This window comes from Rhizobium sp. Root1334 (assembly GCF_001426665.1).
GTDB lineage: Bacteria > Pseudomonadota > Alphaproteobacteria > Rhizobiales > Rhizobiaceae > Pararhizobium.
Map to the genome: position 1 here is coordinate 1 of NZ_LMEY01000006.1, position 57,671 is coordinate 57,671.

General features: G+C 58.0%; 52 protein-coding genes and 1 pseudogene (1 of these 53 running past the window's edge). 26 read left to right on the forward strand and 27 right to left on the reverse strand.

Translation table 11 applies throughout. The annotated features are described in order from the left end of the window. Positions 1-50 precede the first annotated feature (50 nt). Both ASD36_RS31330 and ASD36_RS31335 read left to right on the forward strand, forming a co-directional pair. Positions 51-811: IS256 family transposase (locus ASD36_RS31330; protein WP_244489785.1), on the forward strand; the 761-nt coding region annotated here is incomplete at its 3' end. A gap of 1 nt (position 812) precedes the next feature. After that, a pseudogene (locus ASD36_RS31335) lies at positions 813-1,351 on the forward strand (transposase); the annotation flags it as partial. A gap of 143 nt (positions 1,352-1,494) precedes the next feature. Here the strand turns inward: ASD36_RS31335 and ASD36_RS10760 are convergent. The 9 genes from ASD36_RS10760 to ASD36_RS10800 form a co-directional block, all read right to left on the reverse strand. Further along, positions 1,495-2,859 carry a TonB-dependent siderophore receptor gene (locus tag ASD36_RS10760; RefSeq protein ID WP_060510173.1) on the reverse strand — a complete coding sequence of 455 codons (1,365 nt, stop codon included), beginning with the start codon at positions 2,857-2,859 and terminating at the stop codon, positions 1,495-1,497. Positions 2,860-2,981: 122 nt separating this feature from the next. Continuing rightward, complete coding sequence (locus tag ASD36_RS10765; protein WP_060510175.1) at positions 2,982-3,914, reverse strand: FecR family protein; 933 nt, start codon at positions 3,912-3,914, stop codon at positions 2,982-2,984. A gap of 90 nt (positions 3,915-4,004) precedes the next feature. Continuing rightward, positions 4,005-4,514, reverse strand: coding sequence for an RNA polymerase sigma factor (locus ASD36_RS10770; RefSeq protein WP_060510177.1), 510 nt, complete (start codon positions 4,512-4,514; stop codon positions 4,005-4,007). A 525-nt stretch (positions 4,515-5,039) separates the two neighbouring features. Beyond that, entirely contained in the window at positions 5,040-6,350 is a 1,311-nt protein-coding gene (locus tag ASD36_RS10775) for an extracellular solute-binding protein (RefSeq protein WP_060510179.1), read from the reverse strand. 78 nt (positions 6,351-6,428) lie between these two features. Next, the gene (locus ASD36_RS10780; protein WP_060510181.1) at positions 6,429-7,277 is read right to left on the reverse strand and encodes a carbohydrate ABC transporter permease; all 849 of its coding nucleotides are present in this window, start codon (positions 7,275-7,277) and stop codon (positions 6,429-6,431) included. Then, entirely contained in the window at positions 7,274-8,155 is an 882-nt protein-coding gene (locus ASD36_RS10785) for a sugar ABC transporter permease (protein ID WP_060503400.1), read from the reverse strand. The genes ASD36_RS10780 and ASD36_RS10785 overlap by 4 nt, the downstream gene beginning before the upstream one ends. A 1-nt stretch (position 8,156) precedes the next feature. Further along, positions 8,157-9,254, reverse strand: a complete 1,098-nt coding sequence (gene ugpC, locus ASD36_RS10790; protein WP_060510182.1) for a sn-glycerol-3-phosphate ABC transporter ATP-binding protein UgpC — start codon at positions 9,252-9,254, stop codon at positions 8,157-8,159. A gap of 27 nt (positions 9,255-9,281) precedes the next feature. Then, positions 9,282-10,790 carry an alpha-N-arabinofuranosidase gene (locus ASD36_RS10795; protein WP_060510185.1) on the reverse strand — a complete coding sequence of 503 codons (1,509 nt, stop codon included), beginning with the start codon at positions 10,788-10,790 and terminating at the stop codon, positions 9,282-9,284. Positions 10,791-10,905: 115 nt separating this feature from the next. After that, entirely contained in the window at positions 10,906-11,826 is a 921-nt protein-coding gene (locus ASD36_RS10800) for a metalloregulator ArsR/SmtB family transcription factor (protein ID WP_060510187.1), read from the reverse strand. A 274-nt stretch (positions 11,827-12,100) separates the two neighbouring features. On the opposite strand from ASD36_RS10800, the gene ASD36_RS10810 reads away from it, so the two are divergent. From ASD36_RS10810 to ugpC (ASD36_RS10835), 6 genes are all read left to right on the forward strand, one after another. Beyond that, positions 12,101-13,123 carry a LacI family DNA-binding transcriptional regulator gene (locus tag ASD36_RS10810; protein WP_112834501.1) on the forward strand — a complete coding sequence of 341 codons (1,023 nt, stop codon included), beginning with the start codon at positions 12,101-12,103 and terminating at the stop codon, positions 13,121-13,123. Between the two features lie 42 nt (positions 13,124-13,165). Further along, complete coding sequence (locus ASD36_RS10815; protein WP_060510193.1) at positions 13,166-14,404, forward strand: sugar ABC transporter substrate-binding protein; 1,239 nt, start codon at positions 13,166-13,168, stop codon at positions 14,402-14,404. A 75-nt stretch (positions 14,405-14,479) separates the two neighbouring features. Continuing rightward, the gene (locus ASD36_RS10820; RefSeq protein WP_060510195.1) at positions 14,480-15,397 is read left to right on the forward strand and encodes a sugar ABC transporter permease; all 918 of its coding nucleotides are present in this window, start codon (positions 14,480-14,482) and stop codon (positions 15,395-15,397) included. Further along, on the forward strand, positions 15,394-16,272 hold the full coding sequence (locus tag ASD36_RS10825) for a carbohydrate ABC transporter permease (protein ID WP_060510199.1): 879 nt from the start codon (positions 15,394-15,396) through the stop codon (positions 16,270-16,272). Before ASD36_RS10820 ends, ASD36_RS10825 begins: the two co-directional genes overlap by 4 nt. Before the next feature lie 21 nt (positions 16,273-16,293). Next, positions 16,294-18,222, forward strand: coding sequence for a glycoside hydrolase family 127 protein (locus ASD36_RS10830; RefSeq protein ID WP_060510201.1), 1,929 nt, complete (start codon positions 16,294-16,296; stop codon positions 18,220-18,222). Position 18,223: 1 nt separating this feature from the next. Then, positions 18,224-19,306, forward strand: coding sequence for a sn-glycerol-3-phosphate ABC transporter ATP-binding protein UgpC (ugpC, locus tag ASD36_RS10835; protein ID WP_060510204.1), 1,083 nt, complete (start codon positions 18,224-18,226; stop codon positions 19,304-19,306). A 190-nt stretch (positions 19,307-19,496) separates the two neighbouring features. Here the strand turns inward: ugpC (ASD36_RS10835) and ASD36_RS10840 are convergent, their stop codons facing one another. From ASD36_RS10840 to ASD36_RS10865, 6 genes are all read right to left on the reverse strand, one after another. Continuing rightward, on the reverse strand, positions 19,497-20,216 hold the full coding sequence (locus ASD36_RS10840; protein ID WP_060510206.1) for a FadR/GntR family transcriptional regulator: 720 nt from the start codon (positions 20,214-20,216) through the stop codon (positions 19,497-19,499). A 92-nt stretch (positions 20,217-20,308) separates the two neighbouring features. Beyond that, a complete protein-coding gene (locus ASD36_RS10845) occupies positions 20,309-21,214 on the reverse strand; it encodes a dihydrodipicolinate synthase family protein (RefSeq protein ID WP_244489786.1) in 906 nt (301 codons plus the stop codon). Positions 21,215-21,224: 10 nt separating this feature from the next. Beyond that, positions 21,225-22,940 (reverse strand): L-arabinonate dehydratase, encoded by a 1,716-nt coding sequence (gene araD / locus ASD36_RS10850; protein ID WP_060510210.1) that lies wholly within the window; start codon positions 22,938-22,940, stop codon positions 21,225-21,227. A gap of 205 nt (positions 22,941-23,145) precedes the next feature. Further along, positions 23,146-23,925: an SDR family oxidoreductase gene (locus ASD36_RS10855; RefSeq protein ID WP_060510212.1), complete on the reverse strand. Its 780-nt coding sequence runs from the start codon at positions 23,923-23,925 to the stop codon at positions 23,146-23,148. A 15-nt stretch (positions 23,926-23,940) separates the two neighbouring features. Continuing rightward, a complete protein-coding gene (gene dgoD / locus ASD36_RS10860) occupies positions 23,941-25,089 on the reverse strand; it encodes a galactonate dehydratase (protein WP_060510214.1) in 1,149 nt (382 codons plus the stop codon). A 76-nt stretch (positions 25,090-25,165) separates the two neighbouring features. Then, positions 25,166-25,942: a FadR/GntR family transcriptional regulator gene (locus ASD36_RS10865; RefSeq protein ID WP_082562739.1), complete on the reverse strand. Its 777-nt coding sequence runs from the start codon at positions 25,940-25,942 to the stop codon at positions 25,166-25,168. 205 nt (positions 25,943-26,147) lie between these two features. Here ASD36_RS10865 and ASD36_RS10870 point away from each other — a divergent pair, with 205 nt between their 5' ends. The 4 genes from ASD36_RS10870 to ASD36_RS10885 all read left to right on the forward strand — a co-directional run bounded on the left by ASD36_RS10870 (position 26,148) and on the right by ASD36_RS10885 (position 30,567). Continuing rightward, positions 26,148-27,131, forward strand: coding sequence for an arabinose ABC transporter substrate-binding protein (locus ASD36_RS10870; RefSeq protein WP_060510216.1), 984 nt, complete (start codon positions 26,148-26,150; stop codon positions 27,129-27,131). 67 nt (positions 27,132-27,198) lie between these two features. Next, entirely contained in the window at positions 27,199-28,731 is a 1,533-nt protein-coding gene (gene araG / locus ASD36_RS10875) for an L-arabinose ABC transporter ATP-binding protein AraG (protein ID WP_060510218.1), read from the forward strand. Beyond that, the gene (araH, locus tag ASD36_RS10880; protein WP_060510220.1) at positions 28,728-29,678 is read left to right on the forward strand and encodes an L-arabinose ABC transporter permease AraH; all 951 of its coding nucleotides are present in this window, start codon (positions 28,728-28,730) and stop codon (positions 29,676-29,678) included. Before araG ends, araH begins: the two co-directional genes overlap by 4 nt. 7 nt (positions 29,679-29,685) lie before the next feature. Further along, positions 29,686-30,567, forward strand: a complete 882-nt coding sequence (locus ASD36_RS10885; RefSeq protein ID WP_060510222.1) for an aldose 1-epimerase — start codon at positions 29,686-29,688, stop codon at positions 30,565-30,567. 118 nt (positions 30,568-30,685) lie between these two features. Here the strand turns inward: ASD36_RS10885 and ASD36_RS10890 are convergent, their stop codons facing one another. Beyond that, positions 30,686-31,591, reverse strand: a complete 906-nt coding sequence (locus ASD36_RS10890; protein ID WP_060510224.1) for a S1C family serine protease — start codon at positions 31,589-31,591, stop codon at positions 30,686-30,688. Between the two features lie 340 nt (positions 31,592-31,931). On the opposite strand from ASD36_RS10890, the gene ASD36_RS10895 reads away from it, so the two are divergent. The 8 genes from ASD36_RS10895 to ASD36_RS10930 all read left to right on the forward strand — a co-directional run bounded on the left by ASD36_RS10895 (position 31,932) and on the right by ASD36_RS10930 (position 39,103). Beyond that, on the forward strand, positions 31,932-32,516 hold the full coding sequence (locus ASD36_RS10895; protein ID WP_060510226.1) for a thioredoxin family protein: 585 nt from the start codon (positions 31,932-31,934) through the stop codon (positions 32,514-32,516). Positions 32,517-32,584: 68 nt separating this feature from the next. Next, a complete protein-coding gene (locus ASD36_RS10900; protein ID WP_060510227.1) occupies positions 32,585-34,222 on the forward strand; it encodes an FAD-binding protein in 1,638 nt (545 codons plus the stop codon). Next, the gene (locus ASD36_RS10905; RefSeq protein WP_060510229.1) at positions 34,222-34,548 is read left to right on the forward strand and encodes a ferredoxin family protein; all 327 of its coding nucleotides are present in this window, start codon (positions 34,222-34,224) and stop codon (positions 34,546-34,548) included. Before ASD36_RS10900 ends, ASD36_RS10905 begins: the two co-directional genes overlap by 1 nt. A gap of 19 nt (positions 34,549-34,567) precedes the next feature. Then, positions 34,568-35,404, forward strand: coding sequence for an ABC transporter ATP-binding protein (locus ASD36_RS10910; RefSeq protein ID WP_060510231.1), 837 nt, complete (start codon positions 34,568-34,570; stop codon positions 35,402-35,404). Between the two features lie 35 nt (positions 35,405-35,439). After that, the gene (locus ASD36_RS10915) at positions 35,440-36,303 is read left to right on the forward strand and encodes an ABC transporter permease (protein WP_082562740.1); all 864 of its coding nucleotides are present in this window, start codon (positions 35,440-35,442) and stop codon (positions 36,301-36,303) included. Between the two features lie 35 nt (positions 36,304-36,338). Next, the gene (locus ASD36_RS10920) at positions 36,339-37,364 is read left to right on the forward strand and encodes an aliphatic sulfonate ABC transporter substrate-binding protein (RefSeq protein ID WP_060510233.1); all 1,026 of its coding nucleotides are present in this window, start codon (positions 36,339-36,341) and stop codon (positions 37,362-37,364) included. 84 nt (positions 37,365-37,448) lie between these two features. Further along, positions 37,449-37,670 (forward strand): hypothetical protein, encoded by a 222-nt coding sequence (locus ASD36_RS10925; RefSeq protein WP_060510235.1) that lies wholly within the window; start codon positions 37,449-37,451, stop codon positions 37,668-37,670. Further along, a complete protein-coding gene (locus ASD36_RS10930; protein ID WP_060510238.1) occupies positions 37,667-39,103 on the forward strand; it encodes an MFS transporter in 1,437 nt (478 codons plus the stop codon). Before ASD36_RS10925 ends, ASD36_RS10930 begins: the two co-directional genes overlap by 4 nt. A gap of 136 nt (positions 39,104-39,239) precedes the next feature. On the opposite strand, the gene minE is transcribed toward ASD36_RS10930, so the two are convergent. The 3 genes from minE to minC are packed head-to-tail and all read right to left on the reverse strand — an operon-like array spanning position 39,240 to position 41,082. Continuing rightward, positions 39,240-39,503: a cell division topological specificity factor MinE gene (gene minE / locus ASD36_RS10935; RefSeq protein ID WP_060510240.1), complete on the reverse strand. Its 264-nt coding sequence runs from the start codon at positions 39,501-39,503 to the stop codon at positions 39,240-39,242. Next, on the reverse strand, positions 39,500-40,315 hold the full coding sequence (minD, locus tag ASD36_RS10940; protein WP_060510242.1) for a septum site-determining protein MinD: 816 nt from the start codon (positions 40,313-40,315) through the stop codon (positions 39,500-39,502). The genes minE and minD overlap by 4 nt, the downstream gene beginning before the upstream one ends. 32 nt (positions 40,316-40,347) lie before the next feature. Then, on the reverse strand, positions 40,348-41,082 hold the full coding sequence (minC, locus tag ASD36_RS10945; protein WP_112834502.1) for a septum site-determining protein MinC: 735 nt from the start codon (positions 41,080-41,082) through the stop codon (positions 40,348-40,350). A 461-nt stretch (positions 41,083-41,543) separates the two neighbouring features. On the opposite strand from minC, the gene ASD36_RS10950 reads away from it, so the two are divergent. Continuing rightward, on the forward strand, positions 41,544-42,152 hold the full coding sequence (locus ASD36_RS10950) for a J domain-containing protein (protein ID WP_060510672.1): 609 nt from the start codon (positions 41,544-41,546) through the stop codon (positions 42,150-42,152). Between the two features lie 698 nt (positions 42,153-42,850). Here the strand turns inward: ASD36_RS10950 and ASD36_RS29900 are convergent. After that, on the reverse strand, positions 42,851-42,997 hold the full coding sequence (locus ASD36_RS29900) for a DUF1127 domain-containing protein (protein WP_082562741.1): 147 nt from the start codon (positions 42,995-42,997) through the stop codon (positions 42,851-42,853). Positions 42,998-43,568: 571 nt separating this feature from the next. Continuing rightward, a complete protein-coding gene (locus tag ASD36_RS10960) occupies positions 43,569-44,909 on the reverse strand; it encodes an oligosaccharide flippase family protein (RefSeq protein ID WP_060510244.1) in 1,341 nt (446 codons plus the stop codon). Between the two features lie 320 nt (positions 44,910-45,229). On the opposite strand from ASD36_RS10960, the gene ASD36_RS10965 reads away from it, so the two are divergent. From ASD36_RS10965 to ASD36_RS10975, 3 genes are all read left to right on the forward strand, one after another. Continuing rightward, entirely contained in the window at positions 45,230-46,474 is a 1,245-nt protein-coding gene (locus ASD36_RS10965) for a polysaccharide biosynthesis/export family protein (protein ID WP_060510246.1), read from the forward strand. A gap of 303 nt (positions 46,475-46,777) precedes the next feature. Next, positions 46,778-47,461 (forward strand): PIG-L deacetylase family protein, encoded by a 684-nt coding sequence (locus ASD36_RS10970; protein WP_060510248.1) that lies wholly within the window; start codon positions 46,778-46,780, stop codon positions 47,459-47,461. Positions 47,462-47,534: 73 nt separating this feature from the next. Continuing rightward, positions 47,535-48,752: a DegT/DnrJ/EryC1/StrS aminotransferase family protein gene (locus ASD36_RS10975; protein WP_060510250.1), complete on the forward strand. Its 1,218-nt coding sequence runs from the start codon at positions 47,535-47,537 to the stop codon at positions 48,750-48,752. A gap of 92 nt (positions 48,753-48,844) precedes the next feature. On the opposite strand, the gene ASD36_RS10980 is transcribed toward ASD36_RS10975, so the two are convergent. Further along, positions 48,845-49,999 carry a glycosyltransferase family 4 protein gene (locus tag ASD36_RS10980; protein ID WP_060510252.1) on the reverse strand — a complete coding sequence of 385 codons (1,155 nt, stop codon included), beginning with the start codon at positions 49,997-49,999 and terminating at the stop codon, positions 48,845-48,847. Between the two features lie 31 nt (positions 50,000-50,030). Next, positions 50,031-51,371: a pectate lyase gene (locus ASD36_RS10985; RefSeq protein ID WP_162252453.1), complete on the reverse strand. Its 1,341-nt coding sequence runs from the start codon at positions 51,369-51,371 to the stop codon at positions 50,031-50,033. 354 nt (positions 51,372-51,725) lie between these two features. Between ASD36_RS10985 and ASD36_RS10990 the strand changes: the two genes are divergently transcribed. Continuing rightward, positions 51,726-52,910 (forward strand): glycosyltransferase family 4 protein, encoded by a 1,185-nt coding sequence (locus ASD36_RS10990; protein ID WP_060510256.1) that lies wholly within the window; start codon positions 51,726-51,728, stop codon positions 52,908-52,910. Positions 52,911-52,972: 62 nt separating this feature from the next. Next, on the forward strand, positions 52,973-53,833 hold the full coding sequence (locus ASD36_RS10995) for a sulfotransferase domain-containing protein (RefSeq protein WP_060510258.1): 861 nt from the start codon (positions 52,973-52,975) through the stop codon (positions 53,831-53,833). A gap of 42 nt (positions 53,834-53,875) precedes the next feature. Here ASD36_RS10995 and cysQ read toward each other — a convergent pair whose 3' ends face one another. From cysQ to ASD36_RS11015, 4 genes are all read right to left on the reverse strand, one after another. After that, positions 53,876-54,655: a 3'(2'),5'-bisphosphate nucleotidase CysQ gene (gene cysQ, locus ASD36_RS11000; protein ID WP_060510260.1), complete on the reverse strand. Its 780-nt coding sequence runs from the start codon at positions 54,653-54,655 to the stop codon at positions 53,876-53,878. A gap of 78 nt (positions 54,656-54,733) precedes the next feature. Beyond that, positions 54,734-56,620 (reverse strand): sulfate adenylyltransferase subunit CysN, encoded by a 1,887-nt coding sequence (gene cysN / locus ASD36_RS11005; protein ID WP_060510263.1) that lies wholly within the window; start codon positions 56,618-56,620, stop codon positions 54,734-54,736. Then, complete coding sequence (gene cysD / locus ASD36_RS11010) at positions 56,620-57,519, reverse strand: sulfate adenylyltransferase subunit CysD (protein ID WP_060510265.1); 900 nt, start codon at positions 57,517-57,519, stop codon at positions 56,620-56,622. The genes cysN and cysD overlap by 1 nt, the downstream gene beginning before the upstream one ends. Positions 57,520-57,654: 135 nt before the next feature. Then, a protein-coding gene (locus ASD36_RS11015) for an exopolysaccharide transport family protein (RefSeq protein ID WP_060510267.1) crosses the window boundary here: on the reverse strand, positions 57,655-57,671 show its 3' portion. 2,242 nt of this gene lie beyond the right edge of the window; 17 of the gene's 2,259 nt are visible here — the last part of the coding sequence; its start codon lies off the right edge, out of view; it ends in the stop codon at positions 57,655-57,657.

The window sequence follows — 57,671 nt, forward strand, 5'->3', positions numbered from 1 at the left end:
GATTTCCGGTAGGGTCGGGTTGCTTAGAACCAACCTGAAGGACACCACCGATGACCGACGATATGATGAACCTGCGTTCGCTTGTTGAGAAGAGCGCAGACGCAGATTTGCTGCGCGATATGATCGGCTTTGCCGCCGAGAAGCTGATGGCACTGGAAGTTGGCGCTGCGACCGGTGCAGGCTATGGCGAGAAGAGCGCGCTTCGTGTCGCCCAGCGCAACGGCTATCGTGATAGAGATTGGGAAACGCGAGCCGGAACGGTGGAGCTGCGTATTCCCAAGCTGCGGACAGGCAGTTACTTCCCAAGCTTCCTCGAACCCCGTCGCATGGCCGAGAAGGCTCTGACAGCGGTTATCCAGGAGGCTTATATCCAGGGTATCTCGACACGCTCGGTCGATGATTTGGTCAAGGCCATGGGCATGTCGGGCATCTCCAAGAGCCAGGTCTCACGACTTTGCGAGGAGATCGACGTTAAGGTCAAAGCCTTCCTCGACCGACCCATTGAAGGCGAATGGCCATACATCTGGATCGATGCCACTTATCTGAAGGTGAGACGCGGCGGTCGTATTGTTTCTGTCGCAGCCATCATCGCTGTCGGCGTCAATGCCGATGGACGCCGGGAGGTGCTTGGGTTGGAGATCGGCACATCCGAGGCCGAGCCGATCTGGACGGAGTTCCTGCGCAAGCTGACGCGCCGGGGTTTGAGAGGTGTGAAGCTCGTCGTCTCCGATGCCCATGAGAGCATCAAGACGGCCGTTAGCAAGGTGCTGAATGCGACCTGGCAGCGTTGCCGGGTCCACTTCATGAGGAANTGAAGCTCGTCGTCTCCGATGCCCATGAGAGCATCAAGACGGCCGTTAGCAAGGTGCTGAATGCGACCTGGCAGCGTTGCCGGGTCCACTTCATGAGGAATGCTTTGGCGCATGCCGGAAAGAGCGGCAGACGCGTCGTCTCCGCTTTCATCGCCACAGCGTTTGCTCAGGAGACGCCTGAGGCCGCCAGCACACAGTGGCGCAGCGTCGCTGATCAGATCAGGCCGAAGGTGCCGAAACTGGCCAGTTTGATGGATGAGGCCGAGAGCGATGTGCTGGCCTACATGACCTTTCCAAAGCAGCATTGGGCCAAGCTTCACAGCACCAATCCCATCGAGCGCCTCAACGGAGAGATTAAGCGACGCACCGAAGTGGTTGGTATCTTTCCCAATGATGAGGCTATCATCCGGCTCGTCGGCGCGTTGCTGCTCGAACAGAACGATGAGTGGGCGGTTCAACGGGCTCGATACATGACGCTGGAAACCATCGGACAAATGAGCGATGATCCTCTCATCAGCTTGCCGGCAGTGGCGCGCTGATACTCATCCGACCCTCTGGGATGAGCCGTGGTCGTCTAAGCTACACCACTCCCTGGGACACGATCGNGCGATGATCCTCTCATCAGCTTGCCGGCAGTGGCGCGCTGATACTCATCCGACCCTCTGGGATGAGCCGTGGTCGTCTAAGCTACACCACTCCCTGGGACACGATCGGGATTGGTGATGAAGCGATTAATATAGTAGCCTTTGTAGTCATCCTGAACATCGACGTAGCGGACACGTGAGCGAAGTTTGACGGTATCGCTGAACGAATGATCCAGATCTGCCCCCAGAACATATTGGTCTCGCTCGAAATCGTTCCATCCCCGTTCACCGGTGAACAGATCGCGGCTGATGAACTTCCCATCTGGGCCGGGAACGACCGTGCCGATATATGGCAAGGGTTGATAATCGGGAACTCCACCGTCATGCTGATACTGGCCGTAGAGCGTGACCGACGTCTGATCAGTCGGCTCGAATGTCAGGCTTGGCGCAGCAAAGGCACGGTTGCTCTTGGTAAAATCAATCTGGTCATCACCGCCCGTCACAAGACCTGTAAACCGGTAGAGCAGAGTCTGGTCCGAGTTGACGGGACCACTGAAATCGACGCCGACTTCCTTCTGATCATCACTGCCATAGCCGACTTTCACCTCATGATACGGTGTGCTCAGAGGTTTCTTCGTGACGAGATTGATGATGCCACCCGGCTGGTTCTGTCCATAGAGAACCGAAGCGGGACCTTTGAGAACCTCAATGCGCTCCAGCCAGTACGGATCGATCTGAAGCGCGCCGCCGAGGCTACCGGCATATGGCAGATAGGCGCCGTCGAGATAGAGGGGGGCCGGCGCAAAGCTCCGGGACGTAATTTCATCGGCGATCTGGTTGGCGTCGGTAAAACCATTGACGTTTATCCCCGGCGTGTAGCGAAGCGCTTCCGTAACGCTGACAGCGCCTCGAGCGGCGACTTCGTCTGCGGTCACCACATTGATCGTCTGAGGGATTTTTTCAATTGGAGTGTCGGTTTTCGTACCCGTGCCCGAGCGTTCTGCGACAACACCATCGACATGGCCCCAGGCATTTTCTCCGCCCTGTACCGTAATCGTCTGCAGCGGTGTCGCGCCTTCAACCGCGACCGCGTCCGACGCCTGTGCCGGGTTGGTGACCGTCACACTCTTTGGACCGGTAAAACGGTATGTCAGCCCCGTATTGGCAAGAAGACCCCGCAATGCCGCCTCTGGAGAAAGCGGACCGCTGATACCCGCAGTGTTCAGTCCGTTGGCGACAGCACTGTTGTAGAGAACCTGGATGCCGCTCGCAGCGCCGAACCTCGTCAGACCGCGATCAAGCGAGCCGGCGGGAATAGAATAGCTGATGCTTTCCTGTGCGAAGACCATCGAGGGGGCAATGACAAGAGCCGCAAATGCGATGGAGGCCGACAGGCGTGCAATCCGCCATTTGTATGCCATCTTGCCGTGATGGTCTTGCCTTCCGGCGATGAACTGCCCCATGCCAATGTCCCCAATGCAATCGTCGCTGCGCCGTCCATTGACGCGGCCTCTATTGGGGAAAACGATCCGGATCCACAAACCCGAAATTTTTTCTCAAGTTTTTTTGTAGAAAAGCGTGTTGGCTATCTGAGCAATACAATGCCGCCGATCAGGCTGACAGGGCGAACCTGTAGTGTCTCTTCCAGATGCGCCAGGATTTCTTCGGGACGATCGAGATGAAACACACCGGACATCCGGCGCAAGCGCAGATTACTGCTGGCAATCATCACTTTGCCACGGCGATGGCGGTTGAGGTCCGACACCACGTCGGCCAGCGACCGGTCCTTGAAGATCAGCAGTCCCCGCCGCCACGCCGCGGCCGTTTCGGCATCGGTTGCCACTTTTTCGCCGAGCCCGGCCTGCGAATAGCTGATGCCTTCGCCGCCGGCGAGATCGCTGTTGGCCAGACATTGCACGTTGATATGTCCCTGAAGACATTCGACTGAAACATCGTCTTCGCCATGCTTCACCGAAAAGGACGTACCGGTTGCCGTCGTGTTGCCGTTAGCGGCGGTCACCACAAAGGGCCGGGCAGCGTCAGGAACGACATCGAAGACGGCCGCGCCTGATGTCAGCACAAGGTGCCGCGCCGATGGAGAATAATCGAGGGAAAGGGTCGTGCCACCGTCAAGCGTCGTCATCGAACCATCGGGTAATTCAACCGTCCGCTGCTCCCCTATCGCGGTGGCGTAATCCGCCATCATGGCGTTAACCGGCGGCAGAAATCCGAGTTCCGACAGGACTATACTAGCACCGGCCGCACTGGCCGCAAGACTTCCAGCCGCAAGAAAGGAACGCCTCGTCAAGGTTGCCGCAGATGGCTTCGTGACCTTGGCAAGCGCTGGACCGAGATTCTTCCACAGCCGAGCCGATTGCTGGAAGGCCTGCTCATGCGCGGTGCTGCGGGAGCGCCAGCGCAACAGCGCCTCTGCATCCTCCGTCGTTGCCGTACCGGATGTAAGGCGGACGATCCAGGCTGTCGCTTCGCGCTTGAGAGCTTCGAAATTATCGTCCAACTTCCGCTCCCTTCCCTATGCGCGTTCGTGACAGGATGCGTATACCTGCTTCTAAAACTATCAACGATTGAAAAACGAAAAGCCGAAATGTCAGGCCCGGTTTATTGTTTCAAGCCGCTCGCTGCAATAGTCGACCGCTTTGCGGATTTCCAGTTCGACAGTGCGGACGGACACGCCAAATTCCGCAGCGATATCGGCATGGCGGCGCTGCTCAAGCCGGCATGCTACCAGCATTTTTCGCTGGCGTTCGGGGAGTTCGTCCATGATATGCATCAGGCAACGGATCTGATCCCGGTCTTCGATCTGCTTCTCCGGTCCCGGCTGTTCGTCTGGAACAGACAGCAGGATATCGATGTCGCCGGAGGTTAGCTTGCGCTTTTGTCCCCGGTCGTGATCGACCGCGAGGGTTCGCGCGATCCGCATCAGGTAGGGCACGGGCGCGGTCAAGGCCGCAGCGCCGTTGCGGGCGAGCTTGATCCAGGCTTCCTGCGCCAAGTCGTCTGCATCGGCGTGCGAGCGCGTTCTGCTGATGAGGTACCGCTTGATCCGGCGTTCATTGCGCGCGAAAGCGGCCACGAGCTCGTCGTCGTAACTTGCCATCCCTTCGCTCCTGCCGTCTGCTCGCAATTGTTTTCGACGCAATACCGGTTTGACGATCGGCTGACAATAGTGGAGTAAAGAAGTCATATTAAAAGATTCGGGATGGCCGTTCGTGTTCTCTGCGAACGGCCCGCCGCCTCGAGCAAGCCGCCCTCATCGGACCCGATTTACAGCCCGCCGATGAAGGAATTTGGGAATAGACCGGCACCCGTTCCGCAAGAACCCGACGATCATGGCTGACAAGAAACACTGCGGCACCTCTGCCGGCAATTTTCCCCAGCAGATCGAACGCCTGATATTTTGGAAATGTGCCGGCCAAGCTTGCCGGCTCGTCGCCTCCCGATACGAAGATTTGCGGTATTTACTCAGATGAAAATCGGCCTTGCCGTTGCGAACTTAGGGATGACCGGGTCCGGCCATCGTTCCATGGCCGTAAGGCGAACGCCGGCACATGGCGGCCGGCAAAAAATGTCGGGACGCAGGAACGGGTTCCTGCGTCCTTGATGAGCATTCAGATCGCAACAATCAGATATTGGCAAGCAGGTCGTTGATGCGGCTTTCAGCGCTGCCAAGGGCTTCGTCGATGCTCTTGTCGCCGTTCACAGCTGCACCGACTTCTTCGCCGATGATGTCCTGAATGGCAAACTGGCGCTGGACGGCGCCCGGCAGAGAACGGCCAGTCTCGGCGATCTCCGCAATGTTTTCACGATGCGGCAGTGCCTTGAATTCCGGCATTGCGAAGACGGCCTTGACGGCCGGAAGGTGACCGGTGCGGGCCCACTGGAAGTCGTTTTCGGCCAGGAACTTGAAGAGCTTGCCGATTGCTTCGGTCTGTTCCGGCGTACGGTCCTTGTGCGGCATGACCCAGCTATGGCCGTCGGCATAGGTGCTGTCGCGGCCAGGATAGAGCTGCGGGACCGGGTAAACGGTGTAGCCGCCGGAAAGCGCCGTACCTTCCTTTTCCGACTGGGCAACGAAATCACCGATCAGCCAGGTGCCGTTGACCGCGATGCCGCCGTCGCCATTGGTGAACGAAGTGACGGAGGCCGCATAATCGAGGCCGGTGGTCGTTAGACCTTCGTCCTTGATCTTTTTCATCAGCTCGACGACGTTCTTGGCTTCCGGCGTGTTCAGCGTGATCTTCGTTGGATCAGCGAAGAAGTCGGCATTCTGCTGTTGCAGCAGCGTATAGAGAACGCGGGCATAGGCTGCCGTCTCATTGGCAAGAATTTGCACGAGGTACGGCTTGCCGGTCTTTTCCTTGAACTGCTTGCCTTGGGCGATCAACTCTTCGGCGGACGTTGGCAGAATTGGCGTTCCATCGGCGTTAACAAGGCCGGCCTGTTTCATCAGGTTCAGGTTGACGTGGAAGAGCATGGTCCAGTTGTCGAACGGCAGGCCGAACAGGTGGCCTTCCTTGGTAACGCCGCCCCGGGCCGCATCGGTGAAGCTATCGGGCGAGATGCCCTGGGCGGACAGGACGTCGTCGATCGGGTCGATCAGGCCGCGCGACTGATAGTCGGAGATCGCCGAATAGTGCATCGACACGACGTCGGGTGCTGCACCCGATGCGAGCTGGGCATTGAGCTGGTCGTAGCCCGGCCACTCGACGGTGGTCACATTGACGTCAATATCCGGATTGTCGGCTTCGAACTTGTTGATCAGGGAAGTGATAATGCCGCATTCGCCGACAGCCTTGGAGACGTCTGTCACCTTGCCGTAGTCCGCATCGCAGGCGCCGAAGAAGCGCTGTAGTTCGATCTTGGTCTGCGCCTGAGCCGACGTGGCGCAGGCCAGCGCAATTAACGCTGCCGTGCTGAGTAGAAAACGTCTCATGGTCTGTCTCTCCCTTTGAAAGGGGCTCCCCGCCCCGTTGAAACCCATTGCGGCCATTCCTCCTGGCCGCAGCAATAGTCATTTCACGGCGCCGCCCGAAACCGCGGTCACGATATGGCGCTGGAAAATCACGTAGACGATCAGCACCGGCAGGCTGGCAAAGACCGCCTGGGCACTGAGGAAACCAAGTCCTTCGCTCTGGGCGAAATTGGTCTGCGACGAGGCGATGCCGATGGTGAGCGTGAACATCTCCTTCTTCGTCGCAGAGATCAGCGGCCACCAGTAGTCGTTCCAGGCATGCAGGAAGGTGAAGATGCCGAGGGTCGCCTGGGCCGGCAGCGTCAAGGGCAGCAAGACCTTCCAGAAGATCCGCAGCGGCGAGGCATTGTCGAGAAGGGCTGCCTCGTCGATCTCCTTGGGGATCGCCTTGAAGAACTGGGTCATCAGGAAGACGCCGAAGGCGGACGACATGCCGGGCAGCATCAGCCCGATAAAGGAATTGTGCAGGCCGAACCAGTTGAACATCTGGTGTCGGGCGATGATGACCGCCTGTTCCGGCACGGCCAGACCGAACAGCACGATGACGAAGATCGTGCGCCGGAACGGAAACTCGAGGCGGGCGAAGGCATAACCCGCAAGCGATGCGAGGACGAGCACGCCGGCTGTCTGTCCGATTGCCACCACAAGGCTGTTGAAGAACCAGCCAAAGGCCTGCGACGAGTAGATGATGTTGACATAATTGACGAGCGTATAGGGCAGCTCGAAAACGGATTCCGTTCCGAGCATCAGCTCCTTGTTGTCCTTGATCGACAGGCCGACGAGCCAGGCAACCGGCGCCATCATGACGACAGAGAGGATAATGGCGATCACAAGCAGCGTGCGATTGCCGGTCAGCGCGTCAGGACGGTAGGTCGTTTGGTCCGTCATTCGGAAACCTCCGACTTGCGGCTTGAGATGACATACTGCGCCATCGCCGCGACGAGAATGATCAGGAACAGGAACTCGGATGCTGCAGCGGCCTTGCCGACGTCCCAGCGCACGAAGCCAACCTCATAGATATACATGACGAGCGGACGGGATGTGCCGTTCGGGCCGCCATTGGTCATGATCTGCGCCTGGCCGAACAGCTGGAACTGCATGACGATCTGGATGATCGTCACCAGCATGATGGTGCGGGCGATCGAGGGCAGCGTCACACGTGTCAGCACACGCCAGGGGCTGGCATTGTCGAGCGCTGCCGCTTCATAGAGATCGTTCGGAATCTGCTGCAGAGCGGCGAGGAACAGCATCATTGGCAGGCCGAGACACCACCAGACTGTAGCGACGCCAACGGAGAACAGCGACCAGCCGCTGGTCGACAGGAAATTGACCGGCTGAATGCCGAACTGTTCGGAAATGACGGCCAAGAGACCGTCGCCGGGGATAAAGACGAAACGCCAGATCAGCGTCACGATTGTGACCGAAAGCACGGAGGACGAGAAGAACAGACCACGCAGGAACGAGGTCGTTCGCGTCGTCTTGTTGAGTGCCAGCGCGAGGAAGAGCCCGAGTATTACAAGCGCCGGAACGCTGACGAGCACGAAGATAATTGAGTTACGCAGCGCCTGCAGGAAAACCGGGTCGGCAAGCACCCGGGTATAGTTTCCCAGGCCGACGAAGCGGCCGGGACCGAAAAGATCAACCTTGTGCAGGCTCAGCCACGCGCCCCAAAAGAGCGGGAAAACCAGCAGCACGGCAAAGACGGACAAATAGGGAAGGATGAAGAGGCCGTTGCTCCATTGGCTGCGGCGATAGCTCTCGGCCATGTCAGTCGCCCTCCGAATGGTGAGCGGTACCGGCGGCGTCGAACAGGTGGATGGCGGTGGTATCAAGCGCAATCTGCAGCGTGTCCCCGCCGCGCGCTTCGCTGCGTCCGTCCGTTTCGGCCGTCAGCTTCGTTCCATCCGCCAGCTGGCCATAGATCAGCGTGCGATCACCAAGCCGCTCGACGACTTCGGCCTTGAGCGCGATGCCCGCCTGTCCGGCTGGCAGAACGGTTATATCCTCGGCCCGGATGCCGAGACTTGCCCCCTCAGGCGAAAAGCTTGCCGGCAGACGAAACGCGGCATGGATCTCACCAAGGCCACTTGCGCCGATTGTAACGGTGCGACCATTGGCAGCTACGCTTCGGAGCGGCACGAAATTCATGGCCGGGGAGCCGACGAAACCCGCGACGAACCGGCTTGCGGGGCGCCGGTAGATTTCCATCGGCGTGCCGATCTGCTCAATCTTGCGGTTGTGCATGATGACGATGCGGTCGGCGAGCGTCATCGCTTCCACCTGATCATGCGTCACGAAGATCATCGTGCTGCCGAGACGGGCATGCAACTGGGCAAGCTCAAGCCGCGTGCGGCCGCGAAGGGCGGCGTCGAGATTCGACAATGGCTCGTCGAACAGAAAGGCTTTCGGTTCCTTGACGATAGCTCTGCCGATAGCCACGCGCTGGCGCTGCCCACCCGACAACTTCTGCGGCTTGCGATCGAGAAGATGGGCGATTTCGAGTGTCGCCGCCGCCTGCTGGACACGGCGCTCGATTTCGTCCTTCGGCAGGCCGATGTTCTCCAGGCCGAAGGACATGTTCTGGGCAACCGTCATATGCGGATAAAGCGCATAGGACTGGAAAACCATGGCGACGCCGCGCTTGCCGGGCGGCAGCGTATCGACACGCTGTTCAGCGACAGAGATCGTACCAGCGGTCACGTCCTCAAGGCCCGCGATCATGCGCAGAAGCGTGGACTTCCCGCAGCCTGAAGGCCCAAGGAAGACGACGAACTCGCCTGCCTTGATGGACAACGAGATGTCGTCCAGCACGGCAAGCGCGCCGTAACGTTTGGTAACGTTGGTAATTTCGATCGATGCCGACATGGTTTCTCCTCCCCGTCGTTGTCTGCCTTACGCGCCGAGCCGGATCATCCGGTAGCTCAGCGGCGCGATGGCGGCGACGAGACGGCCTTCGGTAACCGATGCGCCCGAGCCATCCCGTGGCTCGATCGTCTCGGCTCCTGGACCATTGACGGCGCGGAGGTCGTGGCCTTCCATGACCTTGTCGAGGATCACCTTGCGGCTGCCGAAACCTTCGAGAGAGAGATCGAGTTCGATCACTTCCGTCTGGTGACGGTTGACGATGAAGAAGGTCAGCGCGCCATCGTCCTCCGTTTCGACGGCGGAAACGTCCAGATAGGAAACGTCCTTGGCGAAATCGGTCGAATAACTTGGGCAATCAAGCGACAGGTTCAGCGCCTTGCCGCGGCCGTACTTTGACGCATAGGCATAGGGGAAGAACGTCGTCTGACGCCAGGCAGGGCCGCCCGGAACGGTCATGATCGGAGCAATGACGTTGACGAGTTGTGCCAGGCAGCCGACCTTCACCACATCCGAACGGCGGATGAAGGTGTTGAGAATGCAACCGACCTGCAGCACGTCCTCGAAATTGTAGATATCTTCCAGCAGCGCCGGGGCATGTGGCCAGCCGTCATTGCCTTCCAGAACCTTCCGGTCGGCTTCGCGGGAGTGGTACCAGACGTTCCACTCGTCGAAGGAGATATAGACATCCTTCTTCGAGCGCTTCTTCGCCTTGGTGTAGGTGATAACGCCGGCGATGGTGGCGATGTAGTCGTCAAGGCGGGCATTCTGGGCCAGATAGTCCGCCGTATTGCCCGCATGATTGTCGAAATACATGTGCAGGCTGATGTAATCGATGGAATCGTAGGTGTAGTCGAGAACGGTGGCTTCCCAGGCCGGATAGGTCGGCATCTTCGGTGACGAGGAGCCGCAGACCACGAGTTCGATCGACTTGTCGAAGGCGCGCATGGCCTTGGCGGTCTCGAACGCAATGCGGCCATACTCTTCCGCCGTCTTCTGGCCGATCTGCCACGGACCGTCCATCTCGTTGCCCAGGCACCACATCTTGACGTTCCAGGGCTCTTCGCGGCCGTTCTTGCGGCGAAGGTCCGACCACTGGCTGCCGCCCGGATGGTTGACATATTCGAGGAAGGCGCGGGCCGAGTCCAAGCCACGCGAACCGAGATTGACGGCCAGCATCATGTCGGTATTGGCAGCCTCTGCCCAGTCGGCAAATTCGTGGATGCCGACATGATTGCTTTCGGAGCTGTGCCAGGCAAGATCGAGGCGCACCGGGCGCTCTTCGCGTGGGCCGATGCCGTCTTCCCAATCGTAAGCAGAGACAAAGTTGCCGCCGGGATATCGCACGATCGGGACGTTGGCTTCCCGCACGAGGTCAATGACGTCCTGACGCATGCCGTTCTTGTCGGCGGTCGGATGATCCGGCTCGTAGATGCCCGAATAGACGGCCCGGCCGAGATGCTCGACGAAAGAGCCGTAGAGACGTGGATCGATAGTACCGATGACGTAACCGCTGTGTGCTGTGCCGACTGCGCGCATGCTTACCTCCCTGCATATCTGAAAATCAGATATATATCCATTAGTATGATAATTTGCACAGGAAGTTGCGGGCGTCAACCCGCCTTGGAATGGCAAACATGCAATCAGTGGAAAATCAGGTCTTCAGCCGCAGCACGATATCTTGATCATAATTACCAAAGCCTCGCCCGAAGATATTGATTCCACCGGGATTCTTCGCCGTTTCCGGCACCTCGATCCGAAGCCGGATCGAACGGTGTTCCAGCAGGTCGAGATCGGTGAGAGTCGTATCGGAAATCCTGATCCCGTCGATAAACGTGCCCTCTTCAGTCACGCGGAAATATTTGAGAACGCCGTATTGGCTGCCCCGCAGCTTCCACCAGTCGGGCGTGTATTTGCCGCGGCGATCACCGAAGTCACCCGGCGAGGTCCAGGCGCCGATGCCCTTGCCGTTGATGGAGAGCGTGATGTCGGATGGCCAGTTGTCGGAGGTGCCTGGAACCTCGGAAGAGAGTTCCAGCGCAACCTCCAGCTCCTTGACTTCTGCACCCTTGATCCGGGCGTTGTTAGGGAACTGATACTCGACATATCCCATTGTGAACCAAAGCAAACCTGCCTTCATCCGGTCGGGCGTAAGGAATGTGTCGGGGCTATCGAGATAGCCGATGATACCGTCGCGGGAGCACATGCCGCAGGGGGCTGCGACCTCGTAGCCACTGTAGAGGCCAACAGGCATGGCAACTTCGATCACTTCCTGGCCGGTCTTGGCCGGGCTTGCGAAGGACAGGACGATTTCTTCGTGCACGGCATGGCAGACCTTCTGGCTGCCCTTGCGCGCCTTGGAGACCTCGGTGCGGATGAGACCCGCTTCCTCCAGCAGATTCAGGTGAGTCGATGTGGTCGATTGTGGCAAATCGAGCGCTTCGGCAATGTCATTGACGTTGAGCGGGCCGCGGGCGTGCAGCAGTTCCAGCATGGAAAGCCGCGCCGGTGCCGCCAGGCATTTCAGCACCTCCTTCCCGTCCTCCGGGCCAATCATCAGAAATCGCGTGCTCATATATCCCTCTCGAATGCGAAATTGATGTGTATCAGAAAAATAGATATGATCAATCCGCCACGACACGTCTCCGCCGCCCTGCCAGAAGAGTCGTCCGGCGTCCAGCCTCCCTTTTTTGAACAGAAACCCAGCGACACCCGCCTGGCGCTTTCAGCCTCGAAGCAAAGGTTACGAGCGCACTGCTGTATCAACAGCATAAAGAAGCGAGAGAAAACCTTTTCTCACTTGACAGTCGGATTGGTAAAAGGTTTTCTCAACACAACTGAGGGAGGATATTCTGGAGACTGGGGAAGCAAAAAGGAGGATCACGATCCATGACGTTGCCGCTGCGGCGGGCGTCAGCATTTCGACCGCGTCGAAAGCGCTGAACAATAACGGGCGCATGGGAGACGAGACTAGGGAGCGGGTCAAGCGCGTGGCAAGCGAGATCGGCTTCCGTCCGAATGCTCTTGCCCGTGGCCTGCTCAGCAAGCGCAGCTTCACCATCGGGCTGCTGACCAATGACACCTACGGGCGCTTCACGCTGCCGGTCATGGCGGGCGTTTCGGAGGCGCTGGTCGATCACGGCGTATCCGTCTTCCTCTGCGCGATCGAGGATGATCCGGCGCTGGGACAGATCCATGTCGAAGCCATGCTCGACAAGCAGGTCGATGGCATCATCGCCACCGGTAAGCGCCTCGACAGGCGGCTGCCGGTTGACCTTTCCAACCTGCCGGTTCCGGTCGTCTACGCCTTTACCGAAGGCACGCCGAACAGCGTCACCTTCCGGTCTGATGATGCGCACGGAGCAACGCTTGCGGTGGAATGGCTTTTGCAGACCGGGCGTCGGCGCATTGCCCATATCACCGGTCCGAAGGATTTCTTTTCAGTGCACGAACGAGCCGGTGCGTACAGCAAGGCGGCAGGTGGCGGCGAGCCGGTCATGTACGGCGTCTGGTCGGAAAGCTGGGGCCATGAGGCCGTCGCGGAAATCTGGACGAGAACAGGGGAGAAACCCGACGCGCTGTTCTGTGGCAACGACCAGATTGCCCGCGGCGCTGTCGACGCGCTGCGCGAGCGGGGGATCAGGGTGCCGGAAGATGTGTCCGTCATCGGTTTCGACAATTGGGAGATTGTCGCAGCCCAGACACGGCCACCGCTGACGACCGTGGACATGGAACTGAAGGAACTCGGGCGGCAGGCGGGACTGACCGTCCTGGCGCTTGCAGAGGGACGGCCTGTCGAGCCGGGAGTGAGGAAATTGCCATGCCGGCTGGTCGTCCGGCAATCGTGCGGGAGTAACAACCCGAGGGAATGAACAAGGCGCCAGAGGAGATAGCGCCATATTGGGAGGAGTGTCATGATCAAACGTCTATTGGCAGCGACCAGCATCGCCACATTGTGCTTGGTGTCCGGCGCATCGGCCGCCGAAAGAATCGAGATGTGGGTTCGTACCGGCGTCGGCGATGCCTTCAAGAAAACCGTGGAAGCCTATAATTCCAAACACGAAAACCAGGTCGCGATGACCGAGGTGCCGTTCTCGGAACTGGTTCAGAAATACGCGACTGCGATCGCCGGAGGACAAGCGCCGGACGCCCTGTCCATGGACCTGATCTACAACCCCGCCTTTGCGGCGGCAGGTCAACTGGAAGACCTCACGGACTGGGCAAAGTCCCTGCCTTATTTCAATTCCCTATCGCCGTCCCACGTCAAGCTCGGCACCTACCAGGACCGCATTTACGGGCTACCGCTGTCCGTCGAGACATCTGTCTTCGCCTGGAACAAGGATCTCTACAAAAAAGCTGGCCTGGATCCAGAAAAGGCGCCTGCAAGCTGGGATGAAATCACCGCCAATGCCGAGAAGATCCGGGCACTGGGCGACGACACCTACGGCTTTTACTTCTCCGGCGGCGGCTGTGGCGGCTGCATGATCTTCACCTTTACGCCACTGGTCTGGGGGTCTGGCACCGATATCCTGTCGGCCGACAGCAAAACCGCAACGCTCGACACGCCGGAAATGCGCAAGGCCGTCGATATCTATCGCAACATGGTCAAGAAGGATCTTGTGCCAGCGGGTGCTGCCAGCGACAACGGCACAAACTTTCTCTCCTTCACCAACGGTAAGATCGGCCAGCAGAGCCTTGGGGCTTTTGCCATCGGATCGCTCGTAACGGAGCATCCGGATATCAACTTCGGCGTGACGCTCATCCCCGGCGCCACCGGTGGAACGTCCTCCTTTGCCGGTGGCGACAACTTCGTCATTACCAAAGGCACGCCGAGGATCGCTGCGGTGAAGGAATTCCTCGAATATATCTATTCCGAGGACGGCCAGAAGATCATGGCGAAGTACGGCAGCCTGCCGACACGCGGCGATATCGCCGACAAGGTTCTGGCGGGCCTCGATCCCCGGCTGCAGGTGGGCATCCAGGCCATCTCCGTCGCCAAGACACCCTATACGCTGCAGTTCAACGACCTGATCAACAGCGCCAATGGCCCATGGGCGACCTTCACCAACGCCGCCATTTTCGGAGAAGACGTCGATGGCGCCTTCTCGGATGCCCAGAGCGAAATGCAATCGATCATCGACAGCGGCCAGTAATCTCCCCGGCTGCTGTGGCCGGGAGGAAAAGCCGCCTCCCGGCCAATTTCCCCAAATCCAAGCGGAGCGTACGCAATGACCGGCACTGGTTCGAAGGCCCTGCTGCCTCGACGCAAGAGGCGGCGCAGATCGGGTTGGCGCGGTTTCCTCTATATCGCGCCGGCGATGGCCCTCGTCATCCTTTTCTTCGTGATGCCAGTGATCTTCACCGGATGGATGAGCCTGCACAACTGGCCGCTGATGGGCGGAACACGCTGGATCGGCTTCAATAACTACGTCCGCATGTTCCACGACGCCCGCTTCATGTCGGCGCTGAGGTTCACTGCCTATTATACGGTCATCGTCACCATCGCGATCTTCGCCGTCGCCTTTCCGCTGGCGATCTTCGTCGAAAAACAGCGGCGCTTTGTAAGCGCTTACCGCACCATCATCTTCCTGCCGGTCGTCATCGGACTGGCCACCGCCTCGCTGCTTTGGGTATGGCTGGCCAATGTCGACAGCGGCTTTATCGGCCCAGCGCTGAAGGCCCTTGGGTGGGTGGACAAAAGCCCCAATCTGCTTGCGACTTTCGACAGCGCCTTTCTTACCATCATCATCATGGTCGTCTGGAAGATTGCCGGTTTCACCATGATCATTCTGCTGACCGGCCTGCAGGCCATACCCGCGGACCTGACAGAGGCTGCCCGTATCGACGGCGCCGGACGCTGGCAGCGTTTCCGGCACGTGACGCTTCCCCTGATGCGTAAAACCATCGCGCTGGCGCTGATCATTTCCGTCACCGGTTCGATCCTCGCCTTCGACCAGTTCTACATCATGACATCGGGCGGGCCACAGAACCGGATGATTTCGGTGGTCTACTACATCTTCAACCAGTCTTTCGTATCGTTCAATCTGGGCTATGGCGCAGCACTTTCCATCGCGCTTCTGGCAATCCTGGTCGCGATCAGCATCGTGCAGCTCTGGCTGCTGCGCGTCGGTGAGGAACGGCCATGAATGCTTCAAAAACCCACGATTCAAAGCAGCGCCGCGCCAGAAAAACCTTCAGGGCAAACAGCGCCTATCATGCGGCCGGCATCGCCATCTGCCTGTTCTTCCTGGCGCCTTTCGTCATCACTTTCCTCGCCTCGTTCCGCCACGGAACGGAAGCGCGCCTGCCGCCACTGCCGCCTTGGCCGGCGAACGGGATCAGCCTTGATTCCTACCAGTCGCTCGACACGTTCGGCGCCGGGATCTGGCAGCACGCGATCAACTCCTTGCTGGTCTCGCTCGCAACCGTCGTGCTGACCGTCGCCGTCAGCCTGCTCGCCGGCTACGGCTTCTCGCGCTACCGCTTTCCACTGAAGAATGTTCTGTTCGTTTTGATCATCGCAACCCTGATGATCCCGTTCCAGTCGATCCTGACGCCGCTGTTCATCATCCTTGCCAAGCTCGGGCTGAACAATTCGCTGCTTGGCCTAACACTGGTCTACGTGACACTGCAGTTGCCGTTCTCGGTGTTCATGATGCGCAACGCCTTCGATGCCGTCCCAAAGGAAATCGAGGAAGCTGCGCGCATCGACGGCGCGCGGGATTTGCGGCTGCTCGTGCGGGTGCTTCTGCCCTTGGTCCTGCCGGGCGTCGCCACCGTCGCCATCTTCGCCTTCCTCAACGCCTGGAACGAGTTCCTTGCAGCGTTGATCCTGTTGTCGAGCAACGACAAATACACGCTGCCCGTCCTGATGATGGCAGTGCGTGCCGGGCGGCTCGGCGCAGTGAACTGGGGCGCGGTGCAAGCCGGCGTCGCCGTCATGACGATCCCCTGCCTGATCGTCTTCCTACTGTTGCAACGCTACTACATGCGCGGGCTGATGGCCGGCGCGGTGAAATGATCTCAAGAAACGGATGAAGCCATGAACACGATGAAAAGAGACCGCCAGTTCCGTCCCCTGCCCGTACCCAGCGTCGATATCCACGGCCTGTTCGGCGACCGCCAGGACGCAATCTGCGACACCACGGCCGAAACACTGCTCGACCGCTGTGTGGAGGCGGGCATGATCACCGCCATCGATACCAGCAAACCCAGCCCCGGCATCGTCATTCCGATTCAGGCCTGGGGCGGCACAACACAAATGTTTTGGGATAGCGATCTCGGCAAATCCATCGAAACCGTTGCCTACTCGCTCTATCGCCGGACGAATCCGAAGCTTGAAGCGCGTGTCGACGAGATCATCAACATGTATGAAAAAATGCAGGACGAAGATGGCTACCTGAACGCCTGGTTCCAACGCGTTCAGCCCGACCGCCGCTGGACAAACCTGCGCGACCATCACGAACTCTATTGCGCGGGGCACCTGATCGAGGGGGCGGTCGCTTATTTCCAGGCGACAGGCAAACGCAAGCTGCTCGATATCATGTGCCGCTATTGCGACTATCTGATCAAGACCTTCGGCCGTGGCGAGGGCCAGCTGCGCGGTTATTGCGGCCACGAAGAAATCGAACTGGCACTGGTGAAGCTGGCCCGCGTGACAGGCCAGAAAAAATACCTCGACCTCTGCAAGTTCTTCATCGACGAGCGTGGCACTGAACCGCATTTCTTCACCGAGGAAGCAATCCGGGACGGTCGCTCGGCCGCCGATTTCCATCAGAAGACCTATGAGTACGGTCAGGCGCACCAGCCGGTGCGCGACCAGAAAAAGGTCGTTGGGCATGCCGTGCGTGCCATGTATCTTTACTCCGGCATGGCCGATATCGCCACGGAGTACAGCGATGACAGCCTGACTGCAGCGCTGGAAACGCTCTGGGATGACCTGACGACCAAGCAGATGTACGTGACCGGGGGTATCGGCCCGGCTGCGGCCAACGAAGGCTTTACCGATTACTATGACTTGCCCAACGAAAGCGCCTACGCCGAGACCTGCGCGTCCGTTGGCCTGGTGTTCTGGGCCAACCGCATGCTTGGGCGCGGCCCCAACCGGCGCTATGCCGATATCATGGAGCAGGCGCTGTACAATGGCGCCATGTCTGGCCTGTCACTCGACGGCAAGACGTTCTTCTATGAAAACCCGCTCGAGAGCGGTGGCAAGCATCACCGCTGGGTGTGGCACCATTGCCCCTGCTGCCCGCCCAACATCGCCCGTCTTCTCGCGTCTATCGGTTCCTACATGTATGCCGTATCGGAAGACGAAATCGCGGTGCATCTCTATGGTGAGAGCACCGCACGGTTCGACATCGGCGGGGCCAAGATCGAACTGGCCCAGAAGACCCGCTACCCTTGGGATGGCGCAATCCACTTCGATCTGACAGCGGACAAGGCGGTGCGATTTGCGATCTCGCTGCGTATCCCGGAATGGGCCGATGGCTCCACGCTGAAGGTCAATGGCGAAACACTCGATCTGACCTCGATGCTGGTCGATGGTTATGCCCGTATCGAGCGGGACTGGAGGACAGGCGATCATATCGATCTCGATATCCCGCTGGCGCCGCGTGCGTTGTTTGCCAATCCGCTAGTGCGGCAGGATGCCGGGCGCGTCGCGCTGATGCGCGGGCCGATGGTTTATTGCGTCGAGGCGACGGACAACGGTGAGGGCCTGAATGGCATCAGGCTGGCGGGTGACCTTTCCAATGGGAGGACGGCCGAACTTGCGGACCTTCGGGGCGCCGTCGCGCTCGATATGCCAGTCACACGGGATCGGGCTGACTGGGGCAGTGCTCTTTACCGGACGTCACCGCCAACAACCAAAAAGGCGACGGCGCGTTTCGTGCCCTATCCCTTCTGGGACAACCGGACCCCGGGTGAAATGCTTGTCTGGGTCAGAGCAGGTGATTTGAACGGTGAATAAAATGTCTGATACCGGTGTGGTGCTGACCGACATTCGCAAAAGCTTCGGCAATCTCGAGGTGATCCACGGCATCGACCTGACGATCACGGAGGGTTCCTTCGTGGTCTTCGTCGGTCCGTCCGGCTGCGGAAAATCGACGCTCCTGCGGATGATCGCCGGGCTGGAGGAAGTGACTGATGGTGAAATCGAGATCAAGGGGCGCAATGTCACCGATCTCGATCCATCCGACCGGGGCATCGCCATGGTCTTCCAGTCCTATGCGCTTTACCCGCATATGAGCGTCCGCGAAAATATGGCGTTCGGCCTGAAGATGGCGAGGCTGCCGGAGCCGGAAATCGACAGCCGCGTCAAGGCTGCCTCGGCCATCCTGAAGATCGATCCACTGCTCGATCGGAGGCCGGGACAGCTTTCCGGCGGCCAACGCCAACGCGTGGCGATTGGCCGGGCGATCGTGCGCAAACCGGACGTGTTCCTGTTCGATGAGCCGCTGTCCAATCTGGACGCCGAATTGCGTGTCTCGATGCGCATCGAGATCGCGCGCCTTCATCGCGAGCTCGGCAATACGATGATCTACGTGACCCATGACCAGACGGAGGCGATGACGCTGGCCGACATGATCGTCGTCCTTCGTGACGGCCGGGTTGAGCAGACCGGCAGTCCGCGCGAAATCTACGAAAATCCGGCCAACACATTCGTCGCCGGCTTCATCGGCTCGCCGCGGATGAACCTGCTGAATGCGGAATGGACCGGCGATGGATCAATCCGCATAGGCAATAGCAGGATCGCGGTGCAGATTGATGACAACCGGATGGCGCCGGGCGGTAAACTGACGCTCGGCGTGCGCCCTGAGCATATGAATGTTGTTGTAGACACTGAAGGGACGCTGCGCGCCAAGGTGGATTTCTACGAGTATCTGGGAGGCACGCAGTTTCTCTATTGTCAGCTTGAGGACGGACAGGCTGTGACGGCCGAGTACCGGTCCTCAGTGCCGGTTGAGGCAGGCGACATTCTCCACTTTCGCTGGCAGGCAGATGATCTCCGCTTCTTCGACGCAGCCGGACTGCGGCTTAAAGGAGCTTGTTGAATCCGTCGATCAAACAGCACCTTGCGCGGCGCCGACGCGAATATCAGCCATGAAGACGCGTGTCACTGTGATTGCCGGGGTACTAACGTGACGGATGAAAGCCCGAACCAAGGTGTTTCCATTGTTTCCTCGCAACGCGGATTGTCCGGGATCAGCGTGAGCGGCGTGGCGTGGCGTGGCGTGAAACTGGTTATCGCCCTTCCCGGTCGCCAGGGGGGAAATTCCGCCGGTAGGTTGCGCTGATCAGGCGTTCCGCTGCTTCGGATGCGCGGGTTTCATCGCGGGCCTCGATCGCATCTATAATCGCCTCGTGCATTTTCAACGAGTGTTGAAGGCCACCGAACGACTTCAGCGTCTTTGGAATGCTGATCGTTAGCGCTGCGCGGATGACCGAGGAGACAGGCAAGAGGAAGCGGTTGTGGGCGGCCTGGAAGATCTGCAGATGAAAGCTGATGTCGGCTTCGATTGCCGCCTCTGCGGTCGCATGCTCTTTCGCCATATGCGAAAATGCCGTCCTGATCTGCACATGTTCAGCGTCAGAGCCGCGACGCGCGGCAAGACCGGCGGCCAGCGGCTCGATGGCCGAGCGAATCTCGAACAACTCTTCTGCGAGCGCATCCTGATCGTCGGCATCTCCCTGCCAGGCGAGCACGACCGGATCGAGCGTATTCCAGAATTCCGGAGATCTGACGCGCGTGCCAAGGCGCGGCTTTGCCTCAATGAAGCCCTTGGTCGAGAGGATTTTCAACGCCTCCCGTAGCGTTGTCCGACTCACCCGCAGATTGGCAAGGAATTCGGTTTCCTTCGGCAGGATTTCTCCAACTTTCAGTTCACCCAGCGTGATCCGCCGCCCGATTTCGCCGGCAATTTGTGCCGGAAGCCCCCGGTCTCCGATTGCAAAGGTCTTCATCCGCCCCCCATCTCGCGTGTTTCGTTCAGCCCTTTCATAGGACAAGCATCGATGACTTGCACCTGCCGTCGGGCTAACAAACAGTCTGGCTCTTATGTTTCGAACGCGCCGAGAGCGGCAGCGTAGCGCCTTGTCATCGCAAGACCTGCATCGCTTGGACGAAGCGCTGGTGCACGGTCGTAGATCGGAATTCCAGCCCGCTCTCCGAACAGGCGCTTGCCGTAGCACAAAAGGTTCTCGATGCCCTGCATGGTAAAGACCACCGCCGGCAACATCCGGCGATAATCGTCCTCGGCATGGTCTTCCCATCCATCGCAGAAGAACTCGTAAACCCGGACGGCATAATCGATGCAATCAGGTGCCAGGATCAGGCCGCGACACCCGGCGCGTAGATTATCGGGCAATTCTAACCCTGCCCTGCCGTTGAAGACCGGAAGAGCTCCATCCGTCACCTCGATGAGAGCTGCGATATCGACAACCGGCCCCTCGCCCTTGACCAGTTGAATATTCGGGTGTTGCTGGACGAGATCGCGGATATCGATGGCCGACAACCCGCGCCCCATCAAGGCAGGCGCATTCTGGATTGCGACCGGCAGGTCGGTCTGGTCCGCAACCCGGCCAAAGAACTGCATATATTCCCGCGCGGCGAACTGCCCGACCATTGGCGGCTGCAGGATCAGCCAGTCGGCGCCGGCACTGGCCGCATGGCGAGCCTGACGAACCTGCTCCCCGATAGAAGACCCGAAGATTGTCAGCGCAACCGGCACACGGCCGGCCGTATCCTCGACTGTCCAATCCATCACTGTCAGCCGCTCGTGTTCGCTCAGCTTGGAGACTTCGGTGGCAAGACCAAGCGCTGCCATGCCATGCACGCCGCTGGCAAGACAGAGCTCCACCTGCCGGCGCATGGCGTTGCGATCGAGTTTTTCATCGCTGTCGAATAGCGCATAGAGGATGGCATGGATGCCGTGCAGGTCCTTCGCCCGGAACGTGTTCACATCCGCCTCCTCAATGGCTGTCGCGTGGGACCGCATGACCGCGGCTACCGACGAGGAAATCGAGATCGGCGCCCGTATCCGCCTGCATGACCCGCTCGACATAAAGGCCCTGGTAGCCACCGGCCATGGCGGGTTCAGGTGGCGTCCATTTGGCCCGCCTTCTCTCCAGTTCGGCATCGCCGACGTCGAGGTGAAGTCTGCGGTTTTCGACGTCGAGTTCGATAAAATCGCCATTCTCGACCAGCGCCAGAACCCCGCCCACCGCCGCTTCCGGCGCGACATGCAGCACGACCGTCCCGAAAGCCGTGCCGGACATCCGGGCGTCGGAGATGCGGACCATGTCACGCACACCTTTTTTGAGCAGTTTCTGCGGCAGCGCCATGTTGCCGACCTCGGCCATGCCTGGATACCCCTTGGGCCCGCAATTTTTCAAAACCATGATGCAGGTTTCATCGATATCCAGATCCGGGTCGTCAACAAGGCTCTTGTAGTGGTCGATCGTTTCGAAGACGACGGCCCGGCCACGATGCTGCATCAGGCTGGCGGTTGCGGCGGAAGGCTTCAGAATAGCACCCTGCGGCGCAAGATTGCCTCGCAACACGGCGATGCCGCCTTGCTGGGTCAATGCCTTTTCACGTGGCAGGATGACATCCGAATTGTAGTTTTCCGCCGTTTCGATATTGGCGCCGACGCTCTTGCCCGTCACCGTCATACAGGTCAGATCGAGCATGTCGGCGATCTGCTTCATCACAACGGGCAGTCCACCTGCGTAACAGAAATCCTCCATCAGATGCGCGCCGGATGGCATGAGGTTGAGGATGGTCGGCACATCGCGGCCAAAACGGTCCCAATCGTCGAGTGTCAGCTCCGTGCCGATGCGGCCGGCAATCGCCAGGAGATGGACGACGGCATTCGTCGAGCCGCCGATCGCCCCATTGATGCGGATGGCATTGGCAAAGGCTTGCCGGGTCAGGATCTGCGACGGGCGCAGGTCCTCGGCCACCATCTCGACGATCCGGCGGCCGGTCAGCCGCGCCAGCCGGGCGCGGTGCGCATCAACAGCCGGGTAAGCAGCGTTTCCGGGAAGCGCCAACCCGAGGGCCTCGGCCATTGACGCCATGGTGGAGGCGGTGCCCATCGTCATGCAATGACCAGGGGAGCGTGACATGGCGCTTTCTGCAGCCATGAAATCGGCTGGCGACATGACGCCGGCGCGCACATCCTCGGAGAATTTCCAGACGTCGGTGCCCGAACCGATGGTGCGGCCCTTCAATCGGCCATTCAGCATCGGTCCACCGGAGATGACGATGGCGGGCAGATCGCAGGACGCCGCCCCCATGACCAGCGACGGCGTTGTCTTGTCGCAGCCCGCCATCAGCACGACGCCATCCATCGGATTGCCACGAATAGCCTCCTCAACATCCATCGACGCCAGGTTGCGAAACAGCATGGCTGTTGGGCGAAGATTGGATTCACCGCAGGAGAATACTGGGAACTCGACGGGTAGACCGCCCGCTTCCAGTACCCCGGCCTTAATCTGTTCGACCAGCCCACGGAAATGGGCGTTGCACGGCGTCAGTTCGGAAAAGGTATTGCAGATGCCGATTACCGGCCGGCCGTCGAAAACGTCATCCGGCAAACCATTGTTCTTCATCCAGCTGCGATGGATGAACGCGTCCTTGTCCAATCCTCCGAACCAATGTTGCGATCTCAGTTTCCGGGACATGGGCATTCCTCCGATTTTTGAATATGAAAATTCTCATATAATCGGAGTTATTAATCGTCAAGTATGTGGGCCAGGCAAAGCGGCCTGTCGCGTGGTTTGAGACCTTGTTTCTACAGAGTGAGGCGCGCGCAAAGAGAACGGCCGCAGGTCTCCCCGCGGCCGTTGCTTGGTCAATTCAGCAGAGATGGTGATACAGCGTGCCGGTTCAGACGGGGTGGTGCAGGACGCTCAGGCCACCATCGATCGTCAGGCAGGTGGCGTTCATGAACGGGCACTCGTCGGAGATCATGAAGAGAGCCGCGAGCGCGATCTCATCGGCCGTGGCGATACGGCCGCCGGGATGCAGCTTCATTGTAGCTGCTTCGGCAGCCACGGGGTCGGGAAAACTGTTCCAGTATTCGGTGGCTTTCTGGGTCAACACATAACCCGGTGCCAGAGCATTTACGCGAACGCCCTTGGGCGCGTATTCGATGCCGAGCGACTTGGTCATGCCCAGGAGCGCATGCTTCGCCACGGGATAGGGGAATGTGTGCGGGATGATCGTGAAGGCATGGGTCGAGGCGATGTTGAGGATCACGCCACCGCCCTGTCCGATCATCCCCGGAAGCACGGCCTTCGAACAATTCCAGGCGCCCTTCAGATTGATATCAAAGCAGCGCTGCCATTCCGCGTCGCTGGTCTCCAAAGGCTCATGAAAAACATTGACGCCGGCATTGTTGATCAACGCATTGATCGAGCCGATCTCGGTTCCTGCACGGTCGACGGCCGCAGAAATTGCTGCTGTATCCGTGATGCTCGCGACGGCGTAGCCGATGGCGGCGCCATAGGCCTGCAATGCCTTTGCTTCCGTCTCCAGCAAGCCGGCATCGAGGTCGACGAGAAACAGGCTTGCGCCTTCCTTGACGCAGGCGCGGGCGATCGCAAGGCCAATGCCTTGCGCCGCGCCGGTGATCATGATCCGTTTGCCCTTGAGCCGGTCCGTCATTGCATTACTCCCCCATTACCACTCGGCAAAGCTGCCATCTTCATGGCGCCAGATCGGGTTGCGCCAGCGATGACCTTCCTTGGCCCGTTCGATCACATAGGCCTCATCAACCTCGATACCGAGACCCGGCCCCTGCGGGATCGAGACGAAACCGTCGGCATACTGGAAGACCTCCTTGTTGGAGATGTAATCCAGAATATCGTTGCTCTTGTTGTAGTGGATGCCGAGGCTCTGCTCCTGGATGAAGGCATTGTAGCTGACGGCATCGATCTGCAGGCAGGCGGCAAGGGCAATCGGTCCAAGCGGGCAATGCGGCGCCAGCGCCACATCATAGGCCTCCGCCATCGCCGCGATCTTGCGGCATTCCGTGATGCCGCCGGCATGGGAGAGGTCCGGCTGGATGATATCGACGAAGCCATCCGACAGAACCTGCTTGAAATCCCAGCGCGAATACAGCCGCTCCCCAAGCGCTATCGGCGTCGAGGTATGATTGACGATATCGCGCAGGGCCTCCTTGTTCTCTGACAGAACCGGCTCCTCGATGAACATGAGCTTGTAAGGATCGAGTTCCTTGGCCAGCACCTTAGCCATCGGCTTGTGAACCCGGCCGTGGAAATCGACGCCGATGCCAATATAGGGGCCGACCGCCTCGCGGATGGTGGCGATGGTCTGAACAGCTTTTTCAACCTTGTCGTAGCTATCGACGATCTGCATTTCCTCGCAGCCGTTCAGCTTGATCGCCTTGAAACCGCGGGCAACCACGTCCCTGGCATTGTTGGCAACGTCAGCCGGGCGATCGCCACCGATCCAGGAATAGACCTTGATCTTGTCACGAACCTGGCCGCCGAGCAGCGAATGGATGGATTGGCCGAGCGCCTTGCCCTTGATATCCCAGAGCGCCTGGTCGATGCCGGAAATGGCGCTCATATGCACGGCGCCGCCGCGATAGAAGCCACCGCGATAGAGGACGTTCCAGTGATCTTCAATCAGGAACGGATCCTTGCCGATCAGATAATCTTCCAACTCGTGAACGGCAGCTTGTACCGTCAGGGCACGGCCCTCGACCACCGGCTCGCCCCAGCCGACGACGCCCTCATCTGTTTCGACTTTGAGAAACAGCCAGCGCGGCGGAACGATATAGGTGGTCAGTTTGGTGATCTTCATCAGCGAAGGTCCTGTGTCGAAGAGAAGTGTTGGTCCGTCAGAATCGAAGCGGCCATGGCGCCGATATAACGGACAGTTATGAAGAGGCTTGCGGCTGGTGCTTCTTTACGGCGACGGCAAGGTCGCGCGCGGCCAGGGACAGCAACTGGAGAGAGCAGTTGCGGGCGGCCGCCGTGTCACGCATGCGCAGTGCCTCGACCAGCTGCCGGTGTATGTCGACAGCCTCGTCGCGCCTATCCACCACCTCGTTGGAAGCATGCAGCGAGAATTCCAATGCGACCTGAATGATGCTCGACAATTGCAGGAATACCTGATTGTGGCTGGCCTTCAGAAGACTTGTGTGGAATGCAACGTCCGCCTTGGTAAAACGCTCGATATCGCCTTCCGCGTCGCGCATCTCAAGCCAGGCGCGTTCGACATCGGCAATCTCCTGGACCGTCGCGCGTTCGGCAGCCAGTTCCGCCGCAGCCGGCTCGATCGCCCGGCGCGCTTCCAGGATGCAGTTCAAGAGATCGAATTCAAAGATTCGGGGACCGATCCATTCCAGCACCTGCTGGTCGAGGATATTCCACTCGTCCTTGCGGCAGACGACAGTACCGACGCGGGAACGCCCGCGCACCAGTCCTTTCGATTCGAGAATCTTCAGCGATTCGCGGATGACCGTGCGGCTGACGCCGTAACGGTCGCACAGGTCGTTCTCTGTTGGAAGGAAATCGCCAGCCGAGAAAATATCGGCACAGATGTCCGCGGCGATAGCCCTCGTCACATTCTTCTGGACGCGCGGCCGCCGGACAACCGTGTTGCCGGCCTCGTCCACTGATTGATCCTGTTGTCCTTCCACCGGCATCTCCATCCCCGCCGCAGCACGCTCAACACGCCTTTGGCGATGCATATCGCAGTTTGAATTGCATGGCGACCGCTGCGAACGGTCCGTCACGCTCATTCTCAATATCATACATAGATATTTCAATCATCATACAAAAGCAATTGACCAGTATGATGTTTCATCATACACAAATGATCACTGCAGGGAGCAGTTTGATTTAGGGAGAGAGACCATGCGCTTTTTAAAAGCAGCCATCCTGGCTGGCACTGTCGCCGTTTTCGCTGCTACGTCGGCCTTTGCTGCCGATGTGAAAATCGGCTTTATCGTCAAGCAGCCTGAAGAGCCCTGGTTCCAGGACGAATGGAAATTCGCGGAAGTCGCAGCCAAGGAGAAGGGCTTCACGCTCGTCAAGATCGGCGCAGAAGACGGCGAGAAGGTTCAATCGGCAATCGACAACCTTGGCGCACAGGGTGCGCAGGGCTTCATCATCTGCACGCCTGATGTCAAGCTCGGCCCCGGCATCATTGCCAAGGCTGCGGCCAACGATCTCAAGCTGATGACGGTTGACGATCGCCTGGTCAACGCCGATGGCAGCCCGATCGAAGACGTGCCGCACATGGGCATTTCTGCCACTAAAATCGGCGAAGCGGTCGGTCAGTCGATCGTTGACGAGATCAAGAAGCGCGGCTGGAACATGAGCGAAGTCGGCGCGATCCGCGTTTCCTATGATCAGCTTCCGACGGCCGTCGATCGTATCGAAGGTGCTCTTTCGGTGTTGAAGGCCAATGGCTTCCCGGAAGCCAACATCTTTGATGCACCCCAGGCAAAGACAGATACGGAAGCGGCACTCAACGCATCGACTGTCGTTCTCAATAAGAATGCCAATATCAAGAAATGGGTCGCGGTTGGCCTCAATGACGAAGCCGTTCTCGGCGCCGTGCGCGCCACTGAAACTGTCGGCATTACGGCTGACAGCATGATCGGCGTCGGCATCGGCGGTGCGGATTCAGCGATCAACGAGTTCAAGAAGCCAACGGCCACCGGCTTTTTCGGCACGATCATCATCTCGCCGAAGCGTCACGGCTATGAGACTGCGCTCAACATGTACGACTGGGTTGCCGATGGCAAGGAGCCGGAAAAGCTGATCCTGACGGCCGGCCAGGTGGCACTGCGCGACAATTATGAAGCGGTCCGCAAGGAACTTGGTATCGAGTAATCGTCGCATCAACGAAAAACGCCCGGCGGCCTTCAGCCGCCGGGCGCCCCTATTCGGAGCGCCGCTCATGCAAGACTTTCTCGAATTCAAAGCTATATCAAAAGGCTATCCAGGGGTTCAGGCTTTGTCCGATGTCTCTTTTTCCGTCCGGAAAGGGACCGTGCATGGCCTGATGGGTGAAAACGGCGCCGGAAAATCCACCCTGATCCGCATCCTGTCCGGCGATCAGGCTGCGGATGCCGGCGAAATCCGCATCGCCGGCGAACAGCAGGTCTACAAGTCCGTTCGCGATGCCTTTCAGGCCGGTGTGATCGTCATCCATCAGGAACTGCAACTGGTCGCCGAACTGACCGTTGCCGAGAACCTCTGGCTCGGCCGTTTCCCTGCCCGGGCCGGTGTGCTCAACCGGCGCAAGCTGATTGGTGTCGTGGCTGAAAAACTCACCGAGATGGGCATCGAAGTCGATCCGGCTGCCAAGGTCGCGTCACTGTCCATCGGCGAACGCCAGATGGTCGAGATTGCCAAGGCCGTCATGGTTGATGCGCGTGTCATCGCGCTCGACGAACCAACCTCATCCCTGTCTTCCCGGGAAAGCGAAATTCTCTTTTCGCTGATCGACCGGCTGCGGGCAAACGGCACGGTCATTCTCTATGTCTCGCACCGTCTCGATGAAATCTTTCGCCTCTGCGATAGCTTGTCGGTGCTGCGCGATGGCAAACTCGCCGCCCACCATCCGGATATTTCTGAGGTAACGCGCGATCAGATCATCGCCGAGATGGTCGGGCGCGAGATTGCCAATATCTGGGGATGGCGGTCCCGCCCTCTAGGGGCCACGCGGCTGCAGGTTGACAATCTTGCCGGTCCCAAACTGCCCCAGCCGATTAATTTCAGCGTCCGGAAAGGCGAAATCCTCGGATTTTTTGGCCTCATCGGTGCTGGTCGCAGCGAAATGGCCCGGCTCCTTTATGGCGCGGACTCAAGGACACAAGGCACGGTCGCGGTGGACGGAGAAACTGTCACAGCCGACAGTCCCGCGCACTCGATCCGCGCCGGTGTCGTTTTGTGTCCGGAGGATCGCAAGCTGGACGGCATCATTCAGGGCCGGTCCATCGAGGAAAACATGGCGATTTCCTCGCGCCGTCATTTTTCCCCCTTCGGCATCCTCAACCCGAAGAAGGAAGTCGAGCTGGCCGAAACCTTCATCGCCAAGCTGCGCGTGCGCACGCCGTCCCGTAAACAGGACATCATCAACCTGTCCGGCGGTAACCAGCAGAAGGTCATCCTCGGCCGCTGGCTTTCCGAGCAGGGCGTCAAGGTTTTGCTGATCGACGAACCGACGCGCGGTATCGACGTTGGCGCCAAGTCGGAAATCTACGAAATCCTCTATGACCTTGCTGCACAGGGCATGGCGATCATCGTCATATCCAGCGAGTTGCCGGAGATCATGGGCATAACCGACCGGATCATCGTCATGTGCGAAGGCCGCATGGCCGCCGAGATCGAACGCCCGGATTTCGATGAACGGCGGATACTCGCCGCCGCGCTGCCGGACGTTTCGAACGTCGCTGAACTTCCTCTTCAACAGGTACAGAGCCGATGACATCCTTGAAAAAACTCCTTCTCGGCGAACAGGGACTGGTCGTCATCTTCGCCCTCGCCTTCGCGATCGTTTCGCTGACGGTTCCCAACTTTCTGACCGAGCGCAACATGCTTGGCTTGCTGCAGTCGGTCGTCACCATCGGCATCGTTGCCTGCACCATGATGTTCTGCCTCGCCTCCCGCGACTTCGATCTTTCGGTCGGCTCGACAGTGGCGTTTTCCGGCATGGTTGCGGTCATGGCCTCGAATGCCACCGGATCAATCGTTCTCGGTCTGCTTGCAGCACTGGTTTGCGGCAGCTTCGTCGGCCTGGTCAATGGTGTGGTGATTGCCCGTTTCCGCATCAACGCGCTGATCACCACATTGGCGACCATGCAGATCGTTCGCGGCCTAGCATTGATCTCATCCGACGGCCGCGCCGTCGGCATCAACGACCCCGGTTTCTACCAACTGGCACTGTCAAAATTCCTCGGTGTGCCGACACCGATCTGGGTCATGGGCATACTCTTTGTTGCCTTCGGCTTTCTGCTGAACCGGACTGTCTTCGGTAAAAATACACTGGCAATCGGTGGCAATCCGGAGGCGTCGCGGCTGGCCGGTGTCAATGTCGTCCGCATGCGCATCTGGATTTTCATGCTACAGGGCCTGGTCTGTGGCATCGCCGGTGTGCTGCTTGCGTCCCGAATCACCTCGGGTCAACCGAATGCCGCGACTGGCCTTGAACTCTCGGTGATTTCAGCCTGCGTTCTCGGCGGTGTTTCGCTTGCAGGCGGCCGCGCCGCGATGGCTGGCGTCATTGTTGGCGTGCTGATCATGGGCATTGCCGAAAACGTCATGAACCTTCTGAATATTCAGGCCTTCTACCAATATGTGGTGCGCGGACTGATCCTGCTGCTCGCGGTTCTCCTCGATAATTTGCGCTCCGTGGCCGCCGGCCGGCGCGGCTGAGACGCGGATGGGCGAAGACGTTCTGCATCTGCGGAATGGTGATCTCTCGGTAGACGTGAGCCGCTTCGGCGGCTCGCTTCTGTCTGGAATGTATCGCGGAACACCCTTCCTGACACCAACGCCGACGGCGGGGCTTGCGTCACGCCGGTTCGGCGCGGAGGCCAGCTTCCCGCTTGTGCCCTACGGCAACCGGATTGAGGCGAACGTCTTCGATTTCGGCAGCAAGCGGTTTTCGATGCAACCCAATACCGCCGACCCCTGTTGCCTGCACGGAGACGGCTGGCTGGCCGAGTGGGAAGTCCTGTCGCAGTCCAGCTGCAACGTGGTACTGGGCTATGTCCACCATCAAAACCCGTCAACCCCCTACGCCTATAACGCCGTACAGACCGTCCTGCTGGATGGGGATGCGTTGACACTGGGGCTGACGGTCACCAACACGTCCCATGATCCACTACCATTCGGACTGGGTTTTCACCCCTTCTTCCCGCGTACGCCGCAAACCCGGTTGATGGCAAAGGCAACGCGATTTTGGACCGAGCGTAGCGGACACTTGCCTGATGCGCCCACCTCGATCCCCAACCACTTGGACTTCGCGGATGCGAGAACCCTTCCCCCGCATTGGCTGAACAATGCGTATGACGGCTGGTGTGGAGAAGCACGAATAGACTGGCCCGAGCACGGTCTGGGTCTCACCGTCACCACCGACGGCCCATTCGACTGCTTCATGATCTATTCGCCGGATGCCGACGCCGATTTTTTCTGCTTTGAGCCCATGACGCATCTGCCCAATGCCCACAATATGCCAGCAGGCTCAGGGTTGGTAACGCTGGAGCAGGGTCGAAGCCTCAGTGGCAGTATCGTTCTGCGTCCGGCGGTGCTTCCGGGTTGAGGGCTTCGGACAGCAGAGGTGGTGATCACGAAGTAGCGCTGCCTGGTCTCAAGCGTACAAACATCTGATTTCACTCTATTTGATGGGCATTCACGCTGCTCTCTAGCCGAGACCAAATCTACTGCAGCTGCGGCTTCTTCAAGAAACTGTCGCGATCAGCAGATTTGACGCGCAGCCAAGCCTCGCGGCCGTCGCGCAGTATCCTGACAGGAATTTCCGATCCTGCCTGGCCACTCTTCCAGACTTGACGGTAGAAATCCGCAAGGCCGGTAATCTCTCCATCGCGTACTTCCGCGATAATATCGCCCCCCTGCAGTCCTGCCTGCGCAGCAGGTCCGCCAGCAGCAACACTCATGACAACCACGTCGCCGTTGCTTTCCGCGGTGAAAGCACCAAGCCAGGGGCGTGCCGGCTTGTTCACTCGTCCCAAAGTCAGCAAATCGTCGAGAATGGGCGGAAGCAGGTTGACCGGCACAGCCATGTTAATGTCGGACGTGGTCCCGTTCCGGCTCATCACCAGCTTCAGCGAACCGATGCCCAGCAGCCTGCCATCTTCATCAGCGACTGCGGCACCTCCCCATGACGGATGGGCAGGTGAGACAAAGATTGCCTCGTCCAGCAGATATTCCCAATATCCGGCAAACTCCCGCTTTGCGACAATCTTGGTCGGCAACGACCGCCCAAACCCGTCTACAAAGACAACAGGGTCGCCGACACGTGTTTTTGAAGCGTCGCCGAGCGCGATGGCCGGGCCACCCAGCGCGCCGAGCGGTTGAACCAGACCGAGACCTGTCTCCTGATCATAGGCGAGCGCATGACCGGGTACGACTGTTCCGTCCGCGGTTGTAAGCCAGACTTCTTCTGCCTCGGTGATCAAGTAGCCAATTGTTAGAACCAGACCGTCTTCGCGAATAATTACGCCACTGCCTTCGCGAACCGTGCCGAGCGACCCGGCCGTGAAAGCATCATCAGGAATGGAAGTGCGAATGCCAACCATTGAACGCGTGACTGAGTTTATGTCCATTTTCGATCTCGGCAGAAGTGCATCGTAGCTCCCTTTTAGGTGGGAACGCTGATGGCATCCCGCAAGGTTGAGGAAGCGGTTATACCGGAAACACACTCCAATGCGGGGTATATCGGCGCCTCCGCTGGCACCTCAATTTTTGAAAGTACGAAGATCACGCAAGACCGGGAATGAGGATCCTGTTTTGCCGTTGATTGGCACTATGCGGACGCCGGATGCGTTATCTGCAGAAAAATCATTCGCTATCAGCCAGTCAGAAAGGAAAATTGCCCGCTACAAAGAATATAAAATCTATAGACTAAAAGTTATTGCAACATCGAACTCAGCTTTGAGAGAATCTATGCCAAAAACTCAATCCAACCCCATCGAGATCGGCGTCGAGGCTGCAGGCTTCGCACTGCCGGACGCCCATGGCCGCATCCATCAGTTGGCCGATTTTGCCGGCAAGCCGGCGCTGCTCGTTGCCTTTATTTCCAATCGCTGTCCGTTTGTGGTCCTGCTGCGTGAGGAATTCGCAAAATTTGGACGGGAATACGAAAGCAAAGGGCTGCAGATCATTGCAATCAACAGCAATGATGCAGCCGCACATCCGGAAGAAAGCCTGTCGCGCCTCGGTGAAGAAGTTGAGAACCATGGCTATACCTTCCCCTACCTGAAGGACGCTTCGCAGGATGTCGCCAAGGCCTATGGCGCCGCATGCACGCCTGATTTTTTCCTGTTCGATGCCGATCGCAAGCTCGCCTATCACGGTCAGTTTGACGACGCGCGGCCGGGCAACGGCAAGGATGTCACCGGCGCTGATCTGCGCGCGGCAGTGGATGCAGTCATCTCCGGCGCCCGCCCGGCAGCCAACCAAATTCCTTCGATCGGTTGCAACATCAAATGGGAACCGGGCAACGAACCGTCCTGGTCATCGGCTGCCTGAGGCATCCGTTTTCCGCAAGCGGCGGCATGGTCCGCCTCCGCCTTCCCCAAGTGTGTACGAGAGACGGAATGTCGTCAAAACAAACAGATCCGAGCGGATCCGACCGCCTTCAACTGGAAGCCGACGTTCTCGTGATCGGGGGTGGCCCTTCGGGGGCGTGGGCAGCGCTCGCTGCAGCGGAGAATGGCGCCAAGGTCGTGCTGGCCGACAAAGGATATCTTGGCACCAGCGGAGCCACTGCGCCGTCCAATACCGGAACTTGGTGCGTTGCCCCAGGCGAGGACCGCGCCCAGATCGTTGAACGGCGATGGCAGCGCACCGCCGGGTTGGCTGACCCTCGTTGGATGCTGCGCTGTGTCGATCGGGCCTATGAAAATCTCCTGAAGCTCGTCGAATGGGGTTACCCGTTTCCGAGCGAGGACGACGGCAAACTCTACATCGCCAATCTTCGGGGGCCGGACTACATGGCCTTCATGCGCCGCCGTGTACTTCTTGCCGGCGTCACCGTTCTCGATCAGCATCCGGCGCTTGAACTTCTGTCCAACGGCGAAACCGTGACCGGGGCCGCCGGTGTGGATCGCCAGCGACATCGTGACTGGCGCGTCGATGCGAGCGCTGTGGTGCTCGCGACCGGCGGCTGCGCCTTTCACGAGCGAATTCTCGGTGCCACGGGCCTGACCGGAGACGGCTATCTCATGGCCGCGGAGGCGGGGGCAACGCTCTCCGGCATGGAATTCACCGGCAAATATACGCTGGCGCCGCATGGCTCTTCGCTCAACAAGGGCTTGCCGTTCCGCTGGGCGACCTTCTATCGCGAGGGTGGCGCAGAGATCATCAACAGCGACGGCGAGCCCCTGCGCAACGGTATCGGCGAACGCGAAAAGGAAATCGCCCGGGCGATGATCGAAGCACCGGTCTATGCACGCCTCGATCAGGCGGAACCCGCATTGCAGGACTGGCTGCGCCAAGGGCAGCCCAACTGTTTCGTGCCGTATTCCCGTATGGGTATCAATCCGTTCAAGGATTTGTTCCGCGTCACCTTCAAGGCGGAGGGCACTGTGCGCGGTACCGGCGGAATTCGCGTTGCCACCGCCGACTGCGGCACGGACGTACCCGGTCTCTATGTGGCCGGTGATGCTGCAAGCCGCGAGAACATGACCGGCGCCGTCTCGGGCGGCGGAGCGGTCAATTCCTCCTGGGCTATTGCCAGCGGCTGGTGGTCTGGTCAGGGCGCGTCGCAATTTGCCAGGCGGCATGAACAACGGTCGGCTTTTCGCTCGGCCTCCAAACCTCTCGGTGAAGCCGGCCTACGGCCGACTGGCACGACAAAACCCGGTCTCACGGCAAGAGATGTCGTTGCTGCCGTGCAGGCGGAAGTCCTGCCGCTCGAGAAGAACTATTTCCGCGATGGCAATCGTCTGGAGATAAGCCGCTTGACGCTCGACACGCTTTGGCATGACGTCCGCCATCATCTGGCCGGTACCGGCGTCGATCGTTACCGGAGCCGCGAAGCCGCAGCAATTGCCGCAACCGGCCGCTGGTCGGTGAACGCCGCTCTTGCACGTCAGGAAAGCCGTGGCATGCATCGGCGCGCTGACTTCAAAACAAGCGATCCCGCTTTCACGCGTCCCATTCTTGTCAGCGGCGTCGATGATATCCGCGTTGAAGGCTCCCCTCCCCTACAGCACGGCAAGGAGCTTGCGTGATGATCGAGGTGATTTCCGGGAACCGCTGCATCGAATGTGACATCTGCGTCAAGGTCTGCCCGGCCAATGTCTTCGACAAGACCGGCGGCGTGCCAGTGATCGCCCGGCAGGATGACTGCCAGACATGCTTCCTGTGCGAAATCTATTGCCCGACAGATGCGCTCTACGTGGCCGAATATGCCGATGGACCAATCGCCATCACCGAGGCGGAGATCGATGAGCGCGACCTGTTTGGCAGCTATTCCCGTGCGCTCGGCTGGAAGCGTGGCAAACCCGGCGGCACGCAATTCGATCCGACACACCGCATCCGCGTCGCTCAAGTTTGAGATCGAAGGAGATCAAGATATGGACCGCATCACCGTTACCGATGTCCACAAGACATTCCAGTTGAAGCCTGGCCAGTTTGTTACCATCGATGGCCAGCCCTCCGATAGCGTTACGGTTCTCGACGGGGTCGATCTCACGATCCGCAAGGGTGAGTTCATCACGCTTGTCGGCCCGAGTGGCAGCGGCAAGTCCGTCCTGCTGGACATTATCGGCGGGCTCACGCAAGCAACCCGCGGCACGGTCGAGATCGACGGCAAGGTCATTACCAAGCCCGATCCGAAGACAGGCTACGTCTTCCAGCAATATGCCCTGTTTCCCTGGCGCACGGCGCTCGCCAATATCGAATATGCGCTGGAAGTGCGCGGTGCCACCAAGCGCGAGCGCACCGACAAGGCGCGTTATTTCCTCTCGCTCTTCGGCCTTTCGGGCTTCGAGGACAGGTTCCCCAACCAGCTGTCCGGGGGCATGCAGCAGCGCGTCGCCATCGCCCGGGCGCTGGCGGCCGATCCTGAAGTTTTGCTGATGGACGAGCCCTTTGCGGCCCTTGATGCCCAGACCCGCGAGATCCTCCAGAGTGAACTGCTACGCATCTGGGAAAAGATCAACACGACTGTCGTCTTTGTCACCCACTCCATTGACGAGGCCATCTATCTCGCCGACCGGATCGTGGTGATGACGGCGCGCCCGGGGCGCGTGAAGGAGATTATCGATATCGATCTGCCGCGCCCGCGCGACGGCGATATCCGCTCCAGCACTGAATTCAACGGCCATCGCGGCCGCGTCTGGGAGGCGCTGCGGGACGAAGTGAACAAGGCGCAGAAAGACTGGGCTCTTTCACCCGCCTACGCCGCTTGAAGACCGCACGCTGCTTAAAATAATGGGAGGCCAAGATGGCTTTTGTAACCGATAAATCCGGCTTCGTGCCTGCAGTGGCACCACGGTCTCGCGACAAGGCAGCTCCGGCACGCCGAAAGAGCCGCAGGCTTCATCTGGGCACGTTCGGCTACGGACTCCCATTGCTGATCATATTCTTCGTGTTTTGGGAAATCGCCCCGCGCCTTGGCTGGCTGAGCCCGCTCTTCTTTCCACCGCTCAGCGAAGTGCTGACCGCCTGGTACGCCATGCTGCTGGATGGCACGCTGTCGGCCAATATCGGCATCAGCCTGCAACGCGCCTTCATCGGCTTTGCACTCGCCCTTGTGGTGGCGATCCCGCTTGGGTTCCTGATGGGGCGATATTCGACGTTCGAGAAGGTTTCGGACCTTCTCGTGCAGACCCTGCGCAACACGTCGCAGTTCGCGTTGCTGCCGGTCTTCATTCTCCTGCTCGGCATCGGCGAGGCTTCCAAGATCGCCATCACGTTCTACTCATCGATCTTCTTCCTTTTGATCAACACCATCGCCGGCGTGAAGTCGGTTGATCCACTTCTGTTGAAGGCTGCCCGGTCGATGGGCACCTCCGATCTGGACCTTTTCCGAAAGGTCATCCTGCCGGCCAGCATTCCGCACATCGTCGCAGGCGCCCGGCTTGCAGTGAAATCTTCCATCTTCGCGGTGATCGGCGCCGAGATGCTCGCGGCCAAATCCGGACTTGGCTACCTCATCCAGAACTCCCAGCTGATGATGGAAACGGCCGATATGTATGCCGGCATCCTGACGATGACCTTCATTGGCCTGATCGTGAACTACCTGCTGGTGTGGTTCGAGCGCTGGGCGACCGGCTGGAAGAGCCCATCGGAATCCTCCCCCCATTAATCCCCTGTTCGACACACAACCGCCAAAGGACGACCATGACCAACACATTCACCCGCCTGCGCCGGAACCTTTTGAAGGGCATAGCCCTCACCTTTTTCGGCGCTTCCCTGCTCTCAGGCGCAGCGTTTGCCGAAGACAAGCCGGACGTGATCCGGATCGGCACCACCGCACCGGGCCATCTGAAGTTCATTCTGGGCCGCCATGACGGCGCATTTGAAAAGGAATTTGCCAAGGATGGCATCAAGGTCGAGCTGGTAGCCTTCACGAATGGTGGCTCCGAGGCCTTGACCGCGCTCGCGACCGGGGCAATCGAAGTAACCTACACCGGCAACAACCCGGCCCTGCGTGCCGCAGCCCTTGGTGCCGACGTCAAGGCCATCGGCCTGTCGAGCTTCACCAAGAATTCGTCGACCACGATCATCGTCAAACCGGATTCGCCGATCAAGACGGTTGCAGATCTGAAAGGCAAGAAGGTCGCCTTTCTGGCCGGCACGGTTCGCCATTCGGTATTCTCGAAAGCGCTGAAGACCGTAGGATTGACCACGGATGATGTTGAACCGCTCAACCTCGACTTTGCTGCATCCGGGCCTTCACTGATCCGGGGCGATGTCGATGCTGTCGTCGAATCCGACAATTCGACGTCGAAGCTGGTCGAAAAGGGCGAAGCCCGTGTCATCCTCGACAGCAACAAATATCCGGAATGGTCTGCGCCCTTTATCATTTCGGTGAACGGCGAATTTGCCAAGAAGTATCCAGATCTCGTTAAGCGCCTTTTGAAGGTTGATATCCAGCTGGCGCGTTGGGCTGATGCCCATCCCGAAGATACAATCAAAATTTTCGTCGATGAAACCAAGACATCGGAAAAGTCGGTCCGCAACACCTATGCCGATGGAAAATTCTATCAGGATCCCCGCATCACCCCGGAAGCCATCAAGGCATTGCAGGATGAAGAGGCTTTCATGGCGGAAGCGAAGCTGCTCAAAGGCTCGGTAGACTACGACACCTGGATTGACACCAGCTATCTCGACGCAGCCTATAAGGAAGTCGATTCCAACCAGTAATCCGTCTATGCTTTAAGACCGCCGGGCTAGCGTTATCCCGCTGCCCGGCGGTCGTTTGATGACCCTCAATGCTTCAAGACTGAAATGACAGCAATTCCTTTCGACCAGCGGCTGATGCCAGCGCCCGCGAGCCGCAACTTCATTGTTTTTTCCATTGCCCAATGCGTCAGTTTTTCCTGGGACTGGATAGCCGAGGTCCTTGCCGCCGGCACGTTCCTGCTTGGCGTCTCCGGTACACTCCCCGCGGTTCGGCATCTTTACCTGCCTGAACGCTTGCCCACCGCCGCGCACGAGGCTAACCAATGACAATGGTCAATGCAGCTGAAAGCGTCGAGATACAGCATTCGTCAAGCCAATCAAGGCTTGTGGCCTTTGTGGTTGCTGTCTCTTTCTTCATGCAGATGCTGGATGCAACGATCGTCGTCACCTCCCTGCCGCAGATGGCGCAGTCCTTCGGCGTGCAACCGGTGGCCATGAGTATCGGCTTGACGGTCTACATGCTGACGATGGCGGCCTTCATTCCGCTTTCCGGCTGGCTGGGAAGCCGGTATGGCGCCCGTAATGTCTTTATGGCGGCGATTGCGATCTTCGCGGTCGCATCCCTGTTCTGCGGATTGTCGGACACACTTGCGGAGTTCATTGCCGCTCGCGCGGTCCAGGGGTTTGGCAGCGCATTGATGAACCCGATCGGGCGCATGATCGTGCTACGGAACGCGCCGAAACGCGACCTCGTCAATGCCGTCGCATTGATCACCTGGCCCGCCCTGATTGCTCCTGTCATCGGGCCAGTGCTTGGTAGCGTCATCACCACCTATGCAAGTTGGCATTGGAACTTTTTCATCAATATCCCGATCGGGATGATCGGCCTTGCGCTTGTCTGGCATTTCGTGCCGCAGCAGAAGGAGGAGGATACAGCCAGGCTTGATATCGCCGGTTTCGTGCTATCGGCGCTCGGTCTCACGCTCTTGCTCGCAGGATTGGAGAGTTTCGTTCACGGGGCAATGCCGGCCACTCAGGTCGCTGCCCTGCTGGCCGCAGGCCTCGCCTTTTCGGCATGGGCCGTCCGTCATTTTCGCAGAACCAACAATCCGCTGCTCGACCTTTCTCCCTTCGCCATCCCGACCTTCGCGTTTTCGACCCTGTCGGCCGGAACCGCGTCGCGGCTTGCGATCAACGCCATGCCGTTTCTGATTCCTTTGCTTTTCCAGGTTGGTTTCGGCCTCGATGCGATTGCGACCGGGACATATATCCTGGTCTATTTCGCCGGAAACCTGGCGATGAAATCGGTCACGACGCCGCTTCTACGACGGTTCGGTTTTCGAACGATCCTTGTCTTCAATGGCGTAATTGCTTCGGCCTCCATTGCCGCCTGCGCCATCCTGTCGCCCGCGACACCTGACTTGGCAATCTACGCACTCCTGTTTATCGCAGGTCTATCCCGATCCATGCAGTTTACCGCATTGAACACGCTGGGCTTTGCCGACATTACGCCGGCACAACGCAGCTCGGCATCGACGCTGTCGAGCATGCTGCAGCAGTTTGCCATGGTTCTCGGCGTTGCCGTTGCCGCTGCGGTTCTCAGCATGTCGCAACATCTGCGCGGGGACGTGGTTCTGGCGCTTGCGGATTTCCGATGGTCGTTCGTCGCGATTGGGGCGATAGGACTGATTGCGTCGCTCAGATTTTTCAGCCTCCAGCATAACGCCGGTGCCGAGGTGTCGGGGCACTCACCGAAATGAACGGAGAGCCGCTGGCTGCAAATCGCCAGCAGTCTTCCATTCTTTCGGCCCCTAAGCCAGCCATTGTATCAGCGCATATCCCATCCTGGAGCCCGCCGAAAAATCCGCGGGCTAGTCAGCAGCCTGGCGGCGGCCTTTAGGCCGCCTTCCTCGCTGCATCGAAGGGAATTTCAACGTCGACGACAAGTGTCGAGACCTGCACGCCGCGCTCCAATTTTACACTGACCTTTTCGCTATCAACCTGCATATGCTTGGAAATGGCGCGAAGAATCTCGTCACGCAATTTGGTCACAAGGTCTGAATCGCCGGTTGATGCACGGTCATGCGCTAACAGAACTTGAAGCCGCTCCCGTGCGGCCGGTGCTGACTGCGGCCGGGAAAACAAACGGAAAAGATTCATGCCGCTTTCCTTCCAAACACCTTGCTGAAGAAACCGCGCTTTTCACCCGGAATGGTGACGGGCAGGACTTCGCCCTTGAGACGGCGGGCCGCTTCGAAATAGGCCATCGCGGGGGCGCTGCGACCATCCGCCAGGGTGACAGGGGCGCCCACGTTGGACGCCCGTAGGACATCCGTGCTTTCCGGAATGATGCCGAGAAGAGGGATAGACAGAATCTCCAGAACGTCATCGACCTTGAGCATGTCGCCGCGCTCGGCGCGAGAGGCGTCATACCGCGTCAAAAGGAGGTGCTTCTCCATCGCCTCGCCGTTTTCGGCTTTCAGCGTCTTGGAATCAAGCAAGCCGATAATGCGGTCGGAATCGCGGACCGAGGAAACTTCAGGATTGGTCACGACGATAGCGACGTCCGCGTGGCGCATGGCAAGCGTCGCTCCGCGCTCGATGCCGGCCGGACTATCACAAATAACCCAGTCGAAAGCGCTCTTGAGCGAGGCAATAACCTGTTCGACGCCTTCCGGAGTGAGGTTCTCCTTGTCACGGGTCTGCGAAGCCGGGAGCAGGTAAAGCGTTTCCACCCGCTTGTCACGGATCAGCGCTTGCGTCAGCTTGGCTTCACCTTGGATGACGTTGACCAGATCATAAACGACGCGTCTTTCCGCCCCCATGACAAGGTCGAGATTGCGCAGGCCGACGTCAAAGTCCACGACCACGACTTTCTCGCCATTCTGCGCGAGAGCAGCGCCCAATGCGGCTGTCGATGTTGTTTTGCCGACGCCACCCTTGCCGGACGTAACGACGATTACTTTGCCCATGTACCTCTCCAATTCCGTAAATACGTCTTCTATCAGCTGAGCGCTTCAGCTCTGATCGTTTCGCCTTCGAGCCATATCTGGACGGCTTTCCCCCGGAGACCTGGCTCCATGTCCTCGGCGGTCAGATAAAAACCATCGATCGCGATCAACTCCGCCTCAAGCTTGCGGCAAAAGATGCGCGCAGAGGCATTGCCCATCGTGCCTGCCATGGCGCGCCCTCGCAGCGCACCGTAAACATGGATCGACCCACCGGAGACCACTTCTGCACCCGACGCCACGGAGCCGACAATCGTTACATCTCCCTCGGTATAGTGGAGCGATTGCCCAGAACGTACCGGCTGACTGACAACAATCGACGGTGCTGCTTTTGCCGAAGTTGGGACAGAAGCAACAACGCTCTCGACAGGCGCTGCTTTTTCCGTCTCTTCGCCCACCGGTATCTCGACGTCGGAAGCCGCACGTCCGTCCGTCATAGCGGGCGGCAGGTCCGGGCCGAGCAAGGAGGAGCGAGCTCCCTCGATCCCCATGATCCGGACATTGCGCTTGCTCAGCTGACTGACAAGATCGCGCAATTCTGCGCGTTCGATATCGAGACCCTGAACGTCGAGCACAATCGGCCGCCGCAGGAAGAAACCAGCGGAACGGGAAGCCAGATGGTCGAGCTGGACAAGCCAGTCGTCGAGCGGCAGTTCGGGTGTCAGCGCGAGCGCAAGGAAAGATCGTCCCTTGAGACGGATCGGTCGGGGTTCTGTTAACACATCATTCAACTTGGTAAATTTTCTGTTGATACGGTGTAGCGAGGCAATGGTTAACAGAAGGTTAACGGGAGATTACCAGTCGTCGTGTTTGACTGCCGGGCTGTGCCTCGCCGCAGGAAAATATCTGTCGCATCGTCATGCATGGGAGAACGTCTTCTCGTCACTGAAAACAGACAGAACCAAAGACTTGTCGGGCAAGAGATGGCACCAAAACGGGCCTGTTTGGGTGCGCCCGCCGCGTCTAAAACCTGGGGTGCCGCACTATCTCAGCGCCCCTGACTGTGAGACCAAACGGTATTCGCCTCGCCCCATGTTCGAAAAGCCGCGTCAGGCCCGGCGTCTCATGCGTCTGCACAAGGGAATACCGGGGGACGATGAAACCCTGAAGAAGCCCAGTTTCGTAGGGAAAACCCTCGTTGCCTCGCCCGCAAAATCTTGCCGTGACGGCGCGCGGAGTCCATATAGGCGTGATGACGCTTGATTCGAAAATATTTGTTGGACTCAAATCCTCCCGCAAAAAGTCGGCTCCGACCAGTGAGCCCACAGGCCCGAGATGCCAATGGGACGGCTGCGAAAAGGCTGGCACGCATCGTGCGCCCGTTGGGCCGGGTGCGGAAGGCTTGTATCTGTTGTTCTGTCTTGAACACGTAAAAGAGTACAACAAGGGATACAGCTTTACGACGGCACCGTCGAACGCGGACGTCGCTCGCTACCAGAAGGAAGCGACGATCGGCAGCCGAGCGACCTTTGGAACCAGGATCAACGAGGCGACCGAAATTCCGATCCCTTCCACTATCCGTTCCGGGTCTGCGAAGGCATTGAATGCCCGCAAAACCGCCGCACAGCGCCAGGCGCAAAAGGCTGATCTCCAGAAACGGAAACTCAAGGTTCTCGAAGCCAAGGCTTTCGAAACACTTGGCCTTTCGCCGGACGCGACACCGGAGGAGATCAGAAGCCGCTACAAGGAGAGGCTCAAGATGCACCATCCTGATGCCAACCAGGGTAACCGCACCTCCGAAGACGAGCTTCGCGCCTCGATCGAAGCTCATAAGATCCTGAAGCTGAACGGGTTTTGCTGAGACCCAATGATTGATTGCCGTTTAGGTTCGGCCAATCCCACGTGGAGCGTCCGTTCAACTGCGCTTTCGCGAAAGATGCTTCTCGACTTCCGGCGTAGAGGCGCCGGGAGTATCCGCGACTTTGCGAGTAGGTCTGGCGGTCTTGCGAGGCGATGGATTCAGGCGTTCGGCTTCAGCGCTTGACCCAACGCAACGCGATTGACAAGCAACACGGTTTCTTGAAAGGGCATCAGGGCTTGTGGCCGCCAATATTGCCATGCAGTGCCCCACCCGGCTACGCGGCGCTACACTGTCACCGCAGAGCAATGCATCACAGTGGTGACGCATTGGAAACAGCCGTAATTCGATCTCAACCTGCTGTCGCAAAAATCCTCCAAACGAAAAAGCCTGCCGCGGGAGGAGGTGCGGCAGGCTTTTCGAAAAGAACCGAACAGCGACTGGGAGGAGGAGTGCCGCTGTTCCTTCAGACGCCCTTGGGAGGAGGAGCGGGCTATCTGAAACTCGAAGCTCTGCGGGAGGAGGTGCATTGCTTCGATGACAATCATCATACCCGGATATTCGTCATTTCAAAGAGTTTATGTTGCAGTGCAGCTATGCAAGAAACGGGAAGCTGAAAAAGGCAGGACCGGCGGCCGCGCCAACCTGAAACGCAAAACGCCCGCACATGGCGGGCGCTTCGTCAAAATCAAGCAGCTCTATCAGCGAGCGACTGCGGCGCGGGCAATGCTGTGGATGTCGCCGCGGGCAATGCCGAGGTCGTTCAGTTCGCGATTGGTCATGCGGCCCAGTTCGGACACCGTCTGACGATACTTGCGCCAGTTGTTCAAGGAGCGTGCTACGTTCATGATGATCCCCTTTCGTGAGGTTCTTTTGACGTCAGCATCCGCTATTGGTTCCGGCGTCGTTCGATGGGGAGAATATAGACGCTCTGCCCTGTTCCGAATATCGACAATGCGTCAGAGCACCTATGCGCCGGATGCAGTGCTTGCTGCTCACCTGCCCAATTTGGAGCCGATATGGTCGATTGCCGCCGGATTTTTGGGTGCATCCGTATGCCGGGAGATTTCGCTTCGGGATGCTGGAACCCATCGTCCGGCGCGTACTCTGCGTCTTGGTCCACCGAGATTTGGGGCAGCCGCCCGACCAGCGGTAGCTTCAGGCCTTCAGGGAGTTCCTCCTGTTGCGGGCTAATCTTGCAAGCATTCGGACCTGCGGCCTCTGGCTCGCACGGTAAAGCCGGGAAATGCCACTTCGGTACCCCCATCCGCCTGGAACACCAGGGAGAAACGAAAAACGGCGGCGCAAGCTGGCATCGTAGCGGCTAACGGATCAAGAAAACGTGCAGAAAAGCCGGAAATCGGCATTATTACATAATAATAATTCATATTTTCTAATACTTCTTACAAGAAACGCCAATTATATTTTCGAGAGACCCTTCCTGTAGATATACGTCATGCCAGACAAAAGAACAAATGACATGCTGATGTGAGCGATATTTGCCCCCATCGGGCCTATCTTTGGAACGAGAGTGAACGCGGTGACATGAAATACGATGGTTGCGGCGAATACGATGCGCAACACCAAGGCTTCCTTCCCCATGGACAGCAAGGCGGAATAGAGCACCGTGCCGCACAGGATCATCATCACCGCAACGGTCTGAACGATGACGAGAGGTCCAGCTCCAAGGAATTCCGGGCCAGCGGTCCAAAGTAAAACGCGATTGATTGTCAGAGAGAAAAACAACAGCGCGCCAATGCCGAAGACGAGCAAAAGCATCTGCGTCTGAAAGACGATTTTTCGGAAATCCTTGAATTGATTTGCACTCCACGCCCGGGCCAAATCGGGAAACAGAACGGCCTGGACCTGCACGCCGGCCTGCTGGGCGATGCGGCCAATACGCTTGGCGATGTGATACAGGCCAGCGGAAGCGGGATCGGTGAGATAGCCGACGATCAACGTGTCAAGCTCGCTTGCACTGGAACGGATGGCCGATGAAAGGTTGGACGAAAACGAAAAAGAGTAGAGGCCCGGAAACTTCTTTGCGACACCCCGGACAGGCGCGAAGAGAACCCCTCCCAACCCCCGCCTTCTGAGTTCGATGAAGGCAAGGACATTTATGTTCACGGCACCAAGAATCTGCGCTCCCATCCATAGCAGGAGGAATTCAAAGAAGCCCCACCCGACCCAAACGCCGAAGAGGCAGAAGGCAACGCGCACGATGCTTGCGAGAACTTGTCCATATGCAAGTATATTGTAGCGCCCAAAGAGGCGTAACACTGCTGTCGACATTCCCGAAAGCTGGAATAGCAGGACAGAACAGTAGATAAGGACGATGCGGCTCATTTCCGCAGAAACCCCCACGAGGGGACCGGCAAGCACAATCACCAGCACGGCGACTGTCCACGCGATGCAGGCTGCCAGGACATCTAGAAGAAGCCCGAATTTAAACAGCGTTTTGAGATTCGACAAATCTTCGGCCTGCAACGCCTCCGCGCCATACTTGACCAACGGTTGCCACGATCGGAAACTGACAAGCCTCTCGACGCCCCGCGTATAGGCAAAGCAGATGGCAAGCACCCCATAATCTGTCGGGCCGAGCGCACGCGCGGTAAGCGCAAAGCCTGCAAGGCCGATGAACGAGCTTGCGAAATTCCCTGTCAGCAGGTGGGCTATATTCTTCAACCGGACCAGGAAATGGGCTTCTTTTTCCACGGTCGATCTGACCTTTCCAAGCTTAGTCAAAAGGCTCCCCGGCATACTCACAGAAATATCTCCTCCTGCAGAGCGACGGATTCTAGATATGGACAGCCGTTGCTCCACGAATATCGGATTAGTCCATACGGTTTTAAGTATACAAAGCCATGAGTCGAATGCAGAAATTCAATCTCAGCCAAAAGTGGCAGGTTGTACTTTCCTAAAAATTCGGTCGGTGAAGATATTCAAATTGAGCGCTCCTGCGCCAGCAGCGGCCAACCTCGTTCTTGCAAGCCATTGGAACGAAAATAATTCGACATCTTTGTATTAGAATGTGGTAAAGTCCACCCATAGGTATTTGTTTATTTTTTGGCGGGGGCAAAATGACGTTTCCGGGCACCATAAAGAATAGAATAAGCAGCCATATTCCCTTCATTATTTTTGTTTCCCTTGTTATCGCGACATGCCTAGCTTTCCCCTTCACGGCGAAGGCAGACGCGGAATCTTACCGGCTGGCAGGTGGCGATACCGTCTCTTTCGATTTCCTGGATGACACTGAGTTGCCGGTGACACTGACGATCGCGTCAGACGGAGACACGCAATTCCCGCTTATCGGGTCCGTGAATATTTTGGGGCTGACCGTAAACGAGGCTCTGCAAAAACTTCGAAACGAATATCGCCAGCGTCAGATGCTGACTGATCCGAAGCTCGCCCTCCATGTGTCGGCTTTCCGGCCGGTCTTCGTATTGGGCGAGGTCAAAACGCCCGGCTCCTTTCCTTTTTATCCCGGCTTGACGGTCGAACAAGCAATTGGCCTGGCTGGAGGACCGCAAACCCTGACATCAAATCCGTCAGACAGAATCCTGTTACGCGCTCGCCTGCGTGGAGAGATGGACGGCGCCGAGGTCGAGATCGTCAGCGAAGCGCTTTACGCCGCACGGCTTGTCGCCCAACTGAAGGGGTCCGACAAAATCGACCTGAAGGACGCACCGGAAATCGCACGTCCCTATCTTGAGCACGCGTCGTTGAAGGGTGCGATTGAAATCGAGGAACGAATTCTGAAAACGGATCTCATTACCACGGACTCTCAAGTCCAGATTTTGACGCAGGGGATTACGGAAACCGAGGAAGAACTCAAAATATTGGCGCAATTGGAAGAGCAGCAGAAAGAAGTGGTTGCAATGAACGAAAAGGATCTCGAACGCGTTACCGGCCTACGCAAGCGCGAGCTCAATACGGAAGCGGATTTATCGAGAACAAAAACAACAACATCCAACGAAAAATCCCGTTTGCTGGAAGTCTACGCCGGGATGTCCAACTCGAGACGTGAGCTTGGTAAACTCAAGCTCGATCTTGCGAAGCTAAAAGCAGACCGCGAGACGGATATTCTCGTGAAACTGCAGGAAAGAGAGGTCGCCATCAAGAAACTGGAAGCGGCACGCCAGACCGCCCAGGAACAGTTTTTTCTGATCGCTTCCATCGCCACGGACGAGAAAAAGCGCAATCAAATTTCATTTACCTACGAGATTCGCCGGGTTGAAGATAAAGGGCACGAAACAATCGAAGCCTCTATATCCACTGAGCTTTTACCCGGAGATGTTCTGGCAGTGTCTATTGCCGGCATGTAAACCCGTCAATTTTCTACACGCGTTTTCTTTCAGTCTTCAAATTTCCGGTTTGATTGTGGAGTGTAGCTTGCCATCCAGTCGTATAGCCGTCTCCCGTTTCGCAATTCGTGGGTTCATCCTGTCCTTTCCGTTGCGCGGATGCGCTTTGCATCGCCGCAAACCGCAGCCCCAATGGTACCGGTGGCAAGCGTTAGCTATCCTCGGAGAATTCGGTCTCAACTTCGCTCGTCTCCCGCATTTTCGCATCCCGGGCCGGCCAGCGTCTAGGGTTTGGCGCGGGACGGTTGGGATGGGGGTTGCCTGATGAACCTCTCGCCAACCATGGGGAAAACTCTCGTCATCGCCCCTCATCCAGATGACGAGGTTTTGGGCGCCGGCGGTACAATTGCTCGTCTGGCAGCCCAGGGGAATGATGTGTATGTGGCTGTTGTAACCTGGGGAAGCCCTCCAGCCTTTTCCGCCGAAACGATGTCGAAAGTGAAGGCGGAAGCTGAGCAAGCTCATCGTATTCTCGGGGTCAAGGAAACGTTCTGGCTTGGTTTTCCCGCCGCTGCCCTGTCTGAAACCGCCCATTCGGCGCTGAACGCAAGCTTGTTCCAGCTGGTCCAATCGCTTTCGCCCCAGACGCTATTATTGCCATTCATTGGCGACATGCATCTCGATCACCAGTTAACCTTCACCTCGTCTCTGGTTTCGGCCCGCCCGCACCAGCAAAATTTTCCGAGGTTGTTGCTAGCCTACGAAACGCTATCCGAAACCAACTGGAATGCGCCCTATCTGACGCCCAGTTTCGTTCCGAATGTCTTTATCGACATCGCTGACCACCTCGACGTGAAGATGGAGGCGATGCAGGCATTCAAGTCGCAGCTACGTCCTCCTCCACATGAGCGGTCAATAGAAACGCTGCGCGCGCTCGCAACATTGCGGGGAGCGACGGTCATGACAACGGCCGCCGAAGCCTTCGTTTTGGTACGCCATGTGATCTGATCCAGATACTTTACCGTAGGCTGGACCTGGCCAGCCCATATTGCTCATATCTGCAACGCAAAGGAAGAGAGCGATGGCACGTTGGCCGGTCTACGACCAAGAGCAAATTGAAAACGTAGTCTCTGTGTTGAAATCCGGAGAGGTCAACGCCTGGACCGGGCCATATGTCCGGCAGTTCGAGGAAGCCTATGCCGACTTTCTCGGCCTACGGCACGCCATTGCGCTCGCCAACGGAACCGTTGCTCTCGAACTTGCATTGTTTGCGCTGGGTCTTCGCCAGGGGGACGAGGTCATCGTGACGCCCCGCAGCTTTATGGCATCCGCCGCCTGCGTTCCTTTTTGCGGAGGTGTCCCGATTTTTGCCGACATCGATCCCGACAGCCAGAATCTGACGGCTGGGACGATCGCCGCTCAGATAACTCCCCGGACGCGCGGGATCATTGTGGTTCATCTCGCCGGCTGGCCCTGTGACATGCAGGGCATCATGGCTCTCGCCCGCGAAAATGGACTTTGGGTGATTGAGGACTGCGCCCAGGCCCATGGTGCCGAAATCCACGGCCAGCCGGTCGGACGCTTTGGCGATATAGCGGCCTTTTCGTTCTGCCAGGACAAGATTATCACGACCGGTGGCGAAGGCGGACTGATCGCCATGAACGACGACACGCTTTGGCAGAAAGCATGGAGCCGAAAGGATCACGGAAAATCCTACGACACCGTTTTTCACAAAGCCCATCCGCCCGGCTTTCGCTGGTTGCACGAATCCATTGGAACGAATTGGCGTATGACATCCATCCAAGCCGTTCTTGGACTAACCCAACTCAAACGGCTGACGGAGTGGCAGGCGAAAAGGGCACGCAACGCAGCGATACTGCAGGCGGCAACCGCCGATCTCGAAGCCCTGCGGACACCGCAGCCACCGAGCGGGTTTCGACATGCCTATTATCGGTTCTACACATTTGTTCGAAGAGGCGAGCTGAAACCCGGTTACGATCGGGACAGGATTGTTGCGGAAGTGAACGCTGCGGGCGTGCCGTGTTTTTCAGGAAGCTGTTCAGAGATATATCTGGAAAAGGCGTTCACGGACATGAAGCATGGCCCCAGCCGACGGTTACCGGTCGCTCAGGAACTGGGCGACACGAGCGTAGCATTGCTGGTGGACCCTGCCATTGACGAACAGACAATGCTCGAGACCGCCCGCGTCTTGCGCCGGATTATCCTCTCGGCCAGCCGCTCCTCCGCCAGGGAGATGGATACAGCAAGCTTCCCTCAGGGTGACCGCTACGTATCCTGACAAGCTGCATCGCCCAAGACCGTTGGCGCGGTTCCAATCGTTTTCTTTGTAAGTTCGCGCGTGGCGGCTTCAGGAATAACGCGGACAGAATGTTACACTTTTTGTCCTTGCCGATCGACGGCTGACAACAGAACGCCATCCCACTCAGCGAGAATGCGCTCCGGCAAATATTTTCTGGCACTCAGCGCAGCCTTGGCGCCCATGGTTTCGCGCTGTATTTGATCTCCAAGCATCGCATCAAGGGCCAGCGCGAGAGCATCGACATTTTCGCAAGGCACAAGAATTCCATCGTCTCCATTGGTTATCATCGTACCTGGCCCCCATTCGCATTCAAATGACACGACAGGGAGTTCGACTGCCATTGCCTCAAGCAGCACGATGCCCCAACCTTCATACCGGGAAGACAGGACGAAGACATCAGCCGTCTCAACCCACAGACCCGGCCGCGCTGTTACCCCCGGCATTTCGACGCGCGCTTGCAGCCCAAGCGCATCGCGTTGGGCCTCAAGCGATTTGCGGTCATCTCCCTCGCCCCAAATGACAAGCTTCCAATCGGGGTGTTTTGGCGCAACCAACGCAAACGCTTTAAGGAGGAGATCGAATCCCTTTTGATGCGTCAGGCGACCGACTGCGGTCAGGGTATTGTTTTTCCGCCTGTTGACCCAGTCTGGCGGCAAATCTACAGCATTTGCGATTACCCAACCTCTGCGGCGCATCGCTGGTGGAAAGTAATCGAGAGCACCTTGGGTCATGGTCACGAGGCCGAAAGCGCGCGGATACAAACGCGATTGAAGCCATTTCCAGATCTTGCCAAAGGGTTGGACTGCCGGGTTGTTGCGTTCCGATACGACGACCGGAGCCGGCATGCCCAGGCAGGCAAGCAGTGTCATGACATTTGTTCGCGTGAGAAAACTCAGGACAAAATCCGGGCGGGAGCGCTGGAGCGCTGAACGCAGGCGCAAAATGCGAAGACCGACGGCGGCAGCCGATCCCAATTTCGACATCCTGCCGGGAGGAACTCCGAGCCTCACAATCGATATAGCGGGGTGAAGCGGATAATAGGAGATGGCATCCGGCAGCTCGAAAGTAATGATCGTTACCGTGTGTCCCAAGGCCTTCCAGTGATTGGCAACCAGGTTGACCACATGTTCCGTGCCTCCCGCCGACAATCCCGGCACAACAATCGTTACTCGCAATCCCCCTGGACTAACCTTTTCAAACCGCAAGACATTTTGGCGTTCGTTCATGACGGCAACTCGCTCTGCGGCCGGAATGCGTTCATTGAGGATACCGGCCGGCGATGCGCTCCTCCGAAAGCCATTGCATGAATTCGTCGAAATGGGACCATTCACCCTCTTCTTTCATCGACCATGCGTCATTGATCCCGACCTTTGCACCCAATTCCGCTTCTATGGAGTCTGCGATCCCGTCATGGTCGTCATCCACATAGGCAGTCCCCGGCTCCACCGGAGGCAGCACCCCGGATTTATTGACCATCCGGCCCCGGCCACCCTGACCCTCAGGCCCCATATCGGTTATCCAATCACTATCGAGCCTGTCGCGCGGGAAAGCGCCGGCGTGAGTGCGGATTTCTTCATAGGCGGCTGGCGCCGAAAGAATCTTGTCCACGGACAGCGGGCATGGCGGCGTTGACACGATGTAGGGCTCGGTTTCCGGTGCGATCATGACGATAGATTTGGACTTCGGAGCCCAGGACACGTTGCCCGCCTGATAAATCTGCGGGTTCTCCGCCTTGTCTGTCTCCTTTGAATGAATGGCGTAGGTCGTATCCTCTGTACTTGGGCCTGCTTTGAAATAGTTCCCCACATAGGAAATCGGGGTGCCGCCCGGAAACTGCGAAAACACCTCTCCCCATTCTGATTTTGCGTTGAAAAAGACGTTGTTTATAATTTCGATGCAGGACTTGCCGTAATGGTTGTTGTCCGGGTTCCGATCACGGTTGGATAGGCACAGATTCTTCAAAAAAGTTATGTTTTGCGGCATATGCGGGTCGGAGCCCAGCAATGTGCATTTGCTGTGCTTATTCAGCCCCTCTGCAAAAATCGAATTCGCGATCGTCAGATCGGTGGTGTCAGAATGCGCGTTGATGTTTTCGTCCGTGGCCCATGCGCCGGACACGTGATCGACATAGACCCGAGCGCTGTTCTCGACAGTCAACGCATCGACATTCTTGACGGAGTTTGGCAACTGGGGGCGTATTTTCAGATGCCGGATGACGACATCATGTGCGTTTTTCACGATAAGCGGAGTGTTCCATTTCTTCGCATCTGGCTCCTCAATCGTCAGCACAATGCCGCCGCCAGGCGCCGTTTGACCGAGAATGGAGAGGAAGGAGCCTTCTTCTTGCACGAGCAGCGTGGACTTCAGGCGGATGACACCGGAAACGCGGAAAATACAATTGCGCGGACCTTCCGCATCCACACAGGCGCGCAAACTGCCTGGTCCAGCGTCCTCAAGGTTTGTAACCTCGATGATAGCGCCACCTCGTCCGCCCTGCGCTGTCCGCCCATATCCTTCTGCGCCTGGAAATGCGTATTGAAGTTCTTGGTTCTTGGCTTCAACGCCGGTTGCCATCCATAGCTGGAAAGCCAAAAACATCAGCAGGCCGACAAGTATTCGTGGAACTGTCGCACCGGATGACGAAAACGCCCAAAATTGCGCTCTGCATGGCCGCAACGCAACGATCCGCGAACCAATCCGCCTCATCCTCCACAGCCCTCCGCCGCTCTACTATTTTTCCCAATATAGAAGTTTCACCTAGCGGCCGCCGCCTCTGAAGCGACCTAAAAATCCTATCGCTAGCGCAACAAAATGCTCCCTTTTTTCATCAGAATCAATCTGATCTGCGCAGGGCGGTATCATCCAAAGAGATGACATTATTCTCTCGACTGGCAATGTCTTTAAATACTATGATCTTGTGCATTGGATGATACGTGGTGGAGATTAGACTGCGTGGAAACAAAACCAATAGTCGTTGCATTTCCATTTGCGGGCGGCGATTTCGGTGGGAGCGACATTTCCGCTGTACACCTTATTTTGGCTCTCGACAGAACCAAAGTACAACCGATTATTATGCTGCATAGCGACAAAGGGGACTTTTCAAAGTACCTGAACGGAAAAAACGTCAGCTATGTCCGCATTGATGATGCTGATGTTTTGAGGCCGCGCCACGGAAACAGTGTTCAGCGGATGGCAATAGCGGCTGCAAAATACCCATGGACTATGCTGAAGCTTCTGCGCTTTCTGCGTCAGCATAAAATTGACATCGTACACACCAACAACGGTTTGGTTCACACAACGTGGGCGCTTCCGACGGTTCTGTCTGGAGCAAAGCTTCTTTGGCACCACCGGGGTGATCCGACGGCCAAGGGTGTCAACATGCTTGCGCCTCTGCTGGCAAGCCATGTTGTAACAGTCTCCAAATTTGCGCAGCCGTCCGCACCTCTGATTTCTCTAAAAAACCGCATGTCTGTGATCCACAGTCCTTTTGACCACCCAACTGCCCTGCCCGATCGCGATGAGTGCCGCCTTGCAGTCGCGCGCGAACTCGGGCTGCGTGAAGACACGCGGTTTGTCGGATATTTCGGCGCTCTCATAGACAGGAAAAGGCCGGTCCGGTTCGTGGAGGCCGTTCATGCCTTTCACATGCAAAATCCGGATTTTCCAATCGCCGGCTTGCTTTTCGGTCCGCCCGAGCAATATGGCATTCGCTTGGACGGTGAGGTGATGGCGGCGGCTGAAAAACTGGGCATTGCCGACCGTATCCACCTGATGGGCTTTCGTCTGCCAGTCGCCCCCTACATGTGCTCTGTCGATATCCTGCTGGTTCCGGCTGTGAATGAACCATTCGGCAGAACGTTGATCGAGGCGATGCTGCTTGGAACTCCGGTCATAGCGACCGACCACGGAGGCAATCCGGAAGCGATCGATCACGGCCGGACGGGCTTTTTGGTTCCGCCCGAAAATCCGCCCGCTTTTGTCGAGCCGATGAATATCCTCCTCAAAAACCCGGCGGAATGGCGACGGATAAGCGAGACCGCGCGAAGCTCGGCCCTCGCTGGTTACAGCGTCGGCCGCCACGTTGAATCGGTCATGGAGATCTATGAGAGGCTTACCGGTAAAACCACATCGATCTAATCCATTCGAGTGCAGGCGGAACAGAACAGAGCTTATTTTTCCAATGCGTGGAAGGAGTTGCTATGCGGATTGAAGACATTCATTTTCTGATCATTGGCGCAACTAAAAGTGCGACGACTTGGCTTCAACAGTCCCTTCAACAGGATACTGCCGTTTGCATGCCGGATCCTGAACTCCATTATTTCAGCAGGAACTACGACAAGGGAGATGAATGGTATCTTTCGCAGTTCGGCAGCGCTGAAGATCGCCGCTTTATCGGAGAGAAGTCAAATTCTTACATGGACACTCCCGGCGTTGCAGCACGGATCAAGCAAGCCATACCGGATGTTCTGCTGATCGCTCAGCTTCGCAATCCTGTTGACCGCGCATATTCTGACTACTGCATGTTGTATCGCCGCGGTGAAGTCGGGCGGGACGTGGCGCAGTATCTTGACCCACGCCGCGCGACTGGTGGCCGGTTCCTCAACGGAGGTCTCTATCACCAGCAATTGCTGCCTTATCTCGACCTGTTTCCAACCCAGCAGTTGCAGGTATTGTTGTACGAAAATATCCGCACCGATCCTCAAAGACAGCTTGATACCGTGCGTAGTTTCCTGAAGCTGGAGTCGGAGTTGCGCATCCCGCCGGTAACAAAGAAGGTCAAGGATAAGACCGATCCAATCGTCTCTCCCGGCCTGCGTCAGATCCTCAAACCGCTGAAGCCCGTTCTCGCCCCATTCCGTAACAACTTCGTTGTGCAGGGGGTGAGATCGATGATCGCGCAAGAGACGAAGTACAGTCCACTGGAGCCCGATCTCTGCGCCCGCATGGTTGAATTTTATGCGCCGGAAGCAGAAAGGCTCGGCAAGCTGATCAACAAAGATCTCTCCGAGTGGCTATCCCGCGTTTCGGCGATGAAGGCACAGTTGCGTCCAGCATCCTGAGCAGCAGCGTCTTGACCGGGGCCGGCGCTCAGCGGTTTTCGCTTACCGGTCTGCCCCCCATGCGATGAAATGAGGATTGGCGAAATCGCAGTCAGACGCCTGGCGTCTCTTTCCATAAGTGAGCGGCGCACCGTCCAGCAAGGATGTGCGCCCGCCGGCAGCACGCAAAACGGCGTCGCCGGCGGCCGTATCCCATTCCATCGTCCTGCCATATCGAGGGTAGACGTCCGCACCTCCCTCGGCCAGCAGGCAAAACTTCAAAGACGATCCAACAGAGAGGCAGGATGTAATGCTGTTCACGCGCAGGAACTCCTCGGTCTGCGCGTTGCTGTGGGACCGGCTTGCGACGGCAGTCAAGCTCCCGCCCTTCGCGCGGCAGCGGATATCGCCGCGATCGCAAACCTCGCCGTCTGCCGCGACCATAAATTTTGAGGCCCGGCCTTTGTAAGCAGCGTAGCCGGTATGTCTTGCCGGGGCGTAGACGACACCGACGACGGGTATGCCGTTCTCGATCAGTGCGATGTTCACCGTGTAGTCAGCGCTTTGGTTGATGTATTCCTTGGTTCCATCCAGGGGATCGACAAGAAAGAAAGCATGCCCATCAAATTGGGGGATATGGCCTTGCGCCATTGCCTCTTCCGCAACGACCGGAACACCGGGAAATGCGCGCAACAAGGCATTGAGGATGACCGCTTCGGCCATATGATCGGCAATCGTCACGGGGGATTGATCGCTCTTGATCGTTGTGCCGGTGCATGACGGGCTGACGCTCAATATCGCTCTTCCCGCCTCCACCGCAGCACGTTCCAGCACATCCAACATCACACCCCCTGTGCAAACTTCGTTCGCGTATAAACTCGCTTTGCATTCCCGCCTGTGGTCAGCACTCAGCAACAGCTGTCACGCATCATCGAGAAATTTCTCGATTTGCATTGCCAGATCGAGAGGCTCGTGCCCTACGGTTCGAAGGTGAATCTCGGGCGTTGTTGGCGCCTCGTAGGGTGAACTGATGCCTGTAAAGTTCTTGATCTCGCCAGCCATGGCCTTTTGATACAGACCCTTGGGATCGCGGCGGGCGCATTCTTCGATCGGTGTATCCACGAAAACTTCGACGAATTCCCCCTTTTCGAACAGTTCGCGCGCCATCCTCCGCTCCGAACGGAAGGGTGATATGAAGGAGACGAGCACGATCAGTCCGGCATCAGCCATCAGTTTGGCCACTTCCGCAGCGCGACGAATGTTCTCGACGCGCGCTTCCTGCGTAAACCCCAGATCGCGGTTCAGCCCATGCCGGATGTTGTCGCCGTCGAGCATGTACGTGTGCTTGCCGCGGGCATGCAGCAATTTCTCCACCATATTGGCAATCGTGGATTTTCCGGAGCCGGAAAGCCCGGTGAACCACAAGACCCTGGGCGTTTGTAGCTTGAGGGCTGCCCGCGCGTGCTTGTTGATATCGACCGCATGCCAATGAATATTATGCGCCCGGCGCAGGGGATGATCGATCATCCCTGCGCCAACAGTGGCATTGGTGAAACGATCGATCAGAACAAAGTTGCCCGTGTTCCGGTTATCACGGTAACTGTCGAACACGATCGGCGCCTGGGTCGAAACATTGCAGACGCCGACCTCGTTCATCTGCAGGGCAGTTGCCGCCTTCTGCGCGAAACTATTGATATCGATGGTATATTTCAACGTTGTAACGGTCGCGCCGATGCTATCGACCTCTGTGCGGCAGATATAGCTCCGCCCAGGTATCATGGCCTCTTTGTGAAACCAGATCACATGCGCCATGAATTGATCAGCCAGATGGGGCCGGTTTTGCGGAGCGACAAGCATGTTGCCACGCGATAGCTCCAGATCGTCTTCGAGAACGACGGTTACGGCTTGCCCATCGACAGCCGTCTCGACGTTGTCGCGGCCGCAGAGGATGGACTTGACGCGGGACGTTTGACCGGACTTCGCAACAACGACGCTGTCACCAACAGAAACCCGGCCCGCTGCAATTTGACCGGAGAAGCCGCGGAAATCCAGGTTCGGACGATTGACCAGCTGGATTGGCAACCGAAACGGCTGATCGACGCGATCTTCGTCGGCATCGATGGCTTCCAGATGCGAAAGCAGGCTCTTCCCCCTATACCAAGACATGTTTGGGGAAGCCGTGATGACATTGTCACCAAATCGCGCCGACATCGGGACAAACCCGACTGAGCGGAAGCCCAGCGTTTCTGAAAACGCTTGAAAGGCGCCGCAAATGGCTTCGAACCTTTCCTGATCATATTGGATAAGATCCATCTTGTTGACGGCGACGATGATATGCCGGATGCCAAGAAGGGAAGCGATAAATGTGTGGCGGCGCGTCTGGCGCAGAACGCCCTTTCTCGCATCTATCAGCACGATTGCCACGTCGGCATTGGACGCACCGGTCGCCATGTTACGGGTATATTCCTCGTGTCCGGGCGTATCCGCGATAACGAATTTTCGCTTCGGCGTCACAAAGAAGCGGTAGGCTACATCGATCGTGATGCCCTGTTCCCGCTCAGCCTCCAGGCCGTCCACCAGAAGCGCGAAATCCAGATGATCATCGCCTTTTGTCGTGCCATGCTTTTTGGTATCCCGCTTAAGCGCGGAAAACTGGTCATCCAGGATAAGCTGCGTATCGTAGAGCAATCGGCCGATCAGCGTGGATTTCCCGTCGTCCACCGAGCCACAGGTCAAAACGCGCAGGAAGGTATTGGTGACGTGCGCGTCCTGCTCAATCAGCATGTCGTCTTCAAGAACCATCCTCATCAGAAATATCCTTCGCGTTTTTTCTTTTCCATCGAAGCTTCTTCATCGGAATCAATCGCTCGTCCTTGACGTTCGGACGTTCGGACAGTCAGCATTTCCTGAATGATTTCTGGGACGGTGCGCGCGGTCGATTCAATCGCTCCCGTCAGTGGGTAACAGCCAAGTGTACGAAACCGGACTTGCAACTCCTCGACCTTCTCGTCCTGCGCAACCCGGAGCCGGTCGTCGTCAACCATGAGAAGCATTCCATCACGGCGAATAACCGGCCGGCGTTGTGCCAGATACAACGGAACCACGGGGATATTTTCCTGATTTATGTATTGCCAGACATCGAGTTCCGTCCAATTTGACAGCGGGAAAACCCGGATCGATTCATTGCGGTTCACCCGCGTGTTGTAGGTCCTCCACATCTCCGGCCGCTGGTTTTTCGGGTCCCATGTGTGCTTGCTATCGCGGAAGGAGAATATTCTCTCCTTTGCTCGCGATTTTTCCTCGTCGCGCCTACCGCCTCCGAACGCCGCATCGAAGCCGTAGTGATCCAGCGCCTGTCGCAGAGCCAGCGTCTTCATCATGTGCGTGTATGCCGTTGCGCCGAAATCGAAGGGGTTCACATTCTGGGCGACACCGTCCTGATTGGTGTGCACGAGCAGATTGAGGCCGAGTTCAGCCGCAGTCCTGTCCCGAAAGGCGATCATTTCGCGAAACTTCCAGGTCGTATCAATGTGAAGCAATGGAAATGGAGGCTTTGCCGGGTAGAACGCCTTGAGAGCCAGGTGCAGCATGACGGAAGAATCTTTTCCGATCGAATAAAGCATAACCGGCCGTGAGAATGTTGCGGCAACCTCACGCATGACATGGATGGATTCTGCTTCCAATTTTTCCAGATACGTCAGCGTCATTTTCGCGGCCCCCCTCGCCTATTCATGTAAAAAATTCCGCCATTCATTTATTTTTCAATAAAATCCAAAACCAACAGTAATATTAACCTCCAATGCACATTGAAACGCACTCATCACGATCCGCATCCGATTAATTCAAATGCCAATCGGAG

Excerpts from the sequence above, each read along its gene's own strand:
- ASD36_RS10760 (WP_060510173.1), bottom strand. The coding sequence starts at position 2,859 with ATGGGGCAGTTCATCGCCGGAAGGCAAGACCATCACGGCAAGATGGCA.
- ASD36_RS10770 (WP_060510177.1), bottom strand. The coding sequence starts at position 4,514 with ATGGCAAGTTACGACGACGAGCTCGTGGCCGCTTTCGCGCGCAATGAA.
- ASD36_RS10775 (WP_060510179.1), bottom strand. The coding sequence starts at position 6,350 with ATGAGACGTTTTCTACTCAGCACGGCAGCGTTAATTGCGCTGGCCTGC.
- ASD36_RS10780 (WP_060510181.1), bottom strand. The coding sequence starts at position 7,277 with ATGACGGACCAAACGACCTACCGTCCTGACGCGCTGACCGGCAATCGC.
- ASD36_RS10785 (WP_060503400.1), bottom strand. The coding sequence starts at position 8,155 with ATGGCCGAGAGCTATCGCCGCAGCCAATGGAGCAACGGCCTCTTCATC.
- ugpC (WP_060510182.1), bottom strand. The coding sequence starts at position 9,254 with ATGTCGGCATCGATCGAAATTACCAACGTTACCAAACGTTACGGCGCG.
- ASD36_RS10795 (WP_060510185.1), bottom strand. The coding sequence starts at position 10,790 with ATGCGCGCAGTCGGCACAGCACACAGCGGTTACGTCATCGGTACTATC.
- ASD36_RS10800 (WP_060510187.1), bottom strand. The coding sequence starts at position 11,826 with ATGAGCACGCGATTTCTGATGATTGGCCCGGAGGACGGGAAGGAGGTG.
- ASD36_RS10815 (WP_060510193.1), top strand. The coding sequence starts at position 13,166 with ATGATCAAACGTCTATTGGCAGCGACCAGCATCGCCACATTGTGCTTG.
- ASD36_RS10820 (WP_060510195.1), top strand. The coding sequence starts at position 14,480 with ATGACCGGCACTGGTTCGAAGGCCCTGCTGCCTCGACGCAAGAGGCGG.
- ASD36_RS10825 (WP_060510199.1), top strand. The coding sequence starts at position 15,394 with ATGAATGCTTCAAAAACCCACGATTCAAAGCAGCGCCGCGCCAGAAAA.
- ASD36_RS10830 (WP_060510201.1), top strand. The coding sequence starts at position 16,294 with ATGAACACGATGAAAAGAGACCGCCAGTTCCGTCCCCTGCCCGTACCC.
- ugpC (WP_060510204.1), top strand. The coding sequence starts at position 18,224 with ATGTCTGATACCGGTGTGGTGCTGACCGACATTCGCAAAAGCTTCGGC.
- ASD36_RS10840 (WP_060510206.1), bottom strand. The coding sequence starts at position 20,216 with ATGAAGACCTTTGCAATCGGAGACCGGGGGCTTCCGGCACAAATTGCC.
- araD (WP_060510210.1), bottom strand. The coding sequence starts at position 22,940 with ATGTCCCGGAAACTGAGATCGCAACATTGGTTCGGAGGATTGGACAAG.
- ASD36_RS10855 (WP_060510212.1), bottom strand. The coding sequence starts at position 23,925 with ATGACGGACCGGCTCAAGGGCAAACGGATCATGATCACCGGCGCGGCG.
- dgoD (WP_060510214.1), bottom strand. The coding sequence starts at position 25,089 with ATGAAGATCACCAAACTGACCACCTATATCGTTCCGCCGCGCTGGCTG.
- ASD36_RS10865 (WP_082562739.1), bottom strand. The coding sequence starts at position 25,942 with ATGGAGATGCCGGTGGAAGGACAACAGGATCAATCAGTGGACGAGGCC.
- ASD36_RS10870 (WP_060510216.1), top strand. The coding sequence starts at position 26,148 with ATGCGCTTTTTAAAAGCAGCCATCCTGGCTGGCACTGTCGCCGTTTTC.
- araG (WP_060510218.1), top strand. The coding sequence starts at position 27,199 with ATGCAAGACTTTCTCGAATTCAAAGCTATATCAAAAGGCTATCCAGGG.
- araH (WP_060510220.1), top strand. The coding sequence starts at position 28,728 with ATGACATCCTTGAAAAAACTCCTTCTCGGCGAACAGGGACTGGTCGTC.
- ASD36_RS10885 (WP_060510222.1), top strand. The coding sequence starts at position 29,686 with ATGGGCGAAGACGTTCTGCATCTGCGGAATGGTGATCTCTCGGTAGAC.
- ASD36_RS10890 (WP_060510224.1), bottom strand. The coding sequence starts at position 31,591 with ATGGACATAAACTCAGTCACGCGTTCAATGGTTGGCATTCGCACTTCC.
- ASD36_RS10895 (WP_060510226.1), top strand. The coding sequence starts at position 31,932 with ATGCCAAAAACTCAATCCAACCCCATCGAGATCGGCGTCGAGGCTGCA.
- ASD36_RS10900 (WP_060510227.1), top strand. The coding sequence starts at position 32,585 with ATGTCGTCAAAACAAACAGATCCGAGCGGATCCGACCGCCTTCAACTG.
- ASD36_RS10905 (WP_060510229.1), top strand. The coding sequence starts at position 34,222 with ATGATCGAGGTGATTTCCGGGAACCGCTGCATCGAATGTGACATCTGC.
- ASD36_RS10910 (WP_060510231.1), top strand. The coding sequence starts at position 34,568 with ATGGACCGCATCACCGTTACCGATGTCCACAAGACATTCCAGTTGAAG.
- ASD36_RS10915 (WP_082562740.1), top strand. The coding sequence starts at position 35,440 with ATGGCTTTTGTAACCGATAAATCCGGCTTCGTGCCTGCAGTGGCACCA.
- ASD36_RS10920 (WP_060510233.1), top strand. The coding sequence starts at position 36,339 with ATGACCAACACATTCACCCGCCTGCGCCGGAACCTTTTGAAGGGCATA.
- ASD36_RS10925 (WP_060510235.1), top strand. The coding sequence starts at position 37,449 with ATGACAGCAATTCCTTTCGACCAGCGGCTGATGCCAGCGCCCGCGAGC.
- ASD36_RS10930 (WP_060510238.1), top strand. The coding sequence starts at position 37,667 with ATGACAATGGTCAATGCAGCTGAAAGCGTCGAGATACAGCATTCGTCA.
- minE (WP_060510240.1), bottom strand. The coding sequence starts at position 39,503 with ATGAATCTTTTCCGTTTGTTTTCCCGGCCGCAGTCAGCACCGGCCGCA.
- minD (WP_060510242.1), bottom strand. The coding sequence starts at position 40,315 with ATGGGCAAAGTAATCGTCGTTACGTCCGGCAAGGGTGGCGTCGGCAAA.
- ASD36_RS10950 (WP_060510672.1), top strand. The coding sequence starts at position 41,544 with ATGACGCTTGATTCGAAAATATTTGTTGGACTCAAATCCTCCCGCAAA.
- ASD36_RS29900 (WP_082562741.1), bottom strand. The coding sequence starts at position 42,997 with ATGAACGTAGCACGCTCCTTGAACAACTGGCGCAAGTATCGTCAGACG.
- ASD36_RS10960 (WP_060510244.1), bottom strand. The coding sequence starts at position 44,909 with ATGCCGGGGAGCCTTTTGACTAAGCTTGGAAAGGTCAGATCGACCGTG.
- ASD36_RS10965 (WP_060510246.1), top strand. The coding sequence starts at position 45,230 with ATGACGTTTCCGGGCACCATAAAGAATAGAATAAGCAGCCATATTCCC.
- ASD36_RS10970 (WP_060510248.1), top strand. The coding sequence starts at position 46,778 with ATGAACCTCTCGCCAACCATGGGGAAAACTCTCGTCATCGCCCCTCAT.
- ASD36_RS10975 (WP_060510250.1), top strand. The coding sequence starts at position 47,535 with ATGGCACGTTGGCCGGTCTACGACCAAGAGCAAATTGAAAACGTAGTC.
- ASD36_RS10980 (WP_060510252.1), bottom strand. The coding sequence starts at position 49,999 with ATGAACGAACGCCAAAATGTCTTGCGGTTTGAAAAGGTTAGTCCAGGG.
- ASD36_RS10985 (WP_162252453.1), bottom strand. The coding sequence starts at position 51,371 with ATGTTTTTGGCTTTCCAGCTATGGATGGCAACCGGCGTTGAAGCCAAG.
- ASD36_RS10995 (WP_060510258.1), top strand. The coding sequence starts at position 52,973 with ATGCGGATTGAAGACATTCATTTTCTGATCATTGGCGCAACTAAAAGT.
- cysQ (WP_060510260.1), bottom strand. The coding sequence starts at position 54,655 with ATGTTGGATGTGCTGGAACGTGCTGCGGTGGAGGCGGGAAGAGCGATA.
- cysN (WP_060510263.1), bottom strand. The coding sequence starts at position 56,620 with ATGAGGATGGTTCTTGAAGACGACATGCTGATTGAGCAGGACGCGCAC.
- cysD (WP_060510265.1), bottom strand. The coding sequence starts at position 57,519 with ATGACGCTGACGTATCTGGAAAAATTGGAAGCAGAATCCATCCATGTC.